This is a genomic window from Vibrio sp. 1069 (assembly GCF_033340555.1).
In genome coordinates this window covers 230,686-288,356 of record NZ_JAWOWP010000002.1, presented here as the reverse complement: position 1 = coordinate 288,356, position 57,671 = coordinate 230,686, and the positions used below count along the sequence as shown (strand labels likewise).

Genomic DNA, 57,671 nt, shown 5'->3' with positions numbered 1-57,671 from the left:
AGATATGTTTAATTTCTTCAAATCAAAAAAGTTTCAATACATACTTAGCTCAGAGATCACTGGTCGCTTATACTTAGACGGGAAAGCGTTTACTAGCGAGGTAGTTTATCTACACACGGCTTTTTCTAAAAACCGTTATATCACCGAGACAATTACGTCAGAAAATGGTTATTTTCATTTCGAACCTACATACCACTATCAGACGTTTAAAGAACCTGCCCTTCATGAATCCTCTAGCTACATTGGTATTTACATTTTTGTAGATGGCAAAAAATACTACTTACTAGAGACTCGCTTTTCTGACGTGAAACCCTATGAATTTATTTCAGATAATCTTCTTGATTTAAGTTGTGAGATTAATTCGGACGAATATCGTTACTTTTTTAAAAATAAATTTGTTGAGAATGGCCTCGATCTTGAAATTATTAGTAGGTGTGATTTGAAAGGATTTTCTGAAAAAATATTACTAAATAAGGACACGTAATGGCAAAGTTAACACCAAAAATGGCTTCAGAAATAGCGGATATTCCTTACAAAGCTTATGAAAATAATGGCCGTTTTATCATGCCGGGCAAAAACAGTTTTTCAAATCACTTTTCTTTTTCTGAAGATGATGTATTTGATGGTTTTACAGGCGGTGTAGCGGGTTTATCCAATGTACCGGTATTGCGTAAAGTTATCCCTGGCTTGATGAGAACTTCAGAGGCGTTTGCAGTGGTTGGCACTGGTAAAGGTTCTACATTTGAGAATGAAATTGTCATTTCAATTCGAGGAACACAAAATGCTAATGACTGGATCACAAATGCGAATATAGGGGTGAAAGGATCACCAAACGGTTCGCCCGCTCATGCTGGTTTCAACAATTGTTTTCAAAGTCTTAGCCCCAAGTTGAAGCAGTATATTATGCAGATGAATCCTAAACCAAAACGTATACATTGCGTTGGGCACAGCTTAGGTGGAGCACTCGCATCACTTTGCGCTGATTGGGTGCGTAATGAGATGAAGGTCAGAACCACCTTATACACCTTTGGCGCTCCTAGAGTTGGTCTGGAAGCATACGCACGCTCATCGGAAAAGCTAAACGATGGTGTTTATCGATGTACGCATGGTGCTGATCCTGTACCAAAAATACCGCTTTGGCCATTTATTCATGCTCCAATCTCAACAGGCGAGTACCGCTTGGACTCTGGCACTGGGTTAAGCATATCAGCCCATTTGATGGCAAGAAACAAAAATCCGGGTTACTTAAACACTGCTTCCTCGGATTCTTGGGGAGCGTTGAAGAGGAAATCGAATGACCACTTATTTACCCCTATCCGTCTAAAGTATGAGCAACGAAATCAAGCTTCTTTTTCGGAGTATTGGGCCGATAGAATACAGGGCGCACTTATCACCTATTTGAAAGATGTGGCTCTTTTGTCAACGGTAACGATTCAAGCAGGCGTGATTGCTGGCTTGACCTTTTATGATTGGCTTTCAAGAAAGCTAGAAGCCGTTGCTAAATCATCTAAGCGCAATGAAGAGCAACTAAAAGGCTTATTAGGCCATATGCTTGTTTTTGCCGGTCACTATGGGACCATAGTTGAGGATCTATCCGCCCGATTCATTAGATGGGTTTTCGAAAGAACCATTGGACGACTAGTCAGAGTATCTAAACAAGCGATATCGTTGCTAAGTTAACCTAACCATTGCAATGGCATAGTAACGTGAATGCTTAGTTAGAGGTGAACTCGTCACCTCATAAGTTAACTGGTGACATTGACATAACGCCGCTAAATGGGATTCTTATTAAGCACTTTTTAGATGAAACTTTCTAACCAAATCGGGTCGCGATTTATCAAAACGAATTTGAAAATAATGAATTTTTCACTATTTTCAAATTCGTGATTAGGAGCCAAAATGTAGGTTTACAGTTTCAACTGTTTTTGGATTTCTGTTGGAAAAGTAACTTAAACAATTGACATTAAATAGATTTAATGGGAAATGGCTCTTACAAAACCCGAACTGCGCCCCCTTCCAAGCTGATGATGATGTAGGTTCGATTCTCGCTGTACACTCCATTCTCATAGGCTACTTTACCTAAAGCTTCGAACGCCTCCCATGGGGCTCGAATCGCAATTCCATGGATAGCCCCCTCAAATCGAATAAGTTTCTTCCGCATAGAAGTTACCTTTAGACGCATAAGTCCAACACTGGCCACATGAACTTTATTAGGGAAAACCCAACAAACTAACGAATGTCAAACCTTTGCCGAACATAGTAATCGAGCAAAAATGCTCTAGAAGTTGGCGTCATCACTGTAGGCTCACAATAAACTATCTCATTGTCACTTTTTTGGTTCAGTTTACACACTAACTCCGCAGCACACTTAAGGAGTCCATATACTGGAAAGACGCAACCAGAAACACCGAGTGTAGTGGTTCAGATTTTGAGCCTGAATCAGAGCTACCCCATAAGCATCAAACCCTAAGATCAAAAAAGCAAACCCACGGACTCGCTTTTTTGTTAGCTCGCTTTTGATGCCGCGTGCTGCTCTACCATAAACGCGATCACTTCTTCGTTTAAGCAAGATTTGCTGATGTATTGGCGTTGTTTACCAAGGTGAAGGATAAAGCCCAAATCAGTTTGTTCGAGTTGGTCGATATCATTCCAAGCGAGGCTGCGGTCAACTTTACCGCTTTTGTAGCGTACGCCATCTGCATTCACTTCAAACACCACTTTACTGCCGCGACTTGAGCTGATGGTTTGACGCCACAGCCACCAAGTTCTTTTGAAGTAAACGCTGCACGCTTCAATCACACTCAATACGATAAAGAACCAACCGACGTAACCGTTAGGTAGCAGTTCAAACTCCAATAAAACCACACCAAAGATAAGAAACAGCATCCCTTTTAGGTACGCTTGTGGGAACTTCGTTGGCTGGCTAGTTTGATCATAACACTCAGCAAAGAAAGGTTTGTCGAGTATGTATTCTGTAGTGAATTCGAAATCTTTAGACATGTATGGTTACTTCAAGGCTTCTGTAAATGAGTAATCTTGGTTGCACTCTCGCAACACCTGCATTGTAGCGCTTCTCGGGATTTATCTTTAGTCCTTTTGATTTTGTTTTGTAAATCAATGATACCGCCACGCCAAAAGACCTCGGTGCACTCGCCAAGATCAAACAAGGCGAACCATTTGGCTCGCCTAGTTAATTAATGACCTATATGACTTATGAGGTTTTCTACTTTAGAGGGTCGTTGTCTGGCAATGCACTGTGTATCCAGACTGCCAGTCGGTGTTTGATGCTTGCGCCGTCTAGCTTGCTTTCCGGTAATGGGGTGATCTGTTTGGCATCAACCAAGAATAGGTAAATCGCTTTTACTCTTAGAGGTTGTGGTGACTGAGGAAGGTCAAAGCCTTGTAGCTTCGCCATCTTCCCACCAATATCTAGTGCCTTCTTAACCAGTTTGTCTTCATTGTGAAGTTTGGAGCTTTTTGACATTGATAAATCCTCTTCTTCGCTTCAATTAAGAATACATGAAGTGTCACGTATGGCGTGTTAGTAAGCTCGCATATTGATAAGTTTATGCCTTCTTACCGAGTAACTGATTGAAAAACGACCTTAATTCGTCATCACCAAGATTGAGCAGGTAGTCACCAACATACCATTCAACAATCGATTGATTTGGATGTGCCGTGACTTGCGGGTTACCAAACCAAATGCCCTTTTCCGTGGCAAACGTGTATTGGAGTTCTTTCAACTCTTCACAGCTAAATGGCAGGATAAGGTGCAACATGTTTGCTTGAGGCTGGGTTGGTCTTACCGCCAAAGGTGGGAACTCTTCAATGATCCTGTAGATCTGTTTTGTTCGCTCAAATAGAACCGGCATTTGTGACAACCTTTCATCAAACTGCATTGCCGCAGACACCACATAAGGTGTTCTGTGATACAGGTTGCCACCTTGCCGCTTCATCCACAATGAAGCCAGTTCAATGAACGACTTTGAGCCAAGCAACATAGATCCACCCATGCCGTTGATGCCTTTGTAAAGTGAAACATAGGTCGTATCAAAACCAGCGGCGATCTCGCGGTATTCTTTCTGATAGTAAGCTGCGGTTTCCCAAAGTCTTGCGCCATCCATATGGAGATGAATTTTGTTTTCGGCGCAGTACGCTTTGATTTCTTCCAGTTCTTGCCATGAAGGTAGCTGACCACCAATTTCTCGCATCGGGAGTTCATAAAGAACGGCTGCGATTTCATCCGGCCAAGCAGTGAGATCCTCAAGCTTCCATGTTTGATAAGGGTTCCCTACTGGCAAAATACTAAAGCGATGTTGAAGCTGATAGCCTTGTTTTTCATGCACCGGAATATGGCTAGATGCGTGCATAGCGATAATAGGATTACGCTTTTGCCTTGTAACGATTTCGAGCACCGTTGGCTGCGTCATCGTCCCTGTTACAACAAAAAGCCCTGCCTCGTAACCTAGCAGATCGGCAACCTTTTGCTCGAACGCTTGAATCGTTTCTCCCTCACCGTAGACATCGTGATTGACGTTGTTTTCTTCGCACCACTTTGCCATTTTCACAAAGTGTTCGGCTGGAGAATCTTCTTTATTACCAGGGAGATGGGTATGACAAAGCTGTTTTAGGTGGGCACTCATTGTTCTGTCCTTTGAATCAAAGTTTCAACAATGTAACTTGTTAAAACGGAGGCGTAAACTGCATTTTCGCGATGCATTTTCTGCTTACGCTTCCATGCTGAACCTCCGATTGGACATAGATTTAACTTAAGAGTGATTTACGCAGAACGAAGATCATGCTCACCGTAAACAAGCCATTTCGGTAAATATGCGGCTTCTGGAATCGTCCAGCCATACTTATCGTATGCTAATGCAGCAAGACCAGTCAGTTTCAGAGAAACATTTCCTTTTGGCGAATAGCGAACATCTTCATTCATGTAGAACTGGTAATGCGCCTCTAACGCATCCCTCAGTGCCTCTTGATAATGTGCCTCATCGCCATCGATAATGGCAACAAACACATTCACAAATGGAATAAACAAAGAGTGTACATATGGCACTCTGGTTGATTCTAAGTATTGCGGGGAGGATTTCTCCATCACAGTTTGCAATAACTCTGGTAACGCTGATGAATTGCTAAATACACCGTTAACGAACTCGACTAGCGCAACATCGAATGGATCTTTTAAACGCACTAACGACTCATCCATGATGGTCATCAGCTCTACGCAGCGCCAATCTCTCGCGGCCATCGCTAAACAGATTTCATCCAACCAAGCATCCATCGTTCCCCCTGCAATAGAACGGTTACCTACTTCCGAAAAATGTCGGTGCCCAACGGAGAATTCAACCACTTTGTCTGAATGATTGGCCAGCAAGTACACGTTATTCAGTAACTCAAGCGCTCTTTTTATATAAGCTGGCGAGGCCTGATGTTGTCCATATTTTGAAGCAGTAAAAAATGCCTGAAGCGAATCCCAAGCATCGCCTTTCATTCTTTTAAGAGGTTGCTTATAAAAAGATTGTTTTTCATCAAGCATTCTTTCCCAGAAGCTGTAGAAATCTTCATCTTCTTCACGAAAAATACGCAATTTTCTTTCTTCAGGTATCTCTAAATAATGATTCTTCATTGGTTCCATCGTTCCCTAGCCTCTCATTATAAGTTGTTCTAATTTTTTGCCGTGATGATATTCATACTCAAAATCAAGCCGTGAATGATGCCGAAGTTGATTTATAAAATCAATTTATAATCAGTATGTTGTATCGAAAGTTAATGCTTAATTGAAATGAATCGAAAAGCCGAAAAACATTTGAAATATAAGGCTACCGCACAAGCCGCGATGGGTAAGCCAGAACGTACCTGTCCATAAACAGTGGACGACGAACACTGACTTTGTGGAGTAAAGATAGACATATATTCACCATTGTGTTCGCCTTTCTTTTTCTGTCGCTTTCGATAATACTCTTGCGCAATATTACTCAGCTGGAAAATTTTATGCCTCAAGCAAACTCTGTGGTCGTACTCGACTTTGAAACCACAGGTCTCTCTCCTACTTTAGGTGATCGCGCAATAGAAATTGGTGCAGTAAAGTTAGTCAGTGGCGAGGTTGTCGATAGTTTTCAGCAACTCATGAATCCCGGTTTCAGAGTGAGTTCTTTCATTGAGAACTACACCGGTATTACCAACAATATGTTGCGTTCGGCACCAAGCTGCGAAGAGGTAATGGCGTCATTTAGTGAGTTCATTGCTGGCGAGAACCTTATCGCTCACAACGCGTCCTTCGATAAACGATTTTTAGATGCAGAGCTTGAACGAATCAACTGTGGTTATTCGGGTGAGTTTGCTTGCTCCTTACTGGTAGCAAGACGGCTCATTCAAGAAGCCCCATCACATAAGCTAGGTGAACTTGTTCGCTATAAAAATATCGACAACGACGGTGTTTTCCACCGTGCACTAGCCGATGCGCAAATGACAGCCAAGCTTTGGCTCTTAATGGTCGAAGGGATAGAAAACTCAGGCGTCGAAAAACCAAGTTTTCAGTTGATGCAAACGGTCAGTAAAACAGCTAAAGGAAAAGTCGACCTGCTACTCGCCAAAAGCCGTGCGTAACACCCTCCGAACTAAAAGCGGATTCTAGTCTCTTCGACGTTTAAGTGATTTTCGATATACATGCGATATTGGCTATATCTGTCAATATCGCAGTGCTTCTTATTCAAAACAAAGATCGCCTGGGTCACTCTATCCTCCAAAACTTCTAAAAAAATCGTGAATGATGTCTCACCGATTTAGATACTCGCTATAGTCACTCGAGACAATACGCAACAATTCGAGGTGTATTCACTGACTACTGATTTGTAAGCGATGATCAACAACGTTTTTCTGTTCTTAGAACAGTTTGCAGCTTTACTCATACTCGTACTGATTTCTGTTTTTGCTGTTGGCTTTTTATTTTTTGGTAAGGAAGCTCAAGAGTTTACACCAAGCATAAAAGGACGTATTACGAAGAACGATACCCCCATAAAGAATGCAAATGTAGTACTTACCATTCGGTCAGAAAATCGTTCTTTCGAACGTAGCTTCACCACGAATACAAATGGGGAATTCAAGTTTGATCCTGTTTTCAGAAAAAGGAATAAAGTTCTAAGTATTTTCGACGGTCTATTTCAAACAATATGCAGTGTAGAAGTGACCACAACCGTTGCCAATCAAAAGGTTGTTATTTGGAAAGGAATTTTCAGGCATCATGTCATCGGTATGAAGGAAAGAGTAAATATGTCTAATTTAAACTGCGAAGCCACCAACCCCATCAGAAAGTTTGAATTTCAATCCCATGGGGATTCCGTAAGTAGTCAATGTGACTTAAGTGATTACTTAAAAGTAAACAGATAGAGTAATGTTTACTCTATCAAACTCCTCAACTTCCTGATCCGAAAGCGGTAGTTCGCTGGTCTCATCAACCAAACTGGCTTACTATGCCAGGTACCTAAAACGCTTTGTGAGTCACTCATGAGCAGAAAAAATAACAAAAATCTCAGCATTCTTCTTAAACTCAGCACCTTTATTGCACCTTATAAATGGCGGGTTGCGGCGGCCTTGGTTGCCCTTGTCGCGACAGCAAGTTTGACGTTATCCGTTGGCTATGGAGTGCGCATTCTTATCGACCAAGGCTTTGCTCAGCAATCATTGCAAGAGCTCACCAATGCGATTCAGTTTATTGTCGGTGTCACATTGTGTATTGCCATTGGGACTTTCTTTCGCTTTTACCTTGTCTCTGCCGTAGGTGAGCGCGTTAGTGCGGATATTCGCCTTGCGGTGTTTAACCATGTGATTACGCTGCATCCGAGCTATTTTGAGACTAACAGTAGTGGCGACATAATGTCGCGCCTGACTACCGATACCACATTGCTGCAAAGCATTATTGGTTCATCGTTCTCGATGGCGATGCGTAGCGCTTTGATGTGTTTTGGTGCCATCATTATGTTATTCGCTACCAACGTTAAGCTCACGCTGATTGTGCTTGCTTCTGTGCCTTTGGTTTTGGTGCCAATTTTGTTTTATGGACGACGCGTGCGTACTCTCTCTCGCCAAAGTCAGGACTCAATGACCGATGTCGGAAGCTACGCTGGAGAAGCGATAGAACATATTAAAACCGTGCAAAGTTTTAGCTCAGAGTCGCATGAACGAGCGGCTTTCGCTGTCGAGGTGGAAAAAGCTTATGAAGTAGGCAGACAGAGAGTAAAACAGCGCGCGATCCTGATATCAGGCGTTATTGTGATTGTGTTCAGCGCGATTTCAGGCATGCTTTGGATAGGCGGCAGCGATGTGATTCACGGAAAAATGTCTGCGGGTGACCTAGCCGCATTTGTGTTTTATGCCATTATGGTTGCCTCATCGACTGCAACCATTTCCGAAGTCATGGGTGAATTGCAAAGAGCCGCAGGTGCTACCGAACGGCTGATTGAGATCCTTCAAGTAGACAGTGATATTAAAGCGCCAAGCAACTATTTGCCTGTCCGTTCCGACATGCCTGCTGAGGTTAACTTTAATTCGGTGAGTTTCAACTACCCTTCTCGACCAAATCAACCAGCAATCAAAGAATTAAATCTAACTGCTGAACAAGGAAAAGTGTTGGCGTTGGTCGGCCCTTCTGGTGCCGGTAAAACAACACTATTCGAACTGCTGCAACGCTTTTATGATCCGCAAAAAGGGCAAGTGTTGTTTGGTGGTGAAGATATTCGACAGTTCGATCCAAACGAGCTTCGACGTCAAATGGCGCTCGTACCACAACAACCAGCGCTGTTTAGCCATGATGTTTTCCATAATATTCGCTACGGTAATCCTGAAGCGACGGATGAACAAGTTATCGAAGCCGCGAAAAAAGCCCATGCCCATGAGTTTATTGAGAAGCTTCCCGAGGGCTATCACAGCTTTTTAGGGGAGCGCGGCGTTAGGCTATCGGGCGGACAAAAGCAGCGCATTGCGATTGCTCGCGCGATTCTAAAAGATCCAAAAATCTTACTGCTAGACGAAGCTACCAGCGCCCTTGATAGTGAAAGTGAACATCACGTTCAACAAGCACTTGAAGCTCTAATGAAAGGACGCACAACGCTAATTATTGCTCATCGTCTTTCGACTATCCAACATGCGGATAAAATTGCGGTGCTCGACAATGGCGAGTTAGTCGATGTCGGTAACCACCAATCATTAATGCAAAGCTGTGAGTTGTATCAGCGACTTGTGGCATTGCAATTTAAGCACTTGGAGTAACGCCTAGTTAAGCGTTCAAAAGTAAGCAAAGGCGGACCAAATAATTTAATAACAGGAGTTTAACGATGTTTTTGTGTCAGTCCAGCGAGCCTTGGCGAGACTAAGAATCTAGCTCTGAGTGGTTAATGAGATAATTTAGACCATGAAGAGCTAGGATAGAAGATCCCACATCATGTCCCATCGTCGCTGTACAAGGTGACGAAATACAAAAGATGCCACTCGCAGTTAAACGAGCGGCATTAAACCAAGCAGCTCGCCTTTTAACAAAGGAATTCCAGTAAGAATCCAGTAACCAGCGTATTCTCCCTTCAACTAGAAATACTCGTTCACAACTACCATATAAAACCCAATCAACTTCATTTGTAACAATTCAGGTTTCAAAAATAGGAAATCATTACTGAAAAAGTTTACCGCGTTTTGTGTTGCTATCTATGGTTACAATGTTTGAGACATCAATGCCTTCAAACCAAGCAACACAAAAGCGGCACCGATATGAACAGCGAAGCGAAACAACTATTTTCTTATCTATGTCAGCGATACGATGCGCTTTCTCAAGAGCTTGAGTCTCGCCCTTTTCCTGAATTTTCTGAGACTATTACTCATCCTCTTGGGCACTGTTTAGTCCGTTGCCCAGCAGGTAGCCAACGCTTTTCTATTGTAGCAGTCAACTTTGCACCCTCCGTTCGCGGGCAAGGCGTGCTTACTGCATTTATCGACTACATCAAAAGCAATCCTTACCACTACCAAGGTGTTGAGGTTGCAATCATTGAAAACAAGAACTTAGCTAAACGGCTTTTGTCTCTTGGCTGGAAGTACAAGTCCCTGTTTGGCAAGATTTTCTTCGCTAGCAAGCCGACCCTAGTAAAGGACTTTCAGTCTACGTAATGGTTACTACGACACCGCATCGGTATCCAAAGTAAAGCCATCACTCAAAATCCGTAAGCATGTTGAAGAAAACTTGGCGATCTTCTGCAGTACTTCCTCGATGAGCAGTGTATTCAACGTGCGCGTCTGCGCTGGCTTTTGGGGATAGATTGATGCCCCATAACGCATTAATTTGGTTTGGTACGATGGAATAACGCATATCAACAATTCGCATTTCATTATTCGGATCCGTCGCTACAAAACCGTTTGAAAACCAACGGAAACGTTCGATGTCTCTTGCTTGTTGCGATTGCGGGTTTAGCCACGGAAATTGCTCTTTTATATTTAACTTTGGAGTTGATTCGCCAGGGTAAATTTTTATTGAACGCCCCACCCTTACGGCATCTACATAGTAGCTCTCTTCCGTTTCATAAATTAGTTTCCAAACCAAAAGATTGCTGAAACTTGGTTTGGCTTTTAATTGTACAGCGTTGTGTTGTCGCTCTTTGACGATTTCCCAACCAGCTACTTCTGCTCTATCTCGCTGGATCATTCCAAGACTTAGGTAAGCCAGGCACCATAAAAATGCAATGCGGGCATAGTTTGGGCTTCGCTTCAGTGCAACAAACAAAAGCAATATTAAAATAGGGAGTGTGAACGCGGGGTCGATTACCGAAATAGTGTTCCAAGCATAACGCGTGTTGCTTATCGGCCATAGAAGCTGTGTTCCATAACTGGTGCATGCGTCTAATAACGCATGGGTACTATAACCAAGCGCGCAGTAAAACCAACTCTGCCGGAAGCTTAGTCCTCGCTTTTTTGCGAACAATGGATACAACACCAAAGCACAAATGAAACTACCAAACGGGATAAACAAGAGCGAGTGAGTAAATTGGCGATGGTATTCCAAATACAGCAAAGGATCAGTTGAAGAACGGATGAGCACATCTAAATCCGGAGCCATCCCAGAGACCACGCCCAACACGCCAACAACTGCAAGGTTTCGCTTGTTGCTCACGGCCAGTGGCAAAGCTGCACCCAATAAACCTTGCGTTAACGGATCCATCGTTCACTTCCTTTAGATAGATGAAGCTCAGCTGGAAAGCGTGAACGCTCAATAGTCGGTTCCAATTTAAAAACCAGAAGGTTCTTCGACATAAATTATCCGCATTTAAGTGGAAAACAATACACGACTTAGTCATGCATTTGCTTGTTTAGCAACAAACACCTTGATTTAGTGTAAGAAGGAATCACGCCGTTCGCTAGTGAACGAACAAATCTGAGTCTAGGCTTGTTTGGTATTTCAAACCCGAAGGTTTATCTGACGCGAAAAAACAAGGCGAACCAAATGGCTCGCCTTGTTTCTAATTTACTGAACGATAAACGACAGGTGTTTAGTCTTGAGGATTCTCTTTCGCGTTGATTTCAGCGTAAGTGTGCAGCAGCTCCGTCAATGTTTTTACCCACGCAAAAACATCCGAAGGTGCATTTTCGATTAGTTTTTCCACTAGAGCACAGTGTGTTTCTAGCGTGATGGCCTCTTCCAAACGGAATGAGATCGCGTAGAAATGCCAAAGCACCAATCGCGTCATTCGCTCGCTATTTTGCTTTGCGTTGTCTGAGTCATCAAACGCTTGTTGAATTTCACTCAGTGCGATTGCTGTCATGCGTAGCATTGCATCAAGACGTGCAGACAACATGCGGTCTTCACTATCCACTTCTTCTTGATCAAAAGTGAACAGCTCATTCATCACGTCTTCTGGCACCATTTTACTGATCATACGAGCACTAAACTCTTCCAGCTCATGGCGAGGCATAGTTACAAGACAATCGAAGGTGTAATCACGAAGCATAAAATCACTCTAGGTTAGAAATCAATTTCAGCCTCGCATTCTAAATATTGAAATTTCAATTGCCAGTGTTAATTTCTATCCATCTACGAAAAACTACAAAACACCGTTGATTGCAATACCAACACCAATCCGCTGCTGATTATGATCATAGTCGATCAAGCTCTTACCATAACCCGCTGAGTATTGTGCGTACCCCTGAACTTTGCCCCAAATCGGAAATGACACACCCAGTTCTGCAAAACCCTTATGTGTTTGAAAGTTCTGGCGACCTAAAAAGGTAAACTCGTAACCATTCCACTTGTAAGCACTCGATAGCTCAAAGTGTCCCATATAGTCTTCGATATCCGGGTTATCATCACCTTTGGGATCATTAGGCGATGTCTTTTCATCTTCAGGTATACGCCACCAAGGCTGGATAGAAACCGCAAAATTGTCTTTTGCAAAGGTTACGTTGGCATAGACACGGTTCCAACTGCGCGATAGCTCCTGTCTCTGACCGTTAGACTCATGTTCAATACCAAAACCTAACCAAGTCGAACCATCAAGTGGTATCCAGTCAGTTGGGGTGTAGTAAAAAAGCTCTGGACGATAATTGGTTTCACGGAATGGACGAGATGCTGCACCCGTGTATACCTGCCAAAATGATTTAAGAGTCATTCCAAAAAACAGACCATCGCCATCAAACAACAAGTCATCATAGTTCATTGGTACTTTAAAACTGATTTGGAACTCCGCCTCTTCCTTACGCAGTTCATCGCCGTATTTGGTGTCAGCATACGCGCGTTTATTTACTCGATCACTGTACGTAAACGGAAGAATATAGTTAACGCGATGCGCGACTAGGCTAAACGGTTCGAACGCGTTTTCTCGTTCTGATTCCAAACGCTTGTCGACCAAGCTTTCCTGAAGTTCTTCAGGCTCTTCAATTTCTGGATCTGCGGGCACTGTGCTGGTTACTGTGTCAAGCTCACACTGCACGCGAATGCTCTTTATGGTTTCCTCACCTTTGCTTTGCTTTATTTTGTCTAGCAAACATAAATCATAAGCACTGGCTGTTTCTCCCATCGCAACTGGCGCTGCCAATAAACTCAGTATTGATATCCCTGCCACTTTTGAAGCCATCTGAAACCCTTAATATTCTTTATGTCAAACCAGATAATTTTAGTTTTTCTTGGTAAACCGCTTGCCATTCTGACGTTAAGGCAATGTTAAATGTCCGCCGACTTTACGTCTTGGATAAATGCAACAGACTTTAGACATATCGGTCAACTATGATCAAAGCGCAAAAAACAACCAAGAGTTGAGCATCATAGATAAAAACCACTCGTTTGCATGATGCTCATGTTCTCTATGCAAAATACTGGCTCGTAACTTTGATTGCAAACCCGGCTATGAATAAACCCAAACCATAACCCAAATGCGCCAATGTGCTAAGAAAACGGGCTTTCCAAGGTGTTGGGGTTTTACTCGCAGCAAAACCAAATCCTAGACAAGGTTGAATGACCAAAAATGGGAAGATCAACGTTACCACGCCTGTAATTAAGCTGGGCATTAGACTGGGCTCTACCAACCAATGATGACCAAAAACAGTAACGTGAGCCAAAGCGAAAGTAACGCCGATGGCATAATGCAAAAACCAGCCAAGTGACTTTTCTCCCGGCATCGCCTCTGACGCCATAATTGGCGCATGCATAAACTTTCCTTGGGGCATGTACAAAACCCAGCGCGCAACCAACGCATAGTTTAATGAAGGAATACCAAACACTCTCCTTTGTAACCATGCCCATAAATCCATTATCAAAGTGGCACCAATCCCTATTAGCACAGCTTGCAATCCCATTAAAAGCAGCATTTTTCTCTCCTCAAGTTTTTGATTTGTTAAGGTCTTAGTTGCATGCTACAACTTAAAGCCAACTTGAAGTCAATGGGGAATAATATGGATATTGCAGAAGTGGTTAGAAAATCAGGATTGCCGACTTCAACGCTCAGGTATTACGAACAGCTGGGGTTAATTCGCTCGATAGGAAGGAATGGATTGAGACGCCAATATTCATCAGAGGTACTCAATACACTCAATTTAATTAGTTTGGGGCGTATCGCTGGAATATCGCTTAACGAAATGGCAGAAATGTTGAATCAATCAGAAGTTTCAAAGCCATATATCGATCGTGACTTACTAACGAAAAAGGCACTTGAGATTGATGAGCAAATAAAACGTTTGAAAGCGGTGCGAGACAGCCTAAACCATGTTGCCACCTGCCCTCATGAGTCACATATGGACTGTTCTTCATTTCAGAAGCTTATGAAGGTCGTAAAGCGTTATGTCCCCCAAAAACAGAGATAAACCGCTCTCACTACCTTCCTATTCTTGATTTAAAAGGAAGTAACTCGCGGTTGTGAGTTACTTCCTTTCATATTACTTAGCTTTCGCTTTTACGTACTTCTTCACTTTTTTCATCGCCATTTTTTGCTTTAACGGTGAAAGGTAATCAATGAACAAGTTACCAGATAGGTGATCAATTTCGTGCTGCATCACAATCGCCAAGAACTCATCGCTCTCGATTGTAATCGGGTTGCCATCACGGTCTAGTGCAGAAACAACAACTGACGTGTAACGCTCTACATCTGCGTAGTACTCAGGAACAGAGAGGCATCCCTCTTGACCAAGTGCTTTGTTTTCTCCGCTCACCACTTCTGGGTTAACCAAGATTAAAGGATCATTGCGTTCGTCAGAGATATCGATGACAACAACTGCCTCTTTTCTGCCTACTTGGGTTGAAGCTAAACCGATACCATTGCCCGTTGCGTAAAGTGTTTCTAGCATATCGTCTATCAGCGTTTGTACTGTCGATACATCAGTGACTTTTTCTGCTTTTACTTTAAGCCTTGGGTCTGGAATGGAGAGAATTTCGAGGACTGCCATACTTACCTTTCATATCTATAAATCGTAATTCGTGGCGAATTATACACACGTTTCTCGATACATAAACCTGCTAAGCTATCTTGCGTACAAGGCATAAACCATTAACTCAAACGACAACACAATAAATGGGGTTGCCTTTTAGACAAAAAATCCTACAAACAGGAAACTAAAACGCCAGCACATTATGGCTGGCGTCTTGTCATGATCCTAATTGAATCGTTTGTTGTATTTTATCTACTGACTTTCCTTGGCTTTGAGTAATACTCTAATCGCCATTTTCTCACCACTTTTTAAAATTAAGTAGGCGATGCCAATCGTTATTAGCATTATGATAGCAATAAAAATACTTACCCCACCGAGCTCAGATAATAAATAAAACGGAGAAATATCTAACGACATTAAGATAAGAGAGAACACTACCAAACTTGCTAAAGTCCACAGTAAAACAGCATACCATCTTGTTTTTGATGGCATTACATCTCCAGTCTTGTAGCCGAAGTAATAACCAACACTCATGGCTGGGATTAACGTGCTAAGAAAGCCTGTACCACTCATTTCTATCCCAACAATATATTCAATGGCCAACAGCAATGCAGCCCAACAAACGGACGCCAGACACAACAGAGACGTAACAAGAAGTACCGATGGTGGCTGGTTTATTTCTGATTCTGAATAGTTATTTTTTAATTCCACTTTCATTTCTTTCCATTTATTTGAATAAAATAAGCGTTTTAGATCATGCTTCCGCTTGGACAACCTAGAGAAACAACACCACAAGAAATACAACTTGTAGCTTTTTAAATAGTTTTATTTTCATTTAACCTAGATTCCAACTAACTGTTATTTTTTAAAACTAAACCCTCTCTCTCAAATTGTATATTCAATAAGTTTACTCATATGGGCCTAGTGCAACCAAGTTAATACGTTCTATGTATCAGAAACAATTCATTTATTTCCAATGACACTAGTGAGATTATGCGACGTGATTGGAATCTCACTTAAGTTTTCATGGACCTATCGCGCTGAAAATTGAATCCTCTACCTGTCATAGAATAAAAAGCCGTCAAAACCAGTTGGTTCTGACGGCTTTTTATTTTCTATTACACACTCGATTATTGTTGCAGATTCGCTGTGGCTTCTACTGCTTTGTAGAAGTCCAGCACTCTCTGTTTGAGGTTCGATTAAAACCCTATAAAACATTAAGCCGCAATATTAATTGAGTTGTTCTATATAGCGATTCAGCTCTACCGCATATGTTTTTTGATCAATCGCAGTGTCACCTATTTCTTCATCTAGAAATCCAAGTAGCATTTGTGCACCACCTTCACCATTATTTAACGCTTGCGTCAAGTAATAGGCTGAAAGCACCTTATTTTCAGGTAAACCACAGCCATCATCATACAAACATGATCCTAAATAAAATTGTGCACTAGCCAACCCATCATCAGCAGCCTCTGAGATTAAAGAAAAGCCCCGCTTAACATCCATGACTTTTGGCTCTTTCAGAAGGATTACCCCTAAAAGCTCTTTACTATGAACATCATCCACTTCGATAGCTTTGATCAATAAAGACTTTGCTCCTTGCACATCACCTTGTTCATAAAATTTATTTGCTTCGCTGTACAACTGCTCTGGAGCTTCTCGGTTCTTAGTTAGGAGGCTTTCTGTCGTTTTAGTTGCCTCAAACTTTGACGTAGTATCGTTACATGCCGTAACAAGGAGCACTACGAATAAAACGTTAACAATTCTCATGTTATTCCCATGTACATTTGATAAACAAGACTGCTGTCGAGTATGAATCGTCATACTGACCGCTTACAATTTGAAACTTTGTATTGATCGGAGCTTTAGCACTAGCTTCACACATATTGGCAATTTGACCACGAACATAAGCACTCGAATCAAAGTTATACTTGTCTTCTTGAGAAATTATACTTGCTAATGAAACTCTAGATAGTTGAGGAGCTTTCCCATATTCCCTTTCGACTTTCAAATACTTCACATTAACAATCAAAATGCAGCCAGATGATTCTAGATTTGCATTGTGTACTCGATTAGCTAGTACTCTAACGTTTTGTCGGATAATATCAAAGAGAAGCATAGCTCTGCCTTTCTGGTGAGAAGCGCGCTTTGACTTGCTCAAAGTTTTGCTGGTATTGCGCTTGTTTAAGTGTGTGTTTCATTCCTTTGAAGCCAAACTCTGTCCAATTGGAATTCTCCAACAACTGACCAGTGAGATACGTCATCCAATACGCTTTGATGGTGTGTCCAAAATCATTGTGTTTCGCATCTGGCATCATTACCGCTTTGTGGTGTATCGCGCCATAAAAACGCTGCTCTTTGACGGAATGGTAGTTATCTAGCATCACTTGCATCAGCCATTGCAGATCTTGCTTCCACTTGGCTTGCGCTGGTTCTGGTAAAAGTGGCGCCGTTAACAACAGGTAGCCATTAATTTGGTCAAGTTGAGCGACTAACTCTTGTTGCTTCTCACTTTCCCCATCACCATCTTTCAAAACCCACGCCAGACCGCGATCATCGCTTCGTCGGTATTGTTTAAATATAAACGCTTGCTGGTCGATAAGTGCTTGTTCAACCTTTGGATCTTGCGTTAAGTAGTAGTACATCGCCAACCCCACCAAGGCGTAAGCTTGGTCTTGAGAAGTTCGCTGTTGCCACTCCATCCCCGGTTTTCCACTACGCGTAAAGCTCACGAAGCCGCCGTTTTTCTCATCTTGTAGATGATCAATCAGGTAATAAGCCCCTTTCTTTGCCAGCTCTAATGCTTGCTTGTCACCCGTAAGATGAAAAAGTACGCCATAAGCGTAAGTTTGGCGCGATTTCATGCGGGTGTATTCGCGATCGAAGTGCGGGCTAATCCACCCTTTGTTTAATTCTTCACACGGCTTTTGTGGGTCGAGAATGACACCGTTATCACAACGAAAAGTCGGAAAATTCCCCGCAGGTTGTCCATGCGCGCTTTCCATCATCCAATATGGGGCTAGGCCATTCGTCACATGGTTTAACCAATCATCCCCCGAAGGCAGGCCTACATCAGCAAAGCTGCTCATGCTCGTCGTTGCGAGCAATAAGGTAAGATATTTAAAAGACATAACACTCAATTAAGTTATTGAATTTTATCCAGTATAAATAACTCCCTTTACGCATATTGTTGTCGTGCTCACAATAGCCTTACTCATTTGTTTGCATCAATCATCTTTCAGCCTTGTTCGATGACTGAGCCGAGAATAAACGCTACTCTGTCTTCGACTGACATTTTGGGCACTTCGATCAATTGATAACCAAATTTGTGATAAGCGTTGACCATCTGTTGATACGTAGCCACCGCTTCAGAAAAATCTTGCTTTCGCTCTTCGTCATTGCTGAATATCGATGCCCAAGGTGGAAAAATGAACACTTGAGAATGATAACGAAGCGTCTGGCAATGCGTGATGAGCTCATGCGAGATTGGCAGTTGTTCCAACTTACTGTAGCCATATACGTCCACAATACTGCGATCAAAAAACACATTCCCTTGGTGGACATTGAAAGCTCGGTAATTGCTCACTTCTGCCTTCATAATTTCGTCTCGAAAAGCTTGTTTGTCATTCCAAGGTAATGCTGAACCGTGATTGGCAACCTGCGTTTGTATCACGTGACGACCGGTTTCTGGCGCGCAGATAAAGCCTTGTGTTTTTAGCTGTTCGATTACCGAAGTTTTCCCTGCACCGGGACCACCAGTGAATACGATGAGTTTATTCAAAATTGTTTCCTTATTTTTTGTTTGAGTGAAGTAATGCGTGTACAGCCAAGAAAATGGGCATCATCTGGCGTTTGAAATTGGCATTTGGCACGCCAGCGTTAAGCGAGATCGGTAGTGGGAAATTTGGGGAATAGAACTGGGCAGTAAAGAGATATACAAAGTAAGAACCGAAACGACGTGTTCATCGGTTATGGAAAACGGAGGAATGCTGAGTGAAGCAAGCTCGCCCAAAATACTGGGTTGGGAAATGGTGCGATTGGTTCTGCTAGTTAACGCGTCAATTGGATATCTATATCAAGAAAATGGCACCTAAGCCTAAGAACGCAAAGAAACCAACGACATCGGTAACGGTCGTCAATACTACCGAGCCAGCCACGGCGGGGTCAATGTTAAACTTCTTCAACGTGAATGGTATCAACGTACCCGATGCCGCGGCCGCCAAACTATTGAGGAAAATGGCACAGCAAATAATAAGCGCCAATGGCAAAGAGTCAAACACCATGTAAACGACACCCGCGATCACCAATCCCATAATTAAACCATTAATGGTGGCGATTTTTAATTCCTTATTCACCAATAGCTTCAAGTTACTTTGGTGCAAGTGGTTTAGTGCGATACCCCGAATGGCCACCGCTAAGGTTTGGCTACCTGCGATGCCGCCCATACTCGCCACAACGGGCATTAAGATAGCAAGCGCTACAACTTGCTCGACCACATTATCAAAAATACCAATGATGGCAGAGGCAACAAAAGCGGTCAGCAAGTTAATCACCAACCAAAGTGCTCTTAGCCTTGTCGCCACAGTTAATGGTGTGAACAAATCTTCTTCACTTCGTACGTTTTCTGCCACTACAGCTTGTAGGCTGAGTTCACGCAAGGTAATCGCGATGGTCGCCATCGACAAAACGCCCATAATTTTGCCACCAGCCATGATAGGAAACCAATGCGCTCCACCATCAATCGAGACCTGTTTACTGACGCTTTGAATCGTTTGGATATCTTCCAGAATTGGCGTGACTACGGTCAAGTCTGTGAGTTTGGTATGGTTCTCATGCAGCCACAGGGTTTGCGGCTCTATCGTACCAATCACACCACTTGCATCACGCACAATAATCAACCGCACTGGACTTTGCCCACGTTTTAGCAGCTCGGTTTTGATGCCTCCTACGCTGTTTTTAGGGTTTGCGACCAGAAAGTGAGGCTCGGCATAACGTCCAACTTTGTTGTCTTCATACGACAATGCTTGTTGGATATGCGCGACAGACTCTTCACTTTGATCAATAAGGTATTCATCTACAAATTCGGTCGGTAGAAAGTCCGCAAAGATGATCAGTTCTGAATCCGTTATGTACGCCAAGCGTTCATGTTGTAAGTCTTTATTGAGTGATTGATGAATGTGCTTGGCGGTGTCGTATCGGAGCAAATTTAATACCGTCCAATACTTCTCAGGCGGCACTGCTTCTATGACACGCTTACGGTAAGCAATGTTGACCGATTCCAAAATGTTCGCAATCTGTGCTTCTTGATAGTCTTTCAAAAAGCTCAAGTCTTCGGTCGATTCTATCGCTTTAATGATCTCAGCAAGCAAATGTGGCACTTTGCGGTTAATTTGCAATTGGTTGGAATCTATCATTACTTTTACCTATAGCTTTCAGTACCACATTCGCCGCATTGACGATATGTGCTATCCGAAGGCATGAATTCTTGATGTTAAAATTCTAGGCGATAGTTGACTTAATTGCGGAATTTATATTTCGCTCGCAGAAACAAAACGCCTCTGCATCAGTTCATGGTATAGACTTGAATGTGTGTCAGGCTCATTCGCCTTGTTTGATAATGGAGTAATCAATGGCACCTGTATTTTTTCTGACTCAGCAGGCCGCCTTACCAAGTCGTAAGGTGCTTCGTAAAGTGATTCAATTTTCGACAGCGTTGGCTCAGCCTATTGTGGTTTTAGTGGAAGACCATCGCCGAAGTGAAGATCACGCATTCGCTCATTTTCTCAGTTTCAACTCTGACCATATAGAAAAAAGACAAGCTGAGTTTGAAGCTTGGACCTTAAAGTTCAACGCATTAATTGTCGAACTTTGTGAAGAAGAAGAGCTTGAAACGCCAACGCTCTCTTACGAGCATTTCAAAGGGAGTCATTGGGTTGAGCAAGTTGCGAAACGACTTGTTGACCACACTGACTTACTGCTCGTGGGACACTTTAACAAACACGAGATTCAAACGATGCTCACAGAACTAGCACAACAAGATTGCGACTTGTTGCTACTGAGTGAGCGTTCATGGCCTTCTCACGCCAACATGCTTTGTGCAATCGACCCACTTCATCGAGGGGATGAAAAGTCGATAGTAGATAAAGCCATCGTCTCGCGAGGCTCAAAATTAGAACAAACCTTAAGCGGGAAAATGACGCTCGTTTACTGCCGATACGTCGCGCCATACCTCTCTCGCTATCGTGCAGAGATATTAAGCAATCAAAAAGCAGGCATTACAGATTTTATTACTGCGCAAAAGTTAACGCGAGTTCCATTACTATTACCGGAAGGAAACCCTGAAACGGCGTTACCAAAAGCAGTTAAGCAATCACAAGCAGCGATTTTGATTATGGGGGCATGTAAACGAAGCATGTCATCTCAATTTTGGTCTGGCAGCACTGTAGACACGTTACTTGATCAACCACCTTGTGACCTACTGTTGGTCAACAGCTCCAAGGGCTGACTAGGTATTCTCTATTAACCTATCCTTTCAATACCAAGCGCAGTTATTGGCTCTTTACATCTTCTAACTGCGCGGCTTCATGCTCTGCGTTCAAGGCTTGTTTCTGCTGCTGTTTTATCTCATCCCAACTGCGTCCCGACTCAATCGCAGATACACGCTGATCGTATTTGTTGCAGGCTCTTTCGAGTACTTTCTCAGGATCTATACCCTTTTCTCTTTCCAGCGCTTTTAATACGTTAAGATAGTTCCACAACACATCGCCTAACTCGTCTTCCAAATGACAAAGGCGATCCTCACGAATCTCTTCGCGGACTTCATCAACTTCTTTGCCAATGGCCTCCAGATAAGTCTCTACGCCTTTAAACCAAGTGTTGGTTTGGTCATATTGAGATTTTCTCGTCGCAATTGCATACAGCTCATCAAATTTCTTCATTGCCTCTCCGTAGAACACGTTTTTATTTATGCCTTTTTAGGACGAATAAACTTCCCTTTAGCCGTCACTCTAACTTCGCTATTGACCCGCAATTGAGCCACCAGTTGATATATACCGCGTCGTTCACCTTCACAGTGTGCAGTAATCGTGACTCGATCATCTAACTGAATAGGTGCATGGTAGCGCACATCCAACTGCGCCGTAAGGGCTTGAATGTCTCTAGATAACAAACAATGCGTCATTGCACCATCGAGAAGCGAACTGGCAATACCACCATGCAACAGGTCTGTGTAACCTTGATGACGCGGTAAAACGTGAAACTCTCCGACAACAGAACCATCGGCTAGGTATTGGTAGTTCACGGCCAAAGAGTTCGGATTCACATTAATTGAAGAACAAACCGCACATTGATGATGATATTCGTGAGTGTAATGACAGTAGCTGTTTGTGGACATGATAGTTACTCGGTTTCTCAAAAGAGTAATTAGCATATGCCAACAATTAAAAAGAAACGGCGAGTAATCTTTGTTTGCATGTTGCAGGGCCAGCAACCTCGCTTTTCATAACACTAAATAATCATTTTAATAATTAACGATAATTTCCAGTTTATTTAGAGTGGCGATATGGTTTGCATAGTGATTACGCAACGTTATGAAAAGGCGACTTATGAAGTTTCTCCACACGATGATCCGTGTAGCTGACCTAGACAAATCTATCGAATTTTATACAAAAGTTCTGGGAATGAGTGTTTTGGATCGTTTTGAAAACCAAGAATACCGTTACTCACTGGTGTTTGTTGGTAACCCTGATCAACCAGATGGCGCGACCATCGAGCTAACTTATAACTGGGACACCGACAGTTACGACTTGGGTAACGCATTCGGACACATGGCACTGGGGTCTGAAGATATTTACGCCGCTTGCGAAAAAATTAAAGCGCTTGGTGGCAACGTTACTCGCGAGCCAGGTCCAATGAAAGGCGGAGAAACTCACATCGCGTTCATTAAAGATCCCGATGGTTACCAAATCGAGCTCATCCAAACTCAAAAATAACGAGGTTTCCTATGACAGACGCATTATTTCAACCCATTCAGCTTGGCTCTCTCTCATTAAAAAACCGTATCGTTATGCCTCCGATGACGCGTTCTCGTGCTTCTCAACCAGGTAATATCGCTAACGACATGATGGCGACCTACTATGCTCAACGTGCTGAAGCGGGCCTAATCGTTGCTGAAGGCACACAAATTTCGCCAATGGGTCAAGGCTATGCATGGACACCAGGCATTTACAGCCCAGAGCAAATTGCTGGCTGGAAAAAAGTAACTGATGCAGTGCACGAGAAAGGCGGCACTATCTTCGCGCAATTGTGGCACGTTGGTCGTGTGACTCACCCTGATAACATTGGCGGTGAGCAACCTATTTCTTCTTCTGCGCTAAAAGCAGAAAACGTGAAAGTATTTGTCGATAACGGCACAGACGAACCGGGCTTTGTCGACGTGGTTGAGCCACGTGAAATGACCAAACAAGACATCAAGAACGTTATTGAAGAGTACCGCCAAGCCGCACTAAACGCGATAGAAGCCGGATTCGATGGTATCGAGCTTCATGCAGCGAATGGCTACTTGGTTAACCAGTTTATCGATTCTGAAGCGAATAACCGCACCGATGAATACGGTGGCTCTATTGAAAACCGTCTGCGTTTTCTTGGTGAAGTGATAGAAGCGATGACGCAAGCCATTGGAGCTGAGCGTGTTGGTGTTCGTCTTGCGCCATTCACTTCGTTAAATGGCACCGTTGATAGTACGCCAGTCGAAACCTACACCGCCGCTGCAGCGCTGCTTGATAAACTCAATGTGGTTTACATTCACATTGCAGAAGTAGATTGGGACGACGCGCCAGACACTCCGCACGACTTTAAAACCGCAGTTCGTGAGGCGTATAAAGGCACACTGATCTATGCCGGTCGTTACAACGCAGAAAAGGCGCAACACGCGATTGAAAGTGGTTTAGCCGACATGATTGGCTTTGGCCGTCCGTTTGTTGCAAACCCAGACTTACCAAGCCGCATCAAGCATGGCTATCCGCTGGCAGAACATGACCCTGCCACATTGTTCGGCGGCGGTGAAAAAGGCTTGGTGGACTACCCTGCGTATCACGCGGGTTAATTCATCTACGTAAAGCTGATTCGTAACTCGCGACAAACCAATAGCGAAACCAAAAGAACCTTGCTCTTCCCCCTGTGACACCAAGATGCAGGGTTCTTTTTAGGCAAGCCACCAGAATTAACGTCTTTGACAAGATGTACAACCTCGGCACGCAGAGCGCGTCGTTTTACTGAGCAAACTGCGTTGTACTTTACAGTAAGCATTCTTTAAAGCACGACGACCTGAAAACCAATCATCCGGTTTAGTGAGGATTAAGTAGCCGTGAAACCTCTTAACCAACTCGGTTCGATTGTTTTCGATAAATCGGCTATCAAACTCGATGTCGAAGTAATTCAAAGCCTCTTCGATACAAGTAAAGCTGGCAATTTTTTCCTGAATCGTATTCTCTGTCATCGTTTCTTTAGCGTAATCATTTTCAATGAAGTCTAAGTGCCTCGCGCTTTACGTTCTTTGATTTAGCGCTTCTTAAGATCATTCTTTATGGGGTTTCCATATTGAAATTCAATTTGGGAATTCGTTAACCCACCTAGCATTTTCATTTTGACAATCAATTTAAGGTACTGATTTAAATAAATATTATTTCTGGTTCATATTTTGCTCTACTTCATTAAACGGAATGTTGGAGCAACACGATATGACTTACAGAGCAGAAGTAGACGGATTAAGGGCGATTGCTGTCACGTTGGTGATTTTGTTTCATGCAGGAGTTGAGCAATTCGCTGGTGGCTTTATTGGCGTCGACGTGTTTTTTGTGATCAGCGGCTATTTGATCACCACCATCGTGATTAACGACTTAGAAAACCAGAAGTTCAGCCTTGGTGATTTTTATGAGCGACGCATTCGTCGCATACTCCCCCTCTTACTGGTGGTGATCGCCGTCAGCTATTTGATGTCTTGGTGGCTATTTTTGCCGCAAGCACACAAAGACGTTGGTCAGTTTGCAGTATCTTCCATTCTTTCCTCATCCAACATTCTTCTGTATTTAAAAGGCCACAATTACTTCGGTTTAGAAGATCGAGCCAACCCGCTGTTTCACACTTGGAGCTTGGGCGTTGAAGAACAATACTACATTGTCATTCCTTTGCTACTCATGCTACTCGCTCGTGGCAAAAACGCGTTTTACCTGACTTTTTTCATCGCGATATTTGCGCTGAGTTTGATGACTATTGTCTACGCGAGCAACGATCCTGATTTCGCTTTTTACATGATCTTCTCTCGTGCTTGGGAACTGGCAACCGGTTCATTACTCGCATTAGTGATGAGAAAAGTCCAAGTTCAATCTAACGATACGCTGGCAACCATTGGCATCGTTTTGATATTGGCTTCCGCGCTTTTGTTTGAAAAATCGCAAGATGGTGCGGGCATTACGCTGCTGGTGCCGGTCATCGGTAGCGCGTTGGTGATTTTGTTTGCCTCTAAAGACAATGTCTGCGGTAGATTACTGAGCCTAAAGTGGGTCGTGTTCGTCGGCTTAATCAGCTACAGCTTATACTTGTGGCACATTCCATTATTTGTCTTTTACCGCTACGTGTTGGATGCAACACAAGACATCAATATCCCACTTTACGTTGTCACTCTTTTTGTACTTTCTTACTTCACTTGGCGCTTTATTGAAAAGCCGTTCCGTAGCCGAAAAGCCATGAGTATGCGCACTGCGTCCGTGGTTATTGTGTTGTTGACGTTGCCCTTGCTAACGTTCGGCGTTATCGGTCATAAAAACGGTGGTTTTCCAGAAAGAAGCGCATTTTTCGAGGCCATGCGCGTTAACAACGGTTATGGTTTAGATTGCAACGGCAACACCAACGTTAACGATGTGTGCTCGTCTGCGCCGCAGCCCGACATCGCTGTGTTAGGCAATAGTCACAGCATGGTTTACGTGAAGCGTCTATCCGAAGTAACACCAACTGGCGTGGTGCAACTTACTCAAGATTCCTGTGCGGTCGGTTATGTCGACACCATCAAAGGTGCTGGCTCAGTTCCTTGCCGACAGTTCTTCAATGAGGCTGTCGATACAATTCTAAGTACCCCTTCCATTCGTCGCGTTGTTATCTCTTCTAATTTCAATAAAGAGCTTTCACAAGCCGATTATGAAGCATCATTAACCAAATTATTGAATGAACTGAAAGGAAAGGAAGTGGTCGTTTTCGGTCCAACCCCTTCTGCACCGTTTGCGGTAGGAGAATGCCTTTGGAAAGCGCGTTTGTTTGGCGAGACAGAAGAGTCTGCCTGCGACTTTTCTCCCAAACAACATCACCCTCAAAACGTGGCGAAGTTAGTGAACTACTTTGAGCAATTTGAGCACGTTGAGTTTGTCGACTTGACCGATGCCATTTGCAGAAATGGCGTATGTCGAATGAGAGTTGGAGCAAACAATGCGATGTATACGGATGACAGCCATTTATCTTACAAAGGTGCTGAGTTGGTGCTTGGGCATTACCTCAACACTACAAATGAAGCGCAACAGTTCACTTACGATCGACAATAACCAAGGAAATAAACTTTTATGCTTCAGCGCTTATCTCAGGTAAGCGCTGAATGCTTTAAAGCAAGACAAAGCTAGGCGTCTATTTGAAAATGCGCGGATCAAACGCGAAATCGAGCTTTTCGGCTTTCTTGATGATCTCTTTCATTTTGGGATGATTTGGATTCACCACGTAGTTTTTATCACGAGGTGAAATCGTTGAAGGCACTTGCAGCGCGGCAAACTCTGGATGAGGATCATTGAGAAACTGATCACCAATGTACTGCGTAGACTCGCTCGCCGGTATTGCTCGCCACGTCACAGGGAGATCTTCTTCATCTAAGGTGGCGATGAGGTATTCTGGCATTTCAATACGATATAAATCGTAAAGTTTGGTGATAGCAGGATCGTTGTTTACGTGAACAAACACTTCCAACGAACAAAGGGATTCCGATTCAGAGAAGTAGAGGGCTTCGGTTCCTTTTGAGTTCCATCGCCCTCCAAATAACTTTGCGCCAACGGGGCTGAATGGCGTGTCAGCAAATTTCTTTTGTGTGAGACGATAGAGCTTCATATTACGAGAATACCCCGTGCTCTAAACGGCCGATCAAATCTTTTACGATTTCAAAATCCACCGTGGTCGAGACCATATCAAGTGGACGTTTTCCACCTAAGCCATACACATTCTCTCTCATCCATTTTAACGCGCGCTCTTCGTCGTCAAACAGTTCTGTCGCGAGTTTCAATAACATCGCTAATCGATAGATTGCATCACTTTCTTGCGTATTGAAGCGCTCATCGTTTTTTAGACGACGCTTGACCGTGCTGACAGGTATCAATGTGACGTTTTGAAACTCACTCTGAGAAAGCTTCACACGCTCAACAATATTGCGATACACCTTTGGCTCAAAGCCTTTGTGAACCGCATCAGTGCGACCTGTTTCAGCGTCTTCAATACCCAACATAAACCAGAAATTGGCTTTATGAGGTTGTTTCGGTTTGAAGCTTTTTAATGCTGCAGTTGCCATATCAAGCTCCTATGGTTCATATGGTCCAGTTATTATGGTTCAAATGAGCTTAATTTTCAATCAAAGTAACAATCAAAGTAAAAAGATAGGTAAAGAAAAAGGCGAGCTTTTCGCCCGCCTCTCTTACTTATTCATCAACCCATCTACCGACAGGCATCGTTTCACTTATTGCAAGTCAAAACGATCCGCGTTCATGACTTTCGTCCATGCGGCGATGAAGTCATGGATGAATTTTTCCTGATTATCATCTTGCGCATACACTTCCGCATACGAACGCAGGATCGAGTTTGAACCAAAGACAAGATCCACTCGAGTAGCCGTCCACTTCACAGCGTCGGTTTTACGATCACGGATTTCATATTGATTAGCACTCACTGGTTTCCACGTATATGCCATGTCAGTAAGGTTCACGAAGAAATCATTCGACAAAGTGCCGACTCGCTCAGTAAATACGCCCTCTTTTCCACCGCCGTAGTTACTGCCTAGAACGCGCATACCACCGATAAGTACCGTCATTTCTGGCGCCGTTAGCCCCATAAGCTGAGCACGATCTAATAAAAGCTCTTCTGGCTTAACCGCGTAGTCTTTCTTCAACCAATTTCGGAAACCGTCAGCGACAGGCTCAAGAACTTCGAATGATTCAACATCCGTCATCTCTTGGGCGGCATCACCTCGGCCTGGCGCGAATGGCACACATACATCATGACCTGCGGCACGCGCAGCCAGTTCAATACCTACGTTCCCAGCAAGCACGATAGCGTCTGCAACACTACAGCCCTCTTCTGCTGCTATTTTTTCTAACACCGCAAGAACACGGCTTAGACGTTCAGGTTCGTTCCCTTGCCAATCTTTTTGTGGAGCCAAGCGAATTCTCGCGCCATTTGCACCGCCTCGGCGGTCAGAGCCACGGTAGGTACGCGCACTATCCCACGCCGTACTTACTAACTCACTAATGGATAGGCCACTTGCTTCAATTTTTGTTTTCACTAAATCGACATCGTAGTCTGTCTTACCTGCGGGCGTTGGGTCTTGCCAAATAAGATCTTCGCTTGGCACATCAGGGCCGAAATAACATGATTTTGGTCCTAGATCGCGGTGTGTCAACTTAAACCAGGCACGAGCAAAAACGTCATCAAAGTACGCAGGGTCATTTTGGAACTTTTCTGCAATCTTACGATATTCAGGGTCCATTTTGAGCGCCATATCGGCGTCGGTCATGATTGGATTGTAGCGCTTAGAACCGTCTTCAACATCGACAGGCTTGTCTTCTTCTTCAATGTCGATTGGCTCCCATTGCCATGCACCTGCTGGGCTCTTTTTCAGTTCCCAGTCATACTTAAATAGTAGGTGGAAGTATCCGTAGTCCCATTGTGTAGGGTGTGTTGTCCAAGCACCTTCAATGCCACTCGTTACCGCGTCACGGCCAATGCCACGTGTTTTGTGGTTAATCCAGCCAAGACCTTGCTCATGAACGTCTGCTGCTTCGGGCTCTGGGCCAAGGTTTGCGGCATCACCATTACCATGACACTTACCCACCGTGTGACCACCAGCTGTGAGCGCGACGGTTTCTTCATCGTTCATTGCCATTCGCGCAAAGGTCACTCGCATGTCATGTGCTGTTTTGAGAGGATCTGGGTTACCGTCTACCCCTTCAGGGTTCACATAGATAAGACCCATCATTACCGCAGCAAGCGGGTTTTCTAAATCTCGCTCACCAGAGTATCGGCTGTTATCAGCGTCACTTGTGGCTAACCATTCTTGCTCAGACCCCCAGTAAGTGTCTTTTTCTGGGTGCCAGATGTCCTCTCGTCCAAACGCAAAGCCAAAGGTCTTAAAGCCCATGGATTCGTACGCCATGTTACCGGCAAGGACAATCAGGTCTGCCCAACTTAGTTTGTTGCCATATTTTTTCTTGATTGGCCATAAAAGGCGTCGAGCCTTATCCAGGTTGGCGTTATCTGGCCAAGAGTTGAGAGGAGCAAAGCGTTGGTTGCCTGTAGCAGCACCGCCACGGCCATCCGCAATACGATAACTGCCCGCTGCATGCCATGCCATTCGGATCATTAAACCACCGTAGTGTCCCCAGTCGGCAGGCCACCAGTCTTGGCTATCAGTCATTAAATCTTTTAAATCTTTTTTAAGTGCTTCGACATCTAGCTTTTTCAGTTCTTCTTTGTAATTAAAGTCCTGACCAAATGGGTTGGTTTTGGAGTCGTGTTGATGCAGGATGTCTAAGTTCAAGGCATTCGGCCACCAATCCATCACCGACTTATCTGTAGATGTTTGCCCACCATGCATAACTGGACATTTACCTACCGAACCGCCGTTTGCTTTGCTCATATAATGCTCCTTCGTGTCGTGGTTGTGGTAACCACTCTTTGTTATTCAATAAATCGAATATCCACCTCAAACAGCGTAGTTCATACACTGTTTTTTTAGTTAACGCCAAGTCAAAATTTCAAACATTTCAGCGAATAAATAATTGTTATCAAACATGTACCTATATGCAGAAAATATGGATAGAGATCAGTTTAAGTCCATACCTGAATACTTAATCCCAGACAGCCTCGCCATGTTGTGATCCCAGGTCGCTAAATCATGATGACTAAATTCATTCAGAGCGTGATGACCACACGCCCTCGCCATGACTTTCATGAGCTCGACCGAGGATTCGAAGAAATTTTTCAGTTGCAGGGATGACTTTTCAACGTCGAGACGCTGCCTCAAATCGGCATTTTGTGTCGCAATGCCTGCCGGGCAATTATTGGTGTTGCAGATGCGAGCCGCGACACAACCGATCGATTGCATCGCACTGTTTGCTATCGCTACTCCGTCTGCTCCAAGTGCCAACGCTTTGACAAAATCCGTAGGAACTCGCAACCCACCGGTGATGATTAATGTGACGCGGTCACTTGCACCTTTTTCATCTAAGTACTTACGTGCACGAGCTAATGCAGGAATGGTGGGCACACTAATATGATCACGGAACATAGTTGGCGCCGCACCCGTGCCACCACCGCGACCATCTAAGATGATGTAATCAGCCCCAGCATCAAGCGCAAACTGAATGTCTTGCTCAATATGGTTGGCACTGAGTTTAAATCCAATTGGAATACCGCCTGTGATGCCACGAACTCTGTCAGCAAACTTTCTGAAATCGTGAGTAGTGTGAAGATCTTTGAACGTTGGTGGTGATATCGCTGGTTGTCCTTCGGGGATGCCTCTCACCTGAGAGATCTTACCTACATTTTTATTTGCAGGCAGATGACCACCCGTGCCCGTTTTTGCTCCTTGCCCACCTTTAAAGTGAAACGCCTGAACATTAAGAAGCTTAGATTCGTCGTAGCCAAATTGAGCGCTAGCAAGCTCATAGAAATACCGTGAATTGGCGGCTTGCTCTTCCGGTGACATGCCACCCTCACCAGAGCAAATCCCAGTCCCTGCCAACTCTGCACCTTTTGCTAGTGCAATTTTCGCCTCTTCAGAAAGTGCGCCAAAACTCATGTCCGACACCAACAAAGGAATGGCGAGTCTGAGCGGCTTACGCGCGTTTGGTCCCACAATCAACTCGGTAGACACAGGAACGTCTTCCAACAACGGTTGTGTCGCCATTTGCGTCACCATGATTTGTATAGCATCCCAATGTGGTAGCAAATGCCTAGGAACCCCCATTGCAGCCATCGGACCATGATGACCGAGTTTAGAGAGTCCTTCTCTCGCTAATTGGTGGATAAACTCGAGGGTTGGTTCTTCTTGTGTAGCAGACGCTGTTGGTTTGTCTCTTTTCTCTCGCTTTTGTTCCGGTCCCTCTTTACCGACTTGCTCTGCGGTAAATCGCTTGTGTGTACCATCACAAAAAGGAGCATTGGCGGTATGCTTACATTGGCAGAGATAGGCATCTTCGTCTTTTTCCGCACTAAAGCTCATTGGCTTTAAGCCGGTTCCTGAATGAGACCCATCGCAGTAAGGTTGATTTTTAGAGCGCCCACATCGGCAGAAGTAATATTCTTGCCCAGCTTTCAACTCTACTTTGATCGGCTTGTTATCAGCGATGATTGGCTTGCTCATGTTGACCCCTATTTATTATTGTTAACCATGCTTTCTCGCTGGCTTGCAATAAGCGTAGAACAGGAGCGTAAAGAGCGTCAGTGTAGCCGAGTAAAATGCGCGATTGTCGCCCAACTAACCTATACTTTTTATGGGTCTCATACACGTGGAGGCTATATGACGATTGCAACCCGATTAGATGAATATTTGACTGAGCATAACATTCACTTTCAAACCGTGAATCACAGCCACAGTCATAGCTCGCTACAAAGTGGTGTTGCAGCAGGTGTGCCTTTAATGAATATCGCAAAAGGTGTGATTCTAGAGGATCATGAAGGGCGTCATATGATGGCGGTCTTACCTGCCAACAACAAAATCAGTTTGTCGAGATTAAACGACGAATTTAATGCCACCTTCCACTTGGTGAAAGAGCGTATGGTTTACCGACTCTTCACCGATTGTGAACACGGCGCTATTCCACCGATTGGTAGTCCTTACCACATGTCGACAGTTTGCGATGAAAGACTAGCAAACTTGGAACATGTCTACCTTGAAGCTGGCGATCATGAAACTCTGATTAAGCTGGACCGAAAGGCGTTTAAAGAACTGATGAACGACTGTAGATATCTAAGATTCAGCAGTGAAGTTCTGCATTAAACTTGCCAAGATCTCTCGACATTTCCTGAACAAGGCTCTTTCAACAAGAGCCTTTCTTTGTTTTGTTGGTAGCACGCGATGGAAGTTTCTCGGACTTTGGTGCTCAGCGTTTCAGAGCACATAGAAACAAAAAACCGCCTATTCGGGCGGTTTTTTATCAATCAAATCATAATTATTATCGAACAAAGATCTTTTGGATCGCTTTTATCGCCATAGCCCTACGGCGCATTAATACGCTCGTTCTTGGCAACCATTTCGGTGTGTGAAGAATGGTTTTCGCATGACTAAAAGTTCTGAATCCTTCCTCTCCGTGATAATGCCCAATACCCGATTCACCAACGCCACCAAAAGGCGCATCTTCAGCGCCAACATGTAAAACCGTATCATTAACGCCGACGCCACCACTGTGGGTGTTGCGTACAATATGTTTGATGGTCGATTTGTCGTCCGACATAACATACAGCGCAAGTGGTCTTTGGCGCTGATTAATGTAATCAATCGCTTCATCAACCGCATTGTAGGGCTTAACAGGTAGAAATGGCCCGAAGATCTCCTCTTGCATGATTCGCATATTCGGCGACACATCCGTGACCAAATGAGGATACAGAAGTCGTTCCTCTTGGGGCGACGCTTCAACAGTGTGAAGGTTAGCACCTTGCGCTTTTGCATCCTCAAGTAGCGCAGTCAAACGATCATATTGTCGTTGGTTGACAATATGGGTCAGCTTTTGATTCTTGTTGGATTTTAAATAGAGCTTTTCAAAACGTTTTAAGAATAGCGAAATGAACTCTTCGACACGTTCTTGCGGTACAAATGCGTAGTCAGGCGCGACACAAATCTGGCCTGCATTAATGCATTTACCAAACAAGATAGCATCAACGGCTTTCTTCATGTCTGCATCTTTTGCAATGATCACCGGGGACTTTCCACCCAACTCTAACGTCACCGGGGTAAGGTTTTCCGCTGCCGCTTTTGCCACTGCGCGACCAACACTCGTAGAACCCGTGAACAAAAGGTGATCGAATGGCAGTTGGCTGAATGCTTGTGCGACGTCTGCTTCACCCTCAAAAACTTCGACATACTCAGACAACCCACGGCAAATATCGACGATGACTTTATTGGTTTTTGGCGTAAATTCGCTGAGCTTCATCATCACGCGGTTGCCAGCAGCCAATGCTGTCACTAAAGGCGCAAGGCTCAAAATCACAGGAAAGTTCCACGGTGAAATGATCCCGACGACACCTAACGGTTGATACTGAACGGTGACTTTAGAAGGTGCGAGCAATAAGCCGGATTCGCGCTTGCTGGGTTTGCACCATTTTTTTAGTCGTTTGAGGGTATAATTAATATGCGAGACCGTTGGCAAAACGTCGGTCATGGCGGTATCAAATTCTGAGCGATAGCCAAAATCGTCACTTAACGCTTCAACCAAAGCTTGTTTGTTCTCAAGCAGCGATTTTTTTAACAAAACGAGGCGCTGTTTACGTTCATCCAAACTAGGATAAGGCTCGGCTGCATATGCCGCTTTTAAGCGTTCGAGGCTTTGCTGTAACAAGTTATCTACTTCAACCTCTGTGATTGCGTTCATGATGCTTCTCCTAGCCTAGTTTCTGCCAATGACGCCCCAAGTTAACACGAGCGCAACAATGTTACTATTGTAGCGCTCGTGAAGTTAGAGTTCGAACTCTGATTAAAATATCTCTAGGGTGGATACTACGTCAAACGTAGTTCATAAATGCCTAGTCGTTGAGAGCGGTCAAGCATATCGAACTCATGATCAACGTATTCTTTTAATGTGGCGCCTGCACGCTCAGCAATATTGATGCTAGCGATGTTATCTTCCATACAATGGAACTGAATGAATTGTGCGTGCCCTTTCTTCTTCAAGAAAGGGATCAATACTGCGAGTACTTGATCAATCACACGATGGCCTCGCCCATTGTTGGCAAGCCAGTAGCCAATTTCAGTAACACGTGTATGTGAATCCACACCTTTAATGCCAATAACACCCGTAAGTTGCTCATCAAAATAAATTGCGCACCAGTGGGAATCCAGCGCGTTACTGTTCACTCGCTGGGAAATGTAGTTAACGGCCTCTCTATGATTCGTGACAGAATCCGTCCAAGGTAGATAGCCCTCAAGGCTCTCTCGGTGAGTGTTCACAACCTCTAGTAAAGCGGACGCGTGTTTCGTGTTGAGGGGCTCAATTGAGACCCTTTGCGAGACGGAAAAACGCTTCTGTAAGTGATTTCCTTGATACGTCTCTTGGCATGTGACTTCATCCATAGATGTTATTCCTTTTTATTGTGAACGCTCAGCGCAAATCCTAACGCTTCATTTTATGAGAACAAACCTCTCTATAAAAACTAATCAAAGCCGTTGCCGTTCATTTAGCCCTTTTGATCGATCAGCGTAAATGGCGTTAGTGATGCCACATCTACATAATGTTTCCATACATGTTCATAGAGGTGATGCTGATTGGCAAACGGAGCCAGCTGCTTAGCTTCTTCAAGCGTACACCAGCGATACTCTGTATGCTCTTCGTTAAGAACAACTGATTGGTTAGGCGGACAAAATAGCACAAAACATGGGATAACCATGATACGGTTATTTTTTGCTTCGTAGAACTGCTCTAGAAAGTCTGCTGTATGTAACTCAACTTGGTCAATTAGTGTCTCTTCTTTTAACTCTCTTAAAATGGTTTGCCACCCGGCTTCACCCGCTTCGATACCACCTGCAACATGGCACCAATAGCCACCTTTTACGCGTTTGAGTAACAGCATTTTTTCTATGCCATCAATTTTTGAAATGACAACGCCTGAAACATGCGTTGCTTTTATCGGGATCATGTAAGCTCCTTAAATATCGAGTTTTTATTGTTACGCTGAAGAGAGGCAGATTAATTGCTACGTATTCTACTGTTTATTCATCTTGTCGACAGAAGTGTTTGAGTTGAGAGGATTTAATCACTAACTAAGTATGCTAAAGTGAGATCTGTCGCAACAAATGAGCAGTAAAATGTCCAATTCATTCAACACTATGATTCCCATCGGTGTGCGCTTTATGGTGCTTTCCGCGTTCGGCTTTGCTCTGATGTCAGCTACAGTAAAGCACGTCGGCAACTACGGCATCCCCGTTTTTGAAATCGTTGCAGCAAGAGCGCTCGTTTCACTTATCATTAGTTATTTCGATGTAAAGCGAAAACGAATTTCTGTATGGGGCAATAATAAGCCATTACTATTTGCACGCGGTGCTGTGGGTACGATGGCTCTGATGTGTGTATATTATTCAGTGACCACCTTACCTTTGGCAGAAGCGACGATATTCCAGTATATTCATCCGGTATTTACTGCACTACTCGCCGTATTTTTCTTGAAAGAGCGCATCCAGCCGTCAACTTTCCTTTGTATTGCGTTGTGCTTACTCGGCATCTATATCATGGTAAGCCCAGAAACTGGGCAAGGCTCAGATAGCGCTTTACCAATGTTTAGCGTCATGATTGCGATCTTAGGCGCATTTGGTAGCTCAATTGCCTACGTCATTGTCAGAAAACTGAGTCAGACAGAAGACAGCTCAGTGATCATTTTCTATTTCCCGTTGGTTGCTCTCCCCGCTTCACTCTTACTGATTGGCGACGATTTTATAATGCCCGATCTATATCTGACTTTCATGTTGGTTCTAGTTGGTGTCTTTACCCAAATTGGACAATTGGGGTTAACCAAAGCGATGCAAACTCAACAAGCGGGTAAAGCCTCCGCTTATTCGTATATCCAGATCGTATTTTCTGTGTTGTTGGGCATCATTTTCTTTGGCGAGGTTCCGATCATTTGGACGTACGTCGGTGGCGGTCTGATTGTTACAGGCGCATTAATTAATGCGTTTGGTCATCACTTACGGTTACCTTTTATTAAGCGCAACGCTTGATATACCTCGCCAGAACCGTAAACACGACATTTAGAAAAACAGCCAGAGTGACTCTGGCTGTTTTGTGTTTAGCCTAACGTTAAGCTGATATTTTTAACCCTGCGATACCAGCGACAATCATTAGCAAGCTTAAGGCTTTGATAAGTGTTGCTGGCTCATTGAACAGATAAATACTCACGACTGCCGTGCCTATTGCGCCAATCCCTACCCATACGCCATAAGCAATGCCTAAAGGCAAGGTTCTTAACGCAATGCCAAGCAACCAAAAGCTCAATAACATAAAGACAATAGTGAATGCCGAAGCGCCGAATTTGGTAAAGCCTTGTGAATATTTAAGACCGACAGCCCATGCGATTTCACACAGGCCCGCAATGAAGAGAATTCCCCAAGCCATGTCACATTTCCCAACGAGATGGGGTCGTCCCCGAGAAAAGATAGAGCGGTGAGGTCGTCCTCACTTCTGATTTACTGCTTATTATATACAGAAATTTAAACATAAAAAATAAAACACGGCGATAAGCATACAACTCAAACATCTCATGCACGCTTAAATTCTACGCTTTTCTTTTTAACGGTGGCGGGCTCTCTATGTTCGCATCAATAACGACACCGTTTTTTAACAATTTACATATAACCTTATGGTGTTGAAAGTGTTGCATTTATTGCACAAATCACACAAAAACTAATTGAACATGTAAATATGAAAACGTTTGTGTGACTAATATCGCTTAAAACAATGACTGATGACTTTAATATTCAGCCGAATTAATTATAAGGTATGACGTACCCATGAAAGCAATCAAAACCTCTATCGCTGTCCTTGTTGGCGCCGCTCTACTATCTGGATGTAATGACGACACTGAATACGTCAATGTTCAGCCTAAAGAAGTAAAAATAGCGACTTACAACCTCTCTTTTGACCGCGCTACCTTCGAAACTTTGGTAGGTGAAATGCAAATTGAACCAACGCAGCAAACTGCGTTGGTCACCTCTTATTTAGACGGTTCAATCGCAGCCGAAGACAAAACCACTGCGGAAAAAGTCATTCAAATTCGTAACGTTGCAGCAATCATTCAAAAGAATCGTCCTGATGTTCTTATGATGGCGGAATACAACAACGACGGAACAGGCGAAAACAAAGCAGCCATTGAAGGATTCCAGAAGAACTACCTGTCTGTCGCGCAAAGCATCAATGGCGCGGGCGGTGAAGCAAACCTTGAGCCTATTGAATACCCTTATGCTGAATCTTACTCAACTAATACAGGGTTGTTGAGTGAGTTTGATCTCGACAACAACGGAACCGCAGGTCAAATGCCAGGTGATGCATGGGGCTTTGGCATGTACCATGGTCAATATGCATTTGCCCTTATGTCTAAGTATAAAATTGACACAGCAAACACACGTACATTCCAAGCATTTAAATGGAAAGATATGGAAGGTGCGAAAATTCCAACCATTACTATCTGTGACGGTTCGCAAAAGATTCCAGACGGCATGAAGTGTGGTGATGAATGGTACTCAGCGGAAGAATGGGATCAAGTGCGTCTATCTTCGAAAAATCACGTCGACGCGCCAATCATCATTCCAACTCGCAATGGCGAAGAAGTTGTACACTTGTTGATGTCTCATCCTACTCCACCAGTATTCGACACCGGTAAAAACAAAGCGCAAAACGCAGCAGAAGTGGAGTTTTGGCATCATTACATTCAAGGTAAAGACTATTTTTACGACGATGCGGGTAAAACAGGTGGCTTAACGAACGGCACTAAATTCGTAATGATGGGTGATCAAAACCTTGATCCAGTGGCTGGTGACGGTATTAGCTCTGTAATGCAAGAGCTGCACAACGATCCATTGGTTAATCAAACCGTGATGAATGGTGAGCTTTACCCAACAAGCTTTGGTGCAGCTGAACACGCTGTTGACCGCAGTTCAACTCACCCATATCCGAATCGCATCACTTCAACGTTTGGCTTAGGAGTAGACTATGCCTTGCCTTCAGCAAATTTGAATGTAATAGACTCTGGTGTGTACTGGTCAGCGTCTTATGAAGAAGGCCGTAAACTATTTAACGATGCACGTATCGGTAAGTATGGTGATGGTAAGGATGTATCTTCCGACCATCGCATGATCTGGATTAAAGCACAGTTCTAGACTGCATAAAAAAAGCCAACCACAAGGAGTCGTGATTGGCTGTATATATTTGTGAACAAGATGGTTCACTAACAACGTCAGTTGGCTAGGTGACCCTCGGCTTAGAAAGGGTCACTCATACTAAAGCATGAGGCGTGCCAACTTTTCAGCGCACAAAAACAGGTTGTTATTTAATCACTTTCATTAAAACTTAACCAATAGCTACTGTTTGCTCACCGAATAAATTGCAATTTGCAAACTACCATTGGCATTTCGCAATAAACCTGATCTTTAGCTCTTGCTTTTATTGCTTCCTAGCTAAGTCGCGTGCAAGGATTAACGCAAGTCCGAATACTTGCAAGAAGAGTCCGATATTCTTGTACCAAGCGATCTTTTCATCCTGCTTTGCCATTACCTCATTGAGCTCTACATTCTCAATGTAGTAATTATCGATGCGGTCTCTATACGAAGCTTGTGCCTGATTTATCTTTGACATCAGTTGAGGAAGTTGATCAATTTTTATTTCATCCGACTCGTTGAGAACCCAAGAAGATAAATGCCCTGCTAATACCTCTTCTAGCTCTAAAGGTATCGCTACGCTCTGACTTATGTGCACATGCAGCAGTAAAGCTTCTCTTTTCCTTTCTAGGGTTTCCACACTGTTCCATGCGAGTTGGATGGAATACAAGTTTTCTGCTGTTTGCTCTGCGAGCTGCGAGTGCTGTTTACCCAACTTATCAAGGACTAAGCTAGTAACGATGATCGCGCCAATATTCAGTACTAATCCAATCAGAACGAGTACCCAAGGTGGTGGAATGTAACGTCGCAGACTTACCATAACTTATCGTATGGCAGGTAAATCATATTTAACACAACCAATGAAAGTATCACCAGAAATGTCACCTGCATCCCTCTAATGCGCTTTTTCAAGTCTTTTTTCAATATGCCTTTAGCATGAATAACTCGACCAATTACAAAAATAATACCGGTGAGATGTATCCATGTTGGGTAAGCACTATTGAATTCTAAAAGTGCCATTAAAATCAGGGTGATGGGGATATATTCTGTCGCATTACTCTGGGCACTACGAGCAATTTGTAGAGCCTCTACCCCACCATCTGCATAAGCAATTTGATTTAAGCGACGTTGCTTAATTACTTGAACAGCCAACCAAATAATGAGTATTGCGAGAATGTTGGCATACAGAGCTGTGATCATATGTCGTCCTTCTTGATCTGGTTTTCACTTATATAAGCGTGTCACTTGGCTATAACTATAGCGGTATCATTATGATAATGCGTCAAATAATCTCAAGTTATGATTTCTATTCGGGCAAAAAACGAAAGCCAATGCTTCATGACATTAAAAATGCCCTCGAATGGAGGGCATAAGAATAAAGAAGCTAATATGTGAGAATATTGAAACCACTATAAGGGGTGTTTGACCAGCTTTTTGCGCCGATGCCCTTTGATAATACTTTCAAAAATTGTGAACAACAGCCCTACCCAAATAAATGCAAAGGTCACCGCCTTCACTTCGTCAAACAACTCGCCAAAAAACATAACTGCCAACACAAACTGCAAGCTTGGCTCGATGTATTGCATTAGACCGACGGTTGATAAATTAGTTATACGTATTGCGATAGAATAAAATACGAGTGGTAAAAGTGTGATAGGTGCACTGCCAAAATACAAAAGCAATGTTGTGGTATCTGTGCCCGAAGCCAGTTCACCAGTTGCCCATTGTTTATAGAGCAAATATGCGAGTGCAACTGGAGTCAGTAACAACGCCTCAACAAACAAGGTTGTACTCCAGTCATAATTTATCTTCTTCTTGTACAGCCCATACAAAGCAAAGAACAACCCCATCGTTAGTGCGATAACGGGTAGCTGACCATAGTGAATCACTTGATACATAACACCAATTGTTGCCAGCACGATTGCAATAAGTTTGCCTTTTGAGAGCCTATCCCCAAGAATAAATACGCCCAGCGCAACAGATACTAATGGTCCAATAAAGAAGCCTAAGCTGGCATCGATGACCCGATGATGGGTCAAAGCCCAAGTGAACGCACTCCAAGAAATACACATCAAACTGCTCGCCACAAACGTGTACCACAAGGATTTTTTATCAAGCCAGATTTCTTTCCAATTCAGCCCTCGACGGGTTATCCCAAGTACAATTAGAAACCCGACAGGTACAGACCCAATGATTCGCCATGCTAGCAACTCATCCATAGAAGCATTCGGTAAATAACGATAATAAATTGGTAGCAATCCCCAGATCACAAAGGAGAATGCTGCCATAAAAGTGCCATAACGAGTGTTATTCATAAAACTATCGCCCATCTAAACGACCAATTTGGCGTAAGTAAACAAGTCCGCCATACATAAAAAGGAATGCAATCCCGCAGTGACTTTATGATGCAGATGGCATTATTGGCTCAACGCTTGTACGACGGCGGTAAAGCCACTCACAAAACACAACATAAGTGCCCCAAACCGAATCTTTTCTTTTGGTAACGACTGGGTAGTTTTCATTGCTAGCCAGTAACCAAGCGCCGCAGCAGGTAATAGAGGAATAGTAATGACCAAATGATGCAATGTGAAGAAGCCCACTGGGATTTGTACTATTAGTGAAATAATCGAACTGAAAACAAAAAAAGCCGATAAGTTGCCGCGTAACTGATTTGCTTCTTGATGCTGCAACAATAACGCCATCGGAGGGCCTCCAATCGCAGAACTGGTACCAAACAACCCAGAAAAGAAGCCAGCACATGTCATACGCGAAGGCGTAGGCTCAACCCGAAACGGTAAAACACTCACCAAGACTGCAAACAGCACCAACAAACCAATCCAAAGCGTGAGAGTTTGTGTAGATACAAAAAAGAGTAGCAAGCCACCAGCAATTGATCCCGGCACTCGCCCAATCAACGCCATCTTTAAGCCGCCGATTTCAACACTACTGCGGTGCTTCATCGCATTCATCAACGAAATAAATAACGCGACTAAACAGATTGGCGCAGGAACATATTCTGGCGCCCAAAGAATCAGTAAAGGTGCGGCAACAATAGCCAAGCCAAAACCGATTGCGGTCTGGACATAAGAGCCAAGAAATATCAAACCTATTGCAAGGAAGTTTATCGAATCGAATTCCATTTAGATTATTCTTATATTTGAAAAATAAACACAAAACCAAAGCACATTCACATGGTGAATACCTCAGGCATACTGCGATATGAATTCCGCGTAGCATTCATCAAAGTGAATAAAAAGACAATCCATTTGTGCGGTTCGCCCTCATTTGCATTTTGTATTTCATTCCGCTGATGTACATGTTTGCTTACATCGAAGAGGATTCATGCTCGCCTGTTCACGCAGCATTTCTTCAGCGGAATTAATGACCTCTTAAAATCTAGCAGAATTAGACCCGTGAATTCTCCGTTGCATTTAATGGATTCAGTCAATTAGTGCGGCGTCGGTATAGCACTTTACAACTCACCTCTTTATACTACTGATCGATTTATCATTACCGTACTTATTTACACAATAAACAAGTGTACGGTCAGTATTTTTCTACCTTTAACTTGCTGTGAAAATAATATGAAAAAACAAACGGGATTTACTCTAATAGAGTTAGTCGTAGTTATTGTCGTGCTCGGTATTCTTGCTGTCACTGCCGCGCCACGCTTTTTAAACCTTCAAAGTGATGCACGTGAAGCTCGTTTGGAAGGAATGAAAGGCGCTATTGCGTCAGCATTAGGCGTCGGTTATAGGAAAATGGCGATTGCGGGGTTGGAAAGCAAGCCTTACGTTTCAAACTTCGTAGACAGTGCTTTAATGGCAGATTTACCATTTGACGGCTGTAATATTGGTGGTTCAAAGCGCTGTGTTTTTTTATATGGATATCCTGATTCTGATAGCGAATCGATGAAGTTACTCGTGCAAGGACTGAACGAAGAAGACTCGGATTGGAAAACATTTCATCACCCGGCTGGTTCAACAACTCGCGAAATGGTCATTGCTGCAGCCGACGAAAAAAGAGCTAGCCTTACACAATGCGGAATTTTATATGGGCCACCGCAGACTCCAAACGAGAGTTACACCTTAGATATTCTTCCCTGCCCTCAATAAAAATAAGGCTGCCAATCGGCAGCCTTATTTGTTTCATCTGATCGGTTTTTTACGCAAAGTTAAACACGTATTTATCCATCATATTCACCATGCGGCCAATCTCTGGCTTGGTAATCGTATCATTTGCGCCAAGAGATAGTGCTTTCGCTCGGTTATCCTCACTCATCAATGACGAGAACATAATGATCGGCATTTCATGAAACGCTTCGGTATCGCGTAGTCTCTTCACTAAGTGCATACCATCCATTCGAGGCATTTCTACGTCCGTAACCACCGCATCTAATAGCTCTTTAACTGGCAAGTTTTCTTCTTTCGCAACCTCGATCAAGCTCATCAACTTCTCATGCGCCTCACCACCGTCTTTACATGTGATCACATTGTAGCCTGAAGAAGCTAATGTATCTTGGATCAAAGAGCGAATAAATGCTGAGTCATCCACCACCATGATCGTTTTCGCATTACGCTTACCGACCATTCTCTGGTTGAGATCCACCGACTTGTCCCCTTTCACATCGTATTTTTCCATACTCAATTCTGGGTTGATGTCTGCGATGATTTTTTCAAAGTCGAGAATCATGATCAGGTTGCCTTCTTTACGGACAACGGCTACTACACAATCTTGTTCGCCCGCTTCCAAAAACTGACTTGGTGATTCCACATCATTCCAAGAGATACGATGAATACGCGAAATGCTGTCAATTAAGAAGCCATTGGTCATTTTGTTGAAATCCGTAACGATTACAAACTTGCGCTCCAGATCTTGTCGTGTTGGCACACCTAACCAACCAGCTAAATCTACTAAAGGCGTCAGTACATCTCTGGATGAGAACACACCAATCATATGAGGTTGTGCGTTTGGATAATCGGTTGTTTCTGGCACGCGAATCACTTCTCGTACTTTCGCAACGTTAATGCCGTAATAACAAGTTTTTGTGCTGCCATCTGGCAATGTTTTTTCTAAATGAAACTCGATGATTTCAAGCTCATTGGTACCACTTTCTGTCAAAATGGTGCTGGTTACGTTACTCATAAAGCCAATTATCCAACCAAAAATACGCATCAGAAAAAGTTTGATGCAAACGCCATGAGAAGCCATTCTCTGGCTAAAAATCCAAAAGTCCTTTTTAGTCGTTACAACAAAATTTGTAAACCATCAAAAGGACGGCTAACGCACATTTCCATACCAAACCATGTAAAATTGTCTCATTTTTGAACACGACATTATGAGTGGCCAAAGTGCGAATTAACACCTCCACTTTTAGCGGCCGAGTCAATGAAAAGTTTAGAAATAATTTGAAGTGATGTTCAGCGTCAATAGCCAAACCTATCTAACAGATATCAGTACAAAGTTGGCTAGCGTGCTCATGCCTGGTGTAGAACAAGCTCTCTTCAAGTGGCTTGGTATAAAACTGCGCTTGCTAACACACGGGTTTAAATCGAAGCGCTAGAAACATCACAAGAAAATCTGAAGGCATAGAACACTGAAAGAACACTTTCAGTTTGTTAGTTTTCTGTCAACGTAAGTTTTAAGTAATCATCCTATCACTAGGTATTTCAATACCTGACATCGCTATTCCCATAATCAAGACACTGATTTTCACTTTTGGAAAGAGTCATTTTCCTTCCTCTTAGCAAGGTTTTTCCTACAATCCTATTCATCCAATTGCGCTGTCGCCTGACAGCACACTAGTTGATGTATTAGGTGAGGTTAACTTTGAATAATGTTCTTATTATCGACGCTCAACCATTGTATAGCGAAGCACTTGCTTCTCTAGTTGAATCCGTAATCAACGCAGCTGAAGTGATTCAAACCACTGACAGTGCGGAAGTGATGGATCTTGTTCGAGGCCAAAAGATTGATTTGATTATTCTAGACGTAGTGCTTGGCGACCGCGATGGTATGCGTTTAGCCAAAAACATTTTAGCGACGGGATATCGTGGCCGACTGTTATTTGTTTCTTCACGCGACTACTCGAGTCTTTCTAAAGCAGCGTACGAAATGGGCGCCAACGGCTTCTTAAGCAAACATGAAACAAGAGAGACCATTATCGACGCAATTGTGAGTGTTTCACGCGGTTACTCAATGTTTAAGTCGACTCACACACCATCGTCGGGTAACGTAACACTTTCAAATCGCGAAGCCATGGTGTTCCATTATCTTGTACAAGGCTACTCAAATAAGAAGATTTCTGAACAACTTTCACTCAGCGCTAAAACAATCAGCACCTACAAAACGCGTATTCTGAAAAAGTACCATGCGGACACGTTGATTGAACTTCTGCATACTGTTCCTCAGTCAGAAAACATTGAGTTTTGCCGCTAAGCGCTCATGTATTTTGCAATAGCACCGATTAACAACTGGTGCATTGCATCATGTCTTAAGCTTTGCTTCACCTGTACAACCACTTTTGGCCAGCCATCTGGGTAAAAATGCTCTGGCACTCTTATAAATTTATATCCATCAATTGGCGCCTGATATTCAAGTAATACGGTTGCGGCGCTTTTTTGCTTAATTAGCTTCAATACGCTGCTTACGTTGTCTAGAGCCGCAATACGGTTGATGACCATACCGTGGCTTTCCATTGCACGCTTAACGAGCTGCTCTTTCTCTTTCCAACCGATAATCTCTAACATGATAAAGGGAAGTTTGGCCGCTTCTTCCAGGGTGGTAATTCCCAGCTCTTCAGGGACAACTACCACAGCAGGCGCATAGCCGATGAACTTCTGATAAACAGATTTCGGAACATCCTCGTTGAAGTAATGTAACTGCGCATCCACTTTGCCTAGGATTATCTCTTCTATCGTATACTCTGTAATCGTTGCTATCGAAATGTGCGCCTTGGGAAACAGCGCCATTAAATCCATTGCAAGTAAATGCCCAAATGAGTATTGAGCGGTTTGCGGCAAACAAATGGTGATGTCTTTTTCGTAATTTTCCGGTTCAAACTCATCTCTAATTAGACAAGTTTCAAGCTTCTCGAGTGCATCGGAAATTTTAGGTAATTGACGTTTTAAATAGTCCGTCGGTTCCATGTGGTGAGGATGCCGAATAAACAATTCATCGTTTAGCTGGAGTCGCAATCGGGCAAGGTATTTGCTAATTGACGCTTCGCTCTTCCCCATCGCTTTCGCAACGGGCTTGAGCTGACGGTGCTTATCCAGTAAGACAAGTATTTTAAGTAAGTTTAAGTCGAGATCTTTGTTCACGTGCGACACCAGATGTAAGGTCGAGAATAAATAGAGCAATCACTATTTGTTGACTGCTCTAATATAAAAGACCACTCATTCTGTTTGGTCAAATTAATCAAACAGTTATGTCATGGTTATGTTCCGTAACTTAACATTGAGTCAATACCAGACCTGCTTAATGGGACTTTTGTCTGTGTTTTTTCATCTCATAGAGATCTTCATCTGCACGTACAATAACGTCCTGAAGCGTTTCGTGTAATTCATTCGCCGCGATACCAGTACTCACACTAACCTCGATATCCAAGGTCTTTAGTCGGTTATCTTTAACGACACTACGAAGCTTCTTCGCCAATATTGAAGATTGACTGATACTGCAACCCGGCAGAATCGCAACAAACTCATCACCACCAGTTCGAACTAGATAATCACTATTTCGAAACACTTTAGACATAGCATCAGCAATAATTCCAATAACTTCGTCCCCTACATGGTGACCGTAATGGTCATTGATTCGCTTGATCCTATCGCCATCTATTGCAATGACGGAATATGGCGCGGTTTCCAAACGACGTTTGAACTCGCTATCTTGAAAAACTCTGCGGTTAAACAATCCCGTTAAATCATCTTTCGTCACGTTCGTCAGTGCTTTCGCGAGGCGAAGTTTGCTCTCTTTAGATTCATAAGCTTTGTTGTAATACGCTAAGGTTACGAAAAAGAAGATGATAAACAAGAACACGTAATCCAATACAATTTTACTGAATGGGTACATGAAAACGATAAGATTGTTGTTGTCTGCGACATATGATTGGGTGTACGCGAATGATGGAAAGGGGTAGCCAGCGAAATAAATCACCATTTGTTTGTTCCCATTCGCTATTTGAACATCCACCGCTTTCCCATCATTATAAAGCGGCGAGAGGTATAATTGTTCCGAGAACTCTCCCACTAACTCACCTTGAAAGTAAACCGGACTCATGATGCTTATCGCCATGTCATCGGAGTATGTCGTTTTAAATGGTAGGGAAAACAATACCCGGTCCGTTAGTTGCTCTTTCCACGCGGCTAACACACAAGAATAGTTACTTTTACACCAATCAACATCAAATGTAGCTTTCACTCCCTCTAGCGCTTCAATCGGTCTCTCTAAGATGAGTTTGTTTCCAGTATAAGAACGAAAATACATAACGGCATTTTGTCGATTGAACGCATTTGATAAATACGCTTCAGCCTGATGAAGCGATTTCCGTGCAACAGCTTCAACGTAATTGAGTTTTTCATAAGGTGACAGGGAGTAAATCGCATCTTGAAAGCTCAGCTCTGTTTGCGCTTCTACTTCACTCACGCTCATGCCTTTGTATTGCTCGAGCTGCGCTTCCGTCAATAGCCCCATGAGAATTACTTTTTGTTTTATTTTGGCTAAATTATTCGCGTAAGTGTTGAACTGCTTTACTTCATAAGAAATTAACACCGCACCAATCATTGTGACAGAAGTGACGAATAGTAATGTTGCGATGAAAAGAGACAACGCGATACTTTTAAGTGTCATGATGCGGTCTTACGCCCCCGCCACTCTTGTTAGCTCAACAATGTTCTTTACGTTAAATTTATCCAATAGACGGCGTTTGTATGTGCTGACTGTTTTGTCACTTATTGATAGCACTGAAGCGATTTCTCTATTGGACTTTCCTTGTAGTAAATACTTCATTACTGCACTTTCTCTGCTTGAAAGTTGTGGCATTTCTCGAACGCTGTTAACAACTTGCTTAAATTTGAAGAAGGTATACCCCTTCTCTACCGCTTCTATCGCGTCTTTAAGAATGTCGTGATTTTCCGATTTACACACATAGCCATCAGCGCCAGAACGAAAAGCCATTTGGCTGTACATTTGGCTAGTTTCAGCGGAGAAGAAAATGACTTTGCCTTCATAACCATGGGATTTGATACGTTTGTAGAAATCAAACCCATCGCAATCTGCCAAGTTCACATCTAAGATCAACAGTTGAATTTCTTCCTTTTTCAATATTTGTAATGCCATCTTCGCTGATGTTGCAGTAAATACCCCATTTGTTTTACCTAACTCTTCCAGCAACGACTTGATTGCAACACAAACGAGAGGATGATCGTCAAAGATCAAGTAATTCAATTTATTCATATCTTTCATTTAGTATGGTTATGGCTTCTAGTGGCATGGGTTTATCAATGTAGAAGCCTTGGCAAAGATCAATGCCATACTCACGTATCGCTTGCAGTGTGACTTCGTCTTCAATACCTTCCGCGACCAGTCGTATATTCAAACTTTTCGCTAACGCGCAAATAGCAACAACGATGTTGCGTTTTTTGATATCGCATTCGACACCTTGTACAAACGAACGATCGATTTTTAACTCGTTGAATGGCAGTTGAGCCAGTTTTTCAAACGTCGATGACCCCGTGCCAAAATCATCTATTGAGACAGTGACACCGTTCATCCTCAACTTGAGTAAATTCTTGTACAGGGACGCGCTAGTCTGAAATGTATCTCGCTCTGTAATTTCAATGGTGATTTGTGATGGGTCAATCTCGCTCTCTAAACATTGCTGTAAAAAGTAATGAGAGAACGCCGTATCTTCTAAATTTTCATGGTCTACATTGATGGATACGTTTTGCGTCAATCCGCGGTGTTTCATGTCATAGATAACATTACTCAATACAGCTTGAAACAACTCTCCAGAAAGGCGGCAACGCTCTACAATTGGCAAAAAATAATGAGGGGGTAACACACCATAAATAGGATGATTCCAACGCGCGAGCGCTTCATACCCAAGCACTTCCCCACTTTGCACATCGACTAAAGGCTGGTAATAATTTTTCACGCGCCCTTCAGCCAGAGCAAACAGGAATTCTTGATCTTCCACTTCAATAGGTTGCGCAAAGCTGACTTGTTTCGCTTTTTCATCTTTTATTTTACCCAACAAATCAACGACTTCATTTTCATCGTATGGCTTAGGCAGCTTCCCTAATACTTCAAAACTAAATCCCTCGCACATGGCTCTTACCGCAGAAATAATGGTCAATTCCATTGCACTGACCAGTACAACTTGCCCCTGGTACTGGACTTTATCGAGCATTTCCATCATATCGATGCCGTCTTTTCCGGGCATTTGGATATCACAAAAAATCACGTCAAAATATTGTTCCTGCACACTCTGAATAGCGGCATCCACACAGTTAAAAGGGATGACTTGCGCGCAATAGCGTTCCAATATTTGCGTAAGTATTGTGGTTTGTAGCGGATGGTCATCAATCACCATCACATTAAATTGTGTATTCATTTGTCTCTACCCAATAGTTTATGTTTTCGATCTCCTGCTCGATTCGTAAAATTAGCTCCGCTGTTCGCCTGTCAAACTCCGCAGCAGTAACTCGTTCTGCCTCAATACAAAGCTCAGCCAGCATGCTTACCCCTATCGTCCCAACCGCTCCTTTGATGCCATGAATGACCCGTTTTTTGTCTCGCTCAGTCGATGCGGCGTTTAAGTTTTTTATATCTGTAGACATTGATTGACTAAACACGCGCGCAATCTCTTTTGCGTCCTGAGCTTTGAACCGTTTAATCCAGCCGGGCAGCCTACCCCTCTCTTTTTCGCCAATAAATGGAATCAAAACGGTTTTTAATTGATTAAGGTCATAGGGCTTGTAGAGCACATCATCAATGCCGATATCCTGTGTACGTTCAATGGCAAGACGAGCATCTTCTGCTGTCACACCGATGATTGGAATTGCTTTAAATTCGGAGTTTTTCACGTGCCTAACAAGCTCATAGCCATCCATTTCTGGCATATGAAAATCGGTCAGCAGCAACACAACGTTTTCATCTTGGTTGATGTATTCCCATGCTTCGCGGCCGTTATTCACAATGACAGGTTCGATTCCAAGTTCATGAAGCTGCATTGCTATCACACTTTGGTTAATGGGATTATCTTCTGCGACCAGTACCGTGCCGAGAACCCAAGAAACCACTTCTTGATTTACGTCACTAAGCTTGGTTTCTTGCTGCGTTTGGCTGAGCAAATTGAACAATGTATCTGGATATTGAATCTCTCTTAGCGTAAGACTGCCAAGTACCCTTTGTTCGTCACGCAGCATTAGGCCATTAAAACTGGCATCGCTGTCGTGTATAGGGTGAAGGTGCGCCACCATTGTTTTTAACGTCGCTGGACGCATTTTCCACGCGTCACACCACTGGCGAATATTAAGTGGTAAGCTCTCGCTATACGTCCAGTTCAAACAAACGTCTGGCTCAGAGTCGCAATGCTCAATTGGCAGTCTGACAGTAATCGTCGTGCCCAAGCCAAATTGTGAATCGATGCAGAGCACGCCGCCCATGCAGTCGATCAATCGGTCAACAATGCTTAGCCCCAATCCAGTACCGCCATATTTACGCGTAATAGTGTCATCCGCTTGAACAAAAGGATTGAGAATGCCTTCGAGTTGGTCATCCGTCATGCCGATACCTGAATCCGCCACTTTCAAAATAAGCTGCTTTTCATGAAGAATGACACTGATTCCAACTTCTCCTTCGGCAGTGAACTTCATCGCATTGGAGAGTAGATTGGTGGTAATTTGCACCAATCGCAGCGCGTCGATTTCAATGAAAGCATTCGAAAATGGTTTGATTGTCACTTTGTAATCCAAACCTTTCGCAAGCGCTCGTGGTTCAAAGCTTCGAAACACATCGCACAAGGTTTTAAGCAAGTCGGTCTTAACTGGGGCGACGGTTAAGTGCCCTGCCTCTAATTTTGAATAATCCAGTACTTCGTCTACTAGCGTATTCAAATGATTGAGCGAGCGTATGGCTTGGGCAATTAACTCGCGATTTGAATCTGCCGTCACTTGGCGATTTAGCAAATCGAGGATGCCGTGTGCTGCCGACAATGGCGTTCTTAATTCGTGACTCATGGTTGCCAAAAAGTTTTCGCGCGCACGTACCGCGGTTTGCGCTTCTTTTTGCGCATCGATTAACGCCTGCTCACGTTCTTTTTGCTGGGTAATATCTTGAATAACAGTCAGTACAAACTTGTTCTTACCGCTAGGAGAAGCGATGACTTTGCGTTCTCGATATACATGTTTAATATCAAGTTCACAGCCCGACGAGGCAACCTCTTCTGAAATACGCTTTCCAGCGATAACAGTGGTCAGTTCATCAAAATTATTCACCAGAGGAGCGTGCGCAGAATCACTTTTCAACTTACATTGTTGGCACTGTTTACTGTTGTAGTTGGCACAATTGCTCATCTCCATATGGTTATTTTCACTATGGATAAAAACCAAGCTATTGATCTCTTTGATGATGTCCATCAGCCATTGCTTTTCCGCTTCCTCATTGTCAGCATTAAATTCGGCTAACCTCACTTTAAGTCGCATGTGAGATAAGATGAAATACGCCGCAATTAACATGAGACAGAATATGAATGAACCAGCAACAACAAATGTAGCGATCTGCTCCGCGTCATAGCCATAAGTCAGTTTGAAGCTTCGGTGAGAACGCAGCAGTTTTTCGATCTCGTTAGAATCAATGGTTTCGATGATGCTGTTCAACATGTGTTGAAGTTGTGTATTGTGGTTTGCAACCGCAAATGCATTAGAGAACGTCAAAACGTCCTCCGCATTGATCACCAAGCCATCGACTTGATCTTGTGCAATCATGTTGTGAACGATATCGTCAGGAATGTAAGCCACATCCAAAACGCCCGATTTCAAATCGGTAAGCAGCTTTTTCAAATCATCATAATGATCAACTTGGCCTTGCTGCCAAGTGCCCAAATGAACTAACCCTTGCTTTTTCAAAGTGAGCAGAATACCCGCTTCTTTCAGTGCAGGTTTATCGCGCTTGCTCTGCTCCGCTTGGATAGCCACGTAATTACTGTGCATGAATGGTTTAGTGAACAACCAATCTGACTTAGGTAGCTCACCCACATAAGAGATGGGGACTATATCGGCATCAAATGCCGTTAATCCATTTGAAAGGCTCGACGTCGGCTTCACATACTTAAAGCTCAAGCCAGTACGAGACTGCAATAAGTCGACAAAATCTGGAAAGAAGCCATCTAACTCGCCCGTTTGCGAATCTCGGTAGAGAAACGGATAAGCTTCGTCACTGCTGCTGTAAGTTATCACTAGTTTGTTTTGATGATTACGTCGGTAATCTACCAATAACTTATCACTGATATGGTAAGGATTTTTCGAGGCGACGGAGCGAATGTTTTTTCCATTTTGCTCCCACTGAAGGATTTTGTTGATGTCATCGATCAGACTCTGTTTGTCCAACGAAGCGATAAAACTCACCTCTTCGTTTTTCAACCAACTGGGAATATCGACAACCCCTTTTACAATGTCATTCAAATCCAAATATTGGGTAATACCAACATAAGTGTAAATCAGCGCGTTCGCTTTACCTCGCTTAACTTCATTAAACGCCTCTAAACGTGTTTTAACATAATGTATCTTATCGATACCACGTTCAGTGAGGTTGTCACAATACACACTGCCCTCAACACACACCCATTTAAGATCACGCGCATCACTATCTCGGTAAGTGGCATTCCGATACCAAACAGCGATAGTGCTCGAAAAGAAAGGCATCGAAAACAAGAAACGCTTTTCTCTTGCTGCTGTTTTACTAAATCCAACCGCACCATCAATCTTCTTGCTTTCGACATCCGCAAGTAAAGACGGAATATGCTTGTAAGTCCGAAGTTCTAACTCATAATCCAAAGCTTTAGTAATGTTAGACAAATACTCAAGACTAATTCCGTACGAAGGACCAACGCTACCGTCAAATGAGTCTTTAGCTTCGTCTTGCGCAATAACACCAACGATGACCTTCGGTTTAGGACTCTGTTTGGCAGTTGAGCAAAAAGAACTCGCTAAAAAAATTAAGGCGACGGACGATACCGTAATACTTCTAAGAATACTGAGCATGACTGCTTCCTCTGAATGGAAGCTCAGACTAGTTTTTGTCAGATAAAAGTCAAACTTAGCTCAATAGTGAAATAAAAATAACACTCTGATATAAAAGTAAAAAACCAAAATTCGTCAGAACAATCTGACAACACAATCCACCTTTGACTACACAGCGTTTGCGTTCGGTCTCTCACCCAGACGGATATTCACTGCGAGTCGGTATACATAAGGGATGTGTGCTTTTAGGTTTGCACGCCATAGCTTTTTACTTTCATCTTGAATGATTCATCATCATTCCATGATAAACTGGCGTATTAACATGAAAGAAAGCTCAACTCCGCGGTTTCGAGCAGCTTGAAGTAAACACAGTTTTAGAAAATGCGTTCTAGTATTGTATTACTCAAGACTCACATTGCTACTTTTACAACCGCTGGAGCATTAGAAAAATTAAGGTATTAAATTCAAATGGTTAATAACTCAATCCAGTGGTTTCCTGGCCACATGCACAAAGCACGTAAAGAGATCGAAGAAGCAATCCCTCAAGTGGATGTGATCATCGAAGTACTGGATGCTCGTATTCCTTTCAGTAGTGAAAACCCTTTGATTTCTCAAATCCGTGGTGACAAACCTGTCGTTAAAGTTTTGAACAAACGTGATTTGGCCGATCCAGAGTTAACTCAACTGTGGATTGAGCACTTGGAGCAAGAGCAACATGTAAAAGCAATGGCGATCACGACTTCTGAACCACAAGAAGTGCATCGAATCATGGAGCTTTGCCGCAAACTTGCCCCACACCGAGAAGAAATTGGTAAAAACATTCGCACCATGATCATGGGTATCCCAAACGTTGGAAAGTCGACGATCATTAACACCCTCGCAGGCCGAACAATCGCTGTAACAGGTAACCAACCCGCGGTTACACGTCGTCAACAACGTATCAACCTGCAAAATGGCATCGTATTATCTGATACTCCAGGGATTTTATGGCCAAAAGTGGAAAATCCACACAGTGGCTTCCGCCTTGCGGCTACTGGCGCGGTAAAAGATACAGCGATGGAATATGACGAAGTCGCATTCTATACCATTGAATACCTAGCAGCTCATTATGCAGACAAACTTAAAGAGCGTTATCAAATTGAAGAGCTTCCAGAATCAGATATCGAGATCATGGAAGAAATTGGTCGTCGCCGCGGTGCACTACGTGCAGGTGGACGTGTTGACTTACACAAAGTATCAGAGATCTTATTGCACGAACTTCGTCAAGGCACTTTGGGCCAAATTACATTAGAACGCCCAGAAATGATCACTCAAGAGCTGATTGAAGTCGAGATTGAGACCGCCCGTAAAGAAGAAGAAAAAGCGAAGCGTAAAGAAGAGCGTCGTAAGCGCTATTTACGTAATAAGCGATAAGCTTGTCTTTTATCTACTCATGTTTCAAGGCGCGATTTTCGCGCCTTTTTTGTTATCTAATGCGCCCATTTTTTTCACTTTTCAAACTTTATATTCCTCATCCAAAATCCAGATATGAAGCACGAAAAAACACCGCAAAATCGCCGTATAAACTTTAAGCACAAACTAGTTTAGACCCCGGGCCCCTATAGAGTTACAGCCACCATCCAACCCTCAAATGTCGAGTTTGCAAGGGTCTGCAAACTTATGCAACCTGGTTAGTGACACTCTCCCCAAAATCCGCAATATGAATAAGTGTCAGCGCTGGCGTTTTTCCATATGAAGAAGAGATTTATTATGAGTGAAACTATACAAAGCAAACCACTTCCCTCCTTTATCGAGGAACGCCTAGATTTTTATATTCAAGATCTAATCGAACCAAATGAGAACAAAAAACACCTTGTTCTTGGTAAACGCCCACCGTGTAATGCCGTTGTCCTGCAAAGCAATGATTACCTTGCACTGTCTCATAATAAGGAGATTCAAAACGCGCATCGTGATGCGATTTCCCAGCACGATGACAACGTCGTGATGTCCGCGATTTTCTTACAAGACGATGAATCGAAACCTGCATTTGAAACGCAACTAGCCAGTTTCGTTGGTATGCCTAGTTGTCTACTTTCTCAATCTGGTTGGGCTGCGAATGTCGGTTTATTGCAGACTATTTGTGCACCGAACATACCTGTGTACATTGATTTCTTTGCACATATGTCTTTGTGGGAAGGCGCACGTATTGCCGGAGCACAAATTCATCCGTTCATGCATAACAACACCAGTCACCTAAGAAAACAAATTTCACGTCACGGTTCAGGGATCATTGTTGTGGATTCGGTTTACAGCACTATCGGGACCATCGCTCCTCTACGTGATATCTACGAAATAGCACAGGAGTTTGACTGCGGCCTGGTTGTAGATGAATCACACTCTTTAGGTACACACGGTCCACAAGGTGCGGGGGTACTGCAGGGTCTTGGCTTAACTCATAAGGTAGATTTTATTACCGTTAGTCTTGCCAAGACATTTGCTTATCGTGCTGGCGCGATTTTAGGCCGAGAAAAACTGGCGAAGACGCTTCCGTTTGTGGCGTACCCTGCAATATTTAGTTCTACCGTATTACCGCAAGAGATCATTCGGCTAGAGAAAACACTGGACGTCATAAGAAAATCAGATGATAAGCGAGATATTCTGTTTGAAAGAGCCAAGTCTTTAGCCGTTGGTTTAAAACGCATTGGATTTACTATTCGCAGTGAATCACAAATTATCGCATTAGAATGCGGCAACGAGAGAAACACTGAGCGAGTCCGCGATTTTCTCGAAGAGCGAAATGTTTACGGCGCAGTGTTTTGCCGCCCTGCAACTGGAAGGAACAAAAACATCATCCGTTTTTCAGTCAATGCCGACATGACAGCTGCTGAAGTTGATCATGTACTCACTGTCTGCCAACAAGCATTTGCACACCCTGACTTAGAGTTTGTGTAAGTTAGTGTGTAGATAAAACTAAAGAGCTCAACAGTTTTGCTGAGCTCTTTATTCGTGTTATTCGTTGTGAGCAACTCGCCTCAAGAAAACAAGCCGCGAATGATTAGATCCAGTTTGCGATTTTATCGAACAAGCGATTTTTATCCGCCGGTTTTACGATGAAGTCAGACATACCCGAAGACCCAATTTTGTCCAACGTGACAGGTGAACTATCCCCTGTATGTGCAATAATAGGTACCGACGCATAGTTTTTATCCGAGCTTCTAATTCGCCTAGACGCTTCTACACCATCCATAATTGGCATTTCGATATCCATCAGAATGAGATCAACATCTTCTTGCTCTAGTGTATCCAGAGCCTGCTGCCCGTCTTCTTTCTGAATCACTTCAAAGCCTTGCTTTTCAAGTAACATTGCCGTGAATTTACGCAAAGATTCATTATCATCCACGACCATAATTGTGCGCTTATTTGAATTATCTAACGTCACCGAGGCCGTTGGTGTCGATACATAGCTTGAATCATATAAGAGACGCTCAATAGTTGGTTTAGTATTCAATAACCAGGCTTGCGTTTCGATCCAAATAGGTTCATATGCAGCCTTACGTGCTCTCTGAGTCGGATGATGCTCAAAAAGATAAACGATGCGTGCTTCAGTGAAAGACAAGAGAGATTCTAATCTATCCAATTGGTTTGCTCTTGGATCTAAGCTCTCAAGATCGATAAAAATCAGATCGAATTCGAACTCGTACTCTTTCTTTTTGAGTACTTGGTTGGCATCTAAAATCGTCGAGTCAAAGCCCATAAAACGGCTAATATCTGTTACTTTAGACACCAAGATATCTTGGCTAGTCACCGTTAGAATGGTTTTGAGTTTAGTCAGATCGTTTTTGATTTCATTAACGGTATCAGATGTCGTTAGTGGGAAAGTTAATGTAAATTGAGACCACTCCCCTAACTGAGATTGACACTCAATGTTCCCCCCAAATGAACGCATGACTTTTTTACAAAACGGTAGACCCAAACCATAACTTCCTGATTTGCCAGTGGTGTAAAAGTCTTGAAAGATATTGCGTAGAACATCAGGAGCAATGCCAGCACCATTATCGGTTACAACAATTTGATTAAAGCGTTCTGAACTTATCATGGATACATGTATGTGAAAATCTTCAGATTTACGGTGATGGAAGGCATTCTTGAAGAGGTTATACATAACATATTTAAGTAACGTATCACTACCTAGAAACTCAAACTCACTTCTCGCATCCAGCGATATGGCAAATCGATCAGTGGCACGTTTATAACTGAAGCTTTCAATTGCCTGTTCAACGACCGAGTGAACTGAATATTTTTTGAAGCTAGAACGAGAAACTCGATTTTCATCAATCGAAGTTAGCAATAAATCGATGGTTTCATTACCCGATTGGATAATGTTCATTGCATCCTGACTCACTTCACGTAATAAGGTGACATCCTCTACACTCATGACGTACTGCTCTTTTCCTGCCTCTTTCATGTTGGGCAAGATCGACTGGATAACATCTATTGAAGTGCAAAGCCCACTCAACGGGTTACGCATTTCATGTGCAATCCCTGCCCCGAATGATTTTGCCAGCGAGACTTTCGCTTCATGTTCAACTTGGTTACGAAAATAGAACAAATTACCGAAGACATAAATAAACAGAAAGATTGGCACATGAGTCCAATCCATGGTCAAGTCAAGATGGAACCCTTTTGCAACCCAAGCGAAGAATGTTGCTAAACCTATCCCAGCAAAGGTTTGAGCAAACATGACCCTAGTAACATGAACCAGTAAAATGTGTAAGAAAATTGCAGACATAAACGACATAACCCATACATTGGACCAGTCATTCATCAGTAACATATAAAAAAAGAAAAACGGTAAGCACAGCGTTATCGTCACTTGGTAGTAAATAGGAACATAATCTCTCCAAGTCGATGATAAGCGGTTTCTAAAAATGATGCCGAAAAACAATAACGAGCAAAACAATCTAAGAGGTAAATTTTCATAAGCCTGTGGAAAGGCAAACTCCCAGACAAAGTAGTACAGCGGAAAGCCAAGAAACCCCATCCAGCCAACGAGAGTTAGGTTTGGTTCTGCATATTGATAAACCTTACGTATCGAGTCCATATAATCTGTTTTGCTTACTCCGCCTGACGCACAACAATGTGATTTTGATTCACTTTTATCATTTTATTATTAACTAATTATATAT

54 protein-coding genes and 1 pseudogene (1 of these 55 running past the window's edge) are annotated in these 57,671 nt (G+C 43.2%); 18 read left to right on the top strand and 37 right to left on the bottom strand.

Annotated elements, in window-relative coordinates; genetic code table 11:
- Nucleotides 1–484, top strand: the 3' portion of a protein-coding gene (locus R7040_RS04360; protein ID WP_052767719.1) for a DUF6795 domain-containing protein. It extends 86 nt beyond the left edge of the window; 484 of the gene's 570 nt are visible here — the last part of the coding sequence; the start codon falls outside the window, past its left edge; its stop codon occupies nucleotides 482–484.
- On the top strand, nucleotides 484–1,680 hold the full coding sequence (locus R7040_RS04355) for a lipase family protein (protein WP_033906522.1): 1,197 nt from the start codon (nucleotides 484–486) through the stop codon (nucleotides 1,678–1,680). Before R7040_RS04360 ends, R7040_RS04355 begins: the two co-directional genes overlap by 1 nt.
- Nucleotides 1,681–1,990: 310 nt before the next feature.
- Here the strand turns inward: R7040_RS04355 and R7040_RS04350 are convergent, their stop codons facing one another.
- From R7040_RS04350 to R7040_RS04330, 5 genes are all read right to left on the bottom strand, one after another.
- On the bottom strand, nucleotides 1,991–2,161 hold the full coding sequence (locus R7040_RS04350; protein WP_162564176.1) for a hypothetical protein: 171 nt from the start codon (nucleotides 2,159–2,161) through the stop codon (nucleotides 1,991–1,993).
- A gap of 344 nt (nucleotides 2,162–2,505) precedes the next feature.
- Complete coding sequence (locus tag R7040_RS04345; RefSeq protein ID WP_025767813.1) at nucleotides 2,506–3,000, bottom strand: YcxB family protein; 495 nt, start codon at nucleotides 2,998–3,000, stop codon at nucleotides 2,506–2,508.
- Nucleotides 3,001–3,223: 223 nt separating this feature from the next.
- Nucleotides 3,224–3,484: a DUF5062 family protein gene (locus R7040_RS04340; RefSeq protein ID WP_064354747.1), complete on the bottom strand. Its 261-nt coding sequence runs from the start codon at nucleotides 3,482–3,484 to the stop codon at nucleotides 3,224–3,226.
- 82 nt (nucleotides 3,485–3,566) lie between these two features.
- Nucleotides 3,567–4,643 carry a threonine aldolase family protein gene (locus R7040_RS04335; RefSeq protein WP_064354746.1) on the bottom strand — a complete coding sequence of 359 codons (1,077 nt, stop codon included), beginning with the start codon at nucleotides 4,641–4,643 and terminating at the stop codon, nucleotides 3,567–3,569.
- Nucleotides 4,644–4,780: 137 nt separating this feature from the next.
- Entirely contained in the window at nucleotides 4,781–5,641 is an 861-nt protein-coding gene (locus R7040_RS04330; protein WP_064354745.1) for an immunity 49 family protein, read from the bottom strand.
- Nucleotides 5,642–5,997: 356 nt separating this feature from the next.
- Between R7040_RS04330 and R7040_RS04325 the strand changes: the two genes are divergently transcribed.
- The 4 genes from R7040_RS04325 to R7040_RS04310 all read left to right on the top strand — a co-directional run bounded on the left by R7040_RS04325 (nucleotide 5,998) and on the right by R7040_RS04310 (nucleotide 10,155).
- Complete coding sequence (locus R7040_RS04325) at nucleotides 5,998–6,612, top strand: PolC-type DNA polymerase III (protein WP_064354744.1); 615 nt, start codon at nucleotides 5,998–6,000, stop codon at nucleotides 6,610–6,612.
- A 252-nt stretch (nucleotides 6,613–6,864) separates the two neighbouring features.
- Complete coding sequence (locus R7040_RS04320; protein ID WP_064354743.1) at nucleotides 6,865–7,392, top strand: DUF6795 domain-containing protein; 528 nt, start codon at nucleotides 6,865–6,867, stop codon at nucleotides 7,390–7,392.
- 117 nt (nucleotides 7,393–7,509) lie between these two features.
- Entirely contained in the window at nucleotides 7,510–9,270 is a 1,761-nt protein-coding gene (locus tag R7040_RS04315; RefSeq protein WP_258470612.1) for an ABC transporter ATP-binding protein/permease, read from the top strand.
- Between the two features lie 492 nt (nucleotides 9,271–9,762).
- Nucleotides 9,763–10,155, top strand: coding sequence for a hypothetical protein (locus R7040_RS04310; protein ID WP_064354741.1), 393 nt, complete (start codon nucleotides 9,763–9,765; stop codon nucleotides 10,153–10,155).
- 40 nt (nucleotides 10,156–10,195) lie between these two features.
- Here R7040_RS04310 and R7040_RS04305 read toward each other — a convergent pair whose 3' ends face one another.
- The 4 genes from R7040_RS04305 to R7040_RS04290 form a co-directional block, all read right to left on the bottom strand.
- Nucleotides 10,196–11,200, bottom strand: coding sequence for a metal-dependent hydrolase (locus tag R7040_RS04305; RefSeq protein WP_064354740.1), 1,005 nt, complete (start codon nucleotides 11,198–11,200; stop codon nucleotides 10,196–10,198).
- Nucleotides 11,201–11,528: 328 nt separating this feature from the next.
- Entirely contained in the window at nucleotides 11,529–11,987 is a 459-nt protein-coding gene (locus R7040_RS04300) for a hypothetical protein (RefSeq protein WP_005388759.1), read from the bottom strand.
- 93 nt (nucleotides 11,988–12,080) lie between these two features.
- Nucleotides 12,081–13,109 (bottom strand): phospholipase A, encoded by a 1,029-nt coding sequence (locus tag R7040_RS04295; protein WP_064354739.1) that lies wholly within the window; start codon nucleotides 13,107–13,109, stop codon nucleotides 12,081–12,083.
- Nucleotides 13,110–13,335: 226 nt separating this feature from the next.
- Nucleotides 13,336–13,839 (bottom strand): DUF2938 domain-containing protein, encoded by a 504-nt coding sequence (locus R7040_RS04290; protein ID WP_025767821.1) that lies wholly within the window; start codon nucleotides 13,837–13,839, stop codon nucleotides 13,336–13,338.
- Nucleotides 13,840–13,923: 84 nt separating this feature from the next.
- Here R7040_RS04290 and R7040_RS04285 point away from each other — a divergent pair, with 84 nt between their 5' ends.
- Nucleotides 13,924–14,331 (top strand): helix-turn-helix domain-containing protein, encoded by a 408-nt coding sequence (locus tag R7040_RS04285; RefSeq protein ID WP_169644070.1) that lies wholly within the window; start codon nucleotides 13,924–13,926, stop codon nucleotides 14,329–14,331.
- Between the two features lie 72 nt (nucleotides 14,332–14,403).
- On the opposite strand, the gene def is transcribed toward R7040_RS04285, so the two are convergent.
- The 6 genes and pseudogenes from def to R7040_RS04255 all read right to left on the bottom strand — a co-directional run bounded on the left by def (nucleotide 14,404) and on the right by R7040_RS04255 (nucleotide 20,306).
- Nucleotides 14,404–14,910: a peptide deformylase gene (gene def / locus R7040_RS04280; RefSeq protein WP_017635324.1), complete on the bottom strand. Its 507-nt coding sequence runs from the start codon at nucleotides 14,908–14,910 to the stop codon at nucleotides 14,404–14,406.
- Nucleotides 14,911–15,144: 234 nt separating this feature from the next.
- Complete coding sequence (locus R7040_RS04275; RefSeq protein ID WP_017635325.1) at nucleotides 15,145–15,609, bottom strand: ABZJ_00895 family protein; 465 nt, start codon at nucleotides 15,607–15,609, stop codon at nucleotides 15,145–15,147.
- Between the two features lie 513 nt (nucleotides 15,610–16,122).
- Nucleotides 16,123–16,662: a tetratricopeptide repeat protein gene (locus R7040_RS04270; RefSeq protein ID WP_064354738.1), complete on the bottom strand. Its 540-nt coding sequence runs from the start codon at nucleotides 16,660–16,662 to the stop codon at nucleotides 16,123–16,125.
- 350 nt (nucleotides 16,663–17,012) lie between these two features.
- A pseudogene (locus tag R7040_RS04265) lies at nucleotides 17,013–18,023 on the bottom strand (AGE family epimerase/isomerase); the annotation flags it as partial.
- Between the two features lie 107 nt (nucleotides 18,024–18,130).
- Nucleotides 18,131–18,673 carry an AAA family ATPase gene (locus R7040_RS04260; protein WP_047101468.1) on the bottom strand — a complete coding sequence of 181 codons (543 nt, stop codon included), beginning with the start codon at nucleotides 18,671–18,673 and terminating at the stop codon, nucleotides 18,131–18,133.
- Between the two features lie 289 nt (nucleotides 18,674–18,962).
- Nucleotides 18,963–20,306 (bottom strand): magnesium transporter, encoded by a 1,344-nt coding sequence (locus R7040_RS04255; protein WP_213967536.1) that lies wholly within the window; start codon nucleotides 20,304–20,306, stop codon nucleotides 18,963–18,965.
- Between the two features lie 215 nt (nucleotides 20,307–20,521).
- Here R7040_RS04255 and R7040_RS04250 point away from each other — a divergent pair, with 215 nt between their 5' ends.
- On the top strand, nucleotides 20,522–21,397 hold the full coding sequence (locus R7040_RS04250) for a universal stress protein (RefSeq protein ID WP_005376485.1): 876 nt from the start codon (nucleotides 20,522–20,524) through the stop codon (nucleotides 21,395–21,397).
- 43 nt (nucleotides 21,398–21,440) lie between these two features.
- Here the strand turns inward: R7040_RS04250 and R7040_RS04245 are convergent, their stop codons facing one another.
- Complete coding sequence (locus R7040_RS04245; protein WP_005376487.1) at nucleotides 21,441–21,830, bottom strand: MazG nucleotide pyrophosphohydrolase domain-containing protein; 390 nt, start codon at nucleotides 21,828–21,830, stop codon at nucleotides 21,441–21,443.
- A 26-nt stretch (nucleotides 21,831–21,856) separates the two neighbouring features.
- Nucleotides 21,857–22,285, bottom strand: a complete 429-nt coding sequence (locus tag R7040_RS04240) for a PaaI family thioesterase (protein ID WP_005376488.1) — start codon at nucleotides 22,283–22,285, stop codon at nucleotides 21,857–21,859.
- Between the two features lie 211 nt (nucleotides 22,286–22,496).
- Here R7040_RS04240 and gloA point away from each other — a divergent pair, with 211 nt between their 5' ends.
- Together gloA and R7040_RS04230 are read left to right on the top strand one after the other, a co-directional pair.
- A complete protein-coding gene (gene gloA, locus R7040_RS04235) occupies nucleotides 22,497–22,883 on the top strand; it encodes a lactoylglutathione lyase (protein WP_005376490.1) in 387 nt (128 codons plus the stop codon).
- An 11-nt stretch (nucleotides 22,884–22,894) separates the two neighbouring features.
- Entirely contained in the window at nucleotides 22,895–23,995 is a 1,101-nt protein-coding gene (locus tag R7040_RS04230; RefSeq protein WP_213967537.1) for an alkene reductase, read from the top strand.
- A gap of 117 nt (nucleotides 23,996–24,112) precedes the next feature.
- Here R7040_RS04230 and R7040_RS04225 read toward each other — a convergent pair whose 3' ends face one another.
- A complete protein-coding gene (locus R7040_RS04225; protein ID WP_017820985.1) occupies nucleotides 24,113–24,388 on the bottom strand; it encodes a nitrogenase-stabilizing/protective protein NifW in 276 nt (91 codons plus the stop codon).
- Nucleotides 24,389–24,629: 241 nt separating this feature from the next.
- Here R7040_RS04225 and R7040_RS04220 point away from each other — a divergent pair, with 241 nt between their 5' ends.
- The gene (locus R7040_RS04220) at nucleotides 24,630–26,480 is read left to right on the top strand and encodes an acyltransferase family protein (protein WP_318081077.1); all 1,851 of its coding nucleotides are present in this window, start codon (nucleotides 24,630–24,632) and stop codon (nucleotides 26,478–26,480) included.
- Nucleotides 26,481–26,559: 79 nt separating this feature from the next.
- On the opposite strand, the gene R7040_RS04215 is transcribed toward R7040_RS04220, so the two are convergent.
- From R7040_RS04215 to R7040_RS04200, 4 genes are all read right to left on the bottom strand, one after another.
- Nucleotides 26,560–27,030 (bottom strand): RES family NAD+ phosphorylase, encoded by a 471-nt coding sequence (locus R7040_RS04215; RefSeq protein ID WP_005376497.1) that lies wholly within the window; start codon nucleotides 27,028–27,030, stop codon nucleotides 26,560–26,562.
- A gap of 1 nt (nucleotide 27,031) precedes the next feature.
- Complete coding sequence (locus R7040_RS04210; protein ID WP_005376498.1) at nucleotides 27,032–27,484, bottom strand: antitoxin Xre/MbcA/ParS toxin-binding domain-containing protein; 453 nt, start codon at nucleotides 27,482–27,484, stop codon at nucleotides 27,032–27,034.
- Nucleotides 27,485–27,649: 165 nt separating this feature from the next.
- On the bottom strand, nucleotides 27,650–29,824 hold the full coding sequence (gene katG / locus R7040_RS04205; protein ID WP_213967538.1) for a catalase/peroxidase HPI: 2,175 nt from the start codon (nucleotides 29,822–29,824) through the stop codon (nucleotides 27,650–27,652).
- 186 nt (nucleotides 29,825–30,010) lie between these two features.
- Nucleotides 30,011–31,552 (bottom strand): glutamate synthase-related protein, encoded by a 1,542-nt coding sequence (locus tag R7040_RS04200; protein ID WP_318095427.1) that lies wholly within the window; start codon nucleotides 31,550–31,552, stop codon nucleotides 30,011–30,013.
- A gap of 156 nt (nucleotides 31,553–31,708) precedes the next feature.
- On the opposite strand from R7040_RS04200, the gene R7040_RS04195 reads away from it, so the two are divergent.
- Nucleotides 31,709–32,188, top strand: coding sequence for an aminoacyl-tRNA deacylase (locus tag R7040_RS04195; protein WP_005376501.1), 480 nt, complete (start codon nucleotides 31,709–31,711; stop codon nucleotides 32,186–32,188).
- A 175-nt stretch (nucleotides 32,189–32,363) separates the two neighbouring features.
- On the opposite strand, the gene R7040_RS04190 is transcribed toward R7040_RS04195, so the two are convergent.
- From R7040_RS04190 to R7040_RS04180, 3 genes are all read right to left on the bottom strand, one after another.
- Nucleotides 32,364–33,776, bottom strand: coding sequence for a coniferyl aldehyde dehydrogenase (locus R7040_RS04190; protein WP_033906502.1), 1,413 nt, complete (start codon nucleotides 33,774–33,776; stop codon nucleotides 32,364–32,366).
- A 125-nt stretch (nucleotides 33,777–33,901) separates the two neighbouring features.
- Nucleotides 33,902–34,474 (bottom strand): GNAT family N-acetyltransferase, encoded by a 573-nt coding sequence (locus R7040_RS04185; protein WP_025767834.1) that lies wholly within the window; start codon nucleotides 34,472–34,474, stop codon nucleotides 33,902–33,904.
- A gap of 104 nt (nucleotides 34,475–34,578) precedes the next feature.
- Complete coding sequence (locus tag R7040_RS04180) at nucleotides 34,579–35,037, bottom strand: NUDIX hydrolase (protein WP_005376504.1); 459 nt, start codon at nucleotides 35,035–35,037, stop codon at nucleotides 34,579–34,581.
- Nucleotides 35,038–35,206: 169 nt separating this feature from the next.
- Here R7040_RS04180 and R7040_RS04175 point away from each other — a divergent pair, with 169 nt between their 5' ends.
- The gene (locus tag R7040_RS04175) at nucleotides 35,207–36,112 is read left to right on the top strand and encodes a DMT family transporter (RefSeq protein ID WP_171342914.1); all 906 of its coding nucleotides are present in this window, start codon (nucleotides 35,207–35,209) and stop codon (nucleotides 36,110–36,112) included.
- 79 nt (nucleotides 36,113–36,191) lie between these two features.
- Here the strand turns inward: R7040_RS04175 and R7040_RS04170 are convergent, their stop codons facing one another.
- Nucleotides 36,192–36,506: a DMT family transporter gene (locus R7040_RS04170; protein ID WP_005376506.1), complete on the bottom strand. Its 315-nt coding sequence runs from the start codon at nucleotides 36,504–36,506 to the stop codon at nucleotides 36,192–36,194.
- Between the two features lie 395 nt (nucleotides 36,507–36,901).
- On the opposite strand from R7040_RS04170, the gene R7040_RS04165 reads away from it, so the two are divergent.
- The gene (locus tag R7040_RS04165) at nucleotides 36,902–38,266 is read left to right on the top strand and encodes an endonuclease/exonuclease/phosphatase family protein (RefSeq protein ID WP_115386610.1); all 1,365 of its coding nucleotides are present in this window, start codon (nucleotides 36,902–36,904) and stop codon (nucleotides 38,264–38,266) included.
- Nucleotides 38,267–38,549: 283 nt separating this feature from the next.
- On the opposite strand, the gene R7040_RS04160 is transcribed toward R7040_RS04165, so the two are convergent.
- The 4 genes from R7040_RS04160 to R7040_RS04145 form a co-directional block, all read right to left on the bottom strand.
- A complete protein-coding gene (locus R7040_RS04160; protein WP_033906497.1) occupies nucleotides 38,550–39,083 on the bottom strand; it encodes a hypothetical protein in 534 nt (177 codons plus the stop codon).
- Nucleotides 39,077–39,463: an MAPEG family protein gene (locus R7040_RS04155; protein WP_005376510.1), complete on the bottom strand. Its 387-nt coding sequence runs from the start codon at nucleotides 39,461–39,463 to the stop codon at nucleotides 39,077–39,079. Before R7040_RS04155 ends, R7040_RS04160 begins: the two co-directional genes overlap by 7 nt.
- A 209-nt stretch (nucleotides 39,464–39,672) precedes the next feature.
- Entirely contained in the window at nucleotides 39,673–40,578 is a 906-nt protein-coding gene (gene rarD / locus R7040_RS04150; RefSeq protein WP_031778926.1) for an EamA family transporter RarD, read from the bottom strand.
- Between the two features lie 102 nt (nucleotides 40,579–40,680).
- The gene (locus tag R7040_RS04145) at nucleotides 40,681–41,403 is read right to left on the bottom strand and encodes a sulfite exporter TauE/SafE family protein (RefSeq protein ID WP_005390054.1); all 723 of its coding nucleotides are present in this window, start codon (nucleotides 41,401–41,403) and stop codon (nucleotides 40,681–40,683) included.
- A gap of 444 nt (nucleotides 41,404–41,847) precedes the next feature.
- Here R7040_RS04145 and R7040_RS04140 point away from each other — a divergent pair, with 444 nt between their 5' ends.
- Nucleotides 41,848–42,378 carry a prepilin-type N-terminal cleavage/methylation domain-containing protein gene (locus tag R7040_RS04140; RefSeq protein WP_318095426.1) on the top strand — a complete coding sequence of 177 codons (531 nt, stop codon included), beginning with the start codon at nucleotides 41,848–41,850 and terminating at the stop codon, nucleotides 42,376–42,378.
- Nucleotides 42,379–42,427: 49 nt separating this feature from the next.
- Here the strand turns inward: R7040_RS04140 and R7040_RS04135 are convergent, their stop codons facing one another.
- Nucleotides 42,428–43,408, bottom strand: a complete 981-nt coding sequence (locus R7040_RS04135) for a chemotaxis protein (protein ID WP_025998672.1) — start codon at nucleotides 43,406–43,408, stop codon at nucleotides 42,428–42,430.
- Between the two features lie 684 nt (nucleotides 43,409–44,092).
- On the opposite strand from R7040_RS04135, the gene R7040_RS04130 reads away from it, so the two are divergent.
- Nucleotides 44,093–44,701, top strand: coding sequence for a response regulator transcription factor (locus tag R7040_RS04130; RefSeq protein ID WP_318081075.1), 609 nt, complete (start codon nucleotides 44,093–44,095; stop codon nucleotides 44,699–44,701).
- Here the strand turns inward: R7040_RS04130 and R7040_RS04125 are convergent.
- The 5 genes from R7040_RS04125 to R7040_RS04105 all read right to left on the bottom strand — a co-directional run bounded on the left by R7040_RS04125 (nucleotide 44,698) and on the right by R7040_RS04105 (nucleotide 52,527).
- Nucleotides 44,698–45,585: a LysR family transcriptional regulator gene (locus tag R7040_RS04125; protein ID WP_017635345.1), complete on the bottom strand. Its 888-nt coding sequence runs from the start codon at nucleotides 45,583–45,585 to the stop codon at nucleotides 44,698–44,700. The genes R7040_RS04130 and R7040_RS04125 overlap by 4 nt on opposite strands.
- Nucleotides 45,586–45,742: 157 nt before the next feature.
- A complete protein-coding gene (locus tag R7040_RS04120) occupies nucleotides 45,743–47,113 on the bottom strand; it encodes a GGDEF domain-containing protein (RefSeq protein WP_318095425.1) in 1,371 nt (456 codons plus the stop codon).
- Nucleotides 47,114–47,122: 9 nt separating this feature from the next.
- Nucleotides 47,123–47,719: a response regulator transcription factor gene (locus tag R7040_RS04115; RefSeq protein WP_017635347.1), complete on the bottom strand. Its 597-nt coding sequence runs from the start codon at nucleotides 47,717–47,719 to the stop codon at nucleotides 47,123–47,125.
- The gene (locus R7040_RS04110) at nucleotides 47,712–48,878 is read right to left on the bottom strand and encodes an EAL domain-containing response regulator (RefSeq protein WP_054576033.1); all 1,167 of its coding nucleotides are present in this window, start codon (nucleotides 48,876–48,878) and stop codon (nucleotides 47,712–47,714) included. Before R7040_RS04110 ends, R7040_RS04115 begins: the two co-directional genes overlap by 8 nt.
- Nucleotides 48,862–52,527 (bottom strand): ATP-binding protein, encoded by a 3,666-nt coding sequence (locus R7040_RS04105; RefSeq protein WP_318095424.1) that lies wholly within the window; start codon nucleotides 52,525–52,527, stop codon nucleotides 48,862–48,864. The genes R7040_RS04110 and R7040_RS04105 overlap by 17 nt, the downstream gene beginning before the upstream one ends.
- A gap of 447 nt (nucleotides 52,528–52,974) precedes the next feature.
- Here R7040_RS04105 and ylqF point away from each other — a divergent pair, with 447 nt between their 5' ends.
- The gene (ylqF, locus tag R7040_RS04100; protein WP_005376521.1) at nucleotides 52,975–53,919 is read left to right on the top strand and encodes a ribosome biogenesis GTPase YlqF; all 945 of its coding nucleotides are present in this window, start codon (nucleotides 52,975–52,977) and stop codon (nucleotides 53,917–53,919) included.
- A gap of 336 nt (nucleotides 53,920–54,255) precedes the next feature.
- A complete protein-coding gene (gene cqsA / locus R7040_RS04095) occupies nucleotides 54,256–55,437 on the top strand; it encodes an alpha-hydroxyketone-type quorum-sensing autoinducer synthase (RefSeq protein WP_318095423.1) in 1,182 nt (393 codons plus the stop codon).
- Nucleotides 55,438–55,540: 103 nt separating this feature from the next.
- On the opposite strand, the gene R7040_RS04090 is transcribed toward cqsA, so the two are convergent.
- Nucleotides 55,541–57,586, bottom strand: a complete 2,046-nt coding sequence (locus tag R7040_RS04090; protein ID WP_064369289.1) for a response regulator — start codon at nucleotides 57,584–57,586, stop codon at nucleotides 55,541–55,543.
- Nucleotides 57,587–57,671: the final 85 nt, after the last annotated feature.

Bases quoted from the DNA above. Each gene is read 5' to 3' on its own strand.
- R7040_RS04090 (WP_064369289.1), bottom strand. From the start codon at position 57,586: ATGGACTCGATACGTAAGGTTTATCAATATGCAGAACCAAACCTAACT.
- R7040_RS04325 (WP_064354744.1), top strand. From the start codon at position 5,998: ATGCCTCAAGCAAACTCTGTGGTCGTACTCGACTTTGAAACCACAGGT.
- R7040_RS04140 (WP_318095426.1), top strand. From the start codon at position 41,848: ATGAAAAAACAAACGGGATTTACTCTAATAGAGTTAGTCGTAGTTATT.
- R7040_RS04290 (WP_025767821.1), bottom strand. From the start codon at position 13,839: ATGCTGCTTTTAATGGGATTGCAAGCTGTGCTAATAGGGATTGGTGCC.
- R7040_RS04200 (WP_318095427.1), bottom strand. From the start codon at position 31,552: ATGAGCAAGCCAATCATCGCTGATAACAAGCCGATCAAAGTAGAGTTG.
- R7040_RS04350 (WP_162564176.1), bottom strand. From the start codon at position 2,161: ATGCGGAAGAAACTTATTCGATTTGAGGGGGCTATCCATGGAATTGCG.
- R7040_RS04110 (WP_054576033.1), bottom strand. From the start codon at position 48,878: ATGAATACACAATTTAATGTGATGGTGATTGATGACCATCCGCTACAA.
- R7040_RS04230 (WP_213967537.1), top strand. From the start codon at position 22,895: ATGACAGACGCATTATTTCAACCCATTCAGCTTGGCTCTCTCTCATTA.
- R7040_RS04195 (WP_005376501.1), top strand. From the start codon at position 31,709: ATGACGATTGCAACCCGATTAGATGAATATTTGACTGAGCATAACATT.
- R7040_RS04120 (WP_318095425.1), bottom strand. From the start codon at position 47,113: ATGACACTTAAAAGTATCGCGTTGTCTCTTTTCATCGCAACATTACTA.
- R7040_RS04165 (WP_115386610.1), top strand. From the start codon at position 36,902: ATGAAAGCAATCAAAACCTCTATCGCTGTCCTTGTTGGCGCCGCTCTA.
- R7040_RS04335 (WP_064354746.1), bottom strand. From the start codon at position 4,643: ATGAGTGCCCACCTAAAACAGCTTTGTCATACCCATCTCCCTGGTAAT.
- R7040_RS04135 (WP_025998672.1), bottom strand. From the start codon at position 43,408: ATGAGTAACGTAACCAGCACCATTTTGACAGAAAGTGGTACCAATGAG.
- R7040_RS04275 (WP_017635325.1), bottom strand. From the start codon at position 15,609: ATGAAAGTGGAATTAAAAAATAACTATTCAGAATCAGAAATAAACCAG.
- ylqF (WP_005376521.1), top strand. From the start codon at position 52,975: ATGGTTAATAACTCAATCCAGTGGTTTCCTGGCCACATGCACAAAGCA.
- R7040_RS04210 (WP_005376498.1), bottom strand. From the start codon at position 27,484: ATGGCAACTGCAGCATTAAAAAGCTTCAAACCGAAACAACCTCATAAA.
- R7040_RS04155 (WP_005376510.1), bottom strand. From the start codon at position 39,463: ATGATCACAGCTCTGTATGCCAACATTCTCGCAATACTCATTATTTGG.
- R7040_RS04340 (WP_064354747.1), bottom strand. From the start codon at position 3,484: ATGTCAAAAAGCTCCAAACTTCACAATGAAGACAAACTGGTTAAGAAG.
- R7040_RS04345 (WP_025767813.1), bottom strand. From the start codon at position 3,000: ATGTCTAAAGATTTCGAATTCACTACAGAATACATACTCGACAAACCT.
- katG (WP_213967538.1), bottom strand. From the start codon at position 29,824: ATGAGCAAAGCAAACGGCGGTTCGGTAGGTAAATGTCCAGTTATGCAT.
- R7040_RS04250 (WP_005376485.1), top strand. From the start codon at position 20,522: ATGGCACCTGTATTTTTTCTGACTCAGCAGGCCGCCTTACCAAGTCGT.
- R7040_RS04285 (WP_169644070.1), top strand. From the start codon at position 13,924: ATGGATATTGCAGAAGTGGTTAGAAAATCAGGATTGCCGACTTCAACG.
- gloA (WP_005376490.1), top strand. From the start codon at position 22,497: ATGAAGTTTCTCCACACGATGATCCGTGTAGCTGACCTAGACAAATCT.
- R7040_RS04255 (WP_213967536.1), bottom strand. From the start codon at position 20,306: ATGATAGATTCCAACCAATTGCAAATTAACCGCAAAGTGCCACATTTG.
- R7040_RS04315 (WP_258470612.1), top strand. From the start codon at position 7,510: ATGAGCAGAAAAAATAACAAAAATCTCAGCATTCTTCTTAAACTCAGC.
- R7040_RS04175 (WP_171342914.1), top strand. From the start codon at position 35,207: ATGTCCAATTCATTCAACACTATGATTCCCATCGGTGTGCGCTTTATG.
- R7040_RS04115 (WP_017635347.1), bottom strand. From the start codon at position 47,719: ATGAATAAATTGAATTACTTGATCTTTGACGATCATCCTCTCGTTTGT.
- R7040_RS04185 (WP_025767834.1), bottom strand. From the start codon at position 34,474: ATGGATGAAGTCACATGCCAAGAGACGTATCAAGGAAATCACTTACAG.
- R7040_RS04180 (WP_005376504.1), bottom strand. From the start codon at position 35,037: ATGATCCCGATAAAAGCAACGCATGTTTCAGGCGTTGTCATTTCAAAA.
- R7040_RS04160 (WP_033906497.1), bottom strand. From the start codon at position 39,083: ATGGTAAGTCTGCGACGTTACATTCCACCACCTTGGGTACTCGTTCTG.
- R7040_RS04310 (WP_064354741.1), top strand. From the start codon at position 9,763: ATGAACAGCGAAGCGAAACAACTATTTTCTTATCTATGTCAGCGATAC.
- R7040_RS04300 (WP_005388759.1), bottom strand. From the start codon at position 11,987: ATGCTTCGTGATTACACCTTCGATTGTCTTGTAACTATGCCTCGCCAT.
- R7040_RS04320 (WP_064354743.1), top strand. From the start codon at position 6,865: ATGATCAACAACGTTTTTCTGTTCTTAGAACAGTTTGCAGCTTTACTC.
- cqsA (WP_318095423.1), top strand. From the start codon at position 54,256: ATGAGTGAAACTATACAAAGCAAACCACTTCCCTCCTTTATCGAGGAA.
- R7040_RS04220 (WP_318081077.1), top strand. From the start codon at position 24,630: ATGACTTACAGAGCAGAAGTAGACGGATTAAGGGCGATTGCTGTCACG.
- R7040_RS04245 (WP_005376487.1), bottom strand. From the start codon at position 21,830: ATGAAGAAATTTGATGAGCTGTATGCAATTGCGACGAGAAAATCTCAA.
- R7040_RS04170 (WP_005376506.1), bottom strand. From the start codon at position 36,506: ATGGCTTGGGGAATTCTCTTCATTGCGGGCCTGTGTGAAATCGCATGG.
- R7040_RS04105 (WP_318095424.1), bottom strand. From the start codon at position 52,527: ATGCTCAGTATTCTTAGAAGTATTACGGTATCGTCCGTCGCCTTAATT.
- rarD (WP_031778926.1), bottom strand. From the start codon at position 40,578: ATGAATAACACTCGTTATGGCACTTTTATGGCAGCATTCTCCTTTGTG.
- R7040_RS04145 (WP_005390054.1), bottom strand. From the start codon at position 41,403: ATGGAATTCGATTCGATAAACTTCCTTGCAATAGGTTTGATATTTCTT.
- R7040_RS04295 (WP_064354739.1), bottom strand. From the start codon at position 13,109: ATGGCTTCAAAAGTGGCAGGGATATCAATACTGAGTTTATTGGCAGCG.
- R7040_RS04355 (WP_033906522.1), top strand. From the start codon at position 484: ATGGCAAAGTTAACACCAAAAATGGCTTCAGAAATAGCGGATATTCCT.
- R7040_RS04305 (WP_064354740.1), bottom strand. From the start codon at position 11,200: ATGGATCCGTTAACGCAAGGTTTATTGGGTGCAGCTTTGCCACTGGCC.
- R7040_RS04240 (WP_005376488.1), bottom strand. From the start codon at position 22,285: ATGTCCACAAACAGCTACTGTCATTACACTCACGAATATCATCATCAA.
- R7040_RS04215 (WP_005376497.1), bottom strand. From the start codon at position 27,030: ATGAAGCTCTATCGTCTCACACAAAAGAAATTTGCTGACACGCCATTC.
- R7040_RS04330 (WP_064354745.1), bottom strand. From the start codon at position 5,641: ATGGAACCAATGAAGAATCATTATTTAGAGATACCTGAAGAAAGAAAA.
- R7040_RS04190 (WP_033906502.1), bottom strand. From the start codon at position 33,776: ATGAACGCAATCACAGAGGTTGAAGTAGATAACTTGTTACAGCAAAGC.
- def (WP_017635324.1), bottom strand. From the start codon at position 14,910: ATGGCAGTCCTCGAAATTCTCTCCATTCCAGACCCAAGGCTTAAAGTA.
- R7040_RS04270 (WP_064354738.1), bottom strand. From the start codon at position 16,662: ATGAGAATTGTTAACGTTTTATTCGTAGTGCTCCTTGTTACGGCATGT.
- R7040_RS04225 (WP_017820985.1), bottom strand. From the start codon at position 24,388: ATGACAGAGAATACGATTCAGGAAAAAATTGCCAGCTTTACTTGTATC.